The sequence below is a fragment of the Micromonospora sp. NPDC049230 genome (assembly GCF_040647875.1).
Lineage (GTDB): Bacteria > Actinomycetota > Actinomycetes > Mycobacteriales > Micromonosporaceae > Micromonospora.
On record NZ_JBEZCZ010000007.1, the window covers coordinates 180964 to 235284 of the forward strand.

Consider the following 54321-nt stretch of genomic DNA (forward strand, 5'->3'; position numbering starts at 1 on the left):
GAACGGCAACCTACGACACCGGTACGACAGGCTCCTACCCGGTTGGCCGCGGAGCGCCGCCCAACTCCTGGTGGCGGCGGAGCAGTTCCCGTAGCGCGTTGATCTCGGCGGCCAGTGCGGCCTGCCCCTGTTCGGTGATCCTGATCCAGGTCTTGGGTCTGCGGCCATGGTAGCCCCTGTCGATCTGGATCAGCTCCGCCTCCTCCAGCACGGCGAGGTGCCGGGAGAGGTTGCCGGCGGTGAGTTCGAGTGCGTCGCGCAGGTAGGCGACCTCCACCCGCTCGGCCTCGGCGGCGATGGTGAGGATGCCGAGCCGGTTGCGCTGGTGGACGGTGTCGCTGAGCCCGTTCGTCGGGTGCCCGCCGGTGCCGGTGCTCATGTCGACCTCTTACCTATGGTGAAAAGAGCGATGATGCCACCGACGAGCAGGATCGGCGCCGGCAGCAGGGCCGCCAGCAGGAAGCTGTGCCGGCTCAGGTCGCCCGGCTCGAAGTTCGCGGTCTGGAAGTAGACGTTCACGAGGACGACCGCGGCGGCGTAGCCCACGGCGACGGCCGTCAGGCCGCGACTGCGTTCCAGTCGGGCCAGGACCAGCAGACCCACCGCGATGACCAGGTGCGGGAACATGCCGCGATCGGAGACGCCCAACAGCGGGGTGGTCAACCAGCTTGTCGCGCTCGACACCTCCGTCGCCGAGTTGAGCAACAGGAACCGCAGCACGATCGGCAGCACGAGCCCGACCAGCGTGCCGACGATGCCGGCGATGACGTACGTGCGGGTTGGTGTCTGCACGCCGACCCGCGCGCCACGCCACCGGTACCAGCCGAGGGTCAGCAGGTAGCCGCCGATGAGCGCCACCAGCCAGTACCACCCGAGGGCCGCTGAGCGTTCGAGGAAGTCCCCACCGAGGCCGGTCAGCGCGGAGTTGCCCTGCGGACCGCGCATGTCGAGGGGGTCGGCCGACTCCACGTACAGGGGTCCCGCCGCCACCACCAGGAGACCGAACAGCAGGAGTGGCAACCAGTAGGCGTGCCGGGCGATCCGGGTACGCCGCCGGAGCGCGGCCACCGACGCCAGGAGTTCTCCGGGTGTGTCTCTGTCGTCCGGTGCGGTGCTCCGTTGTTCCGACACGGCGGCCTCCAGGCTGCTCAGGTTCTCCTGCACTACCAATAGGTTTGCATCGCAAATCATTCTGCGCAAGAGGGTAAGCAGCAACGCGGCCCGCCGATATCGACGGTGGTAGTTCCACCAAGGCCGTGGCACCGCTAGGGTCCGGCGTGGAGGTGGTCCGTGTTCACCGAAGCCTTTCCGATCGTGACGACACCTGACCTGCCAAGACTGATCGGGTTCTACCGGGACGTGGTCGGCTTCGAGCTGACCTACCGGTTCCCGCAGGAGGGTGAGCCGGAGTTCGTCGCACTCCGGTTGGGCAACAGCGAACTCGGGCTGGCCGCCAACCCGGAAGCCGGCGAGCCGACGGCCGCGCACCGTTGGGAGCTGTGCGTCTACGCCGACGACTGCGACGCCGCCGTGCACACTCTGCGCTCGGCCGGTGCGACGGTCACCGAGGAGCCGGTCGACCAACCGTGGGGTGAGCGGTCCGCCCGGGTCACCGACCCCGACGGCAACCGCATGCTGGTGCTGTCCCGCCTGGCATAGCGGTCGGGGTGCCGTCAGCGTCGCCAGAACAGCAGGTGGGTGACCCCGCTGGAGCTGGGCACCGACTCACAGTGGAAACGGTCGAGCAGTTCGTCAGGGCTGTCCCACAACCGCTCGCCCCGTTCGAGGTCGACGGGCGCGACGGCGATGTGCATCGTGTCGACCAGATCGGCCTCGATGAACTCGCGGATGGTGGCGACGCCACCACCGAGGCGTACGTCCCGGCCGTCGGCTGCCTGCTTCGCCTCGGCCAGGGCCTCGGCCGGGCTGACATCGCGGAAGTGGAACGTGGTGTCGGACAGGCTGAACGACGGGCGCACGTGGTGGGTGAGCACGAAGACCGGCGTGTGGAACGGCGGGTTGTCGCCCCACCAGCCCTGCCAGTCGTGGTTCTCCCAGGGGCCACGCTGGGGGCCGAACTTGTTGCGACCCATGATCTCCGCGCCGATGTTGCACTCGGCGTCGCGGGTCAGGTAGTCGTCCAGGCCGCGCGTGCCGCCCGGCTCGGTGCGGTACACGAAGCTGGCGGTGGCGGCCCGCCAGGAGAACAGCGGGGTGGGGTCCGCGTGGCCGAAGGGCCGTTCCAGGCTCTGCCCCACACCGGTGCCGAACCCGTCCCGGGACACGTTGAAGCACTGCACCCGCAGCAGTTGTGGCATGGCGTTCTCCTCTCAGGTTTGCGTGGTGGATTCAGTTCGTGGTCACCGTCGGGCCGCCGCCGCTGCCCCGGTCGTCGAGCACGAGCGGGGCGCGACCACGCACCGCGTACCGGATGTGGGTGACCTGCGGTGTGTGGATGACCCGGGTCGGCGTCAGCTCGATCGCCTCCTTCTCGCCGAGGTCGAGGTCCGCGTCGAACAGCCGGAGACCGGTGCCGAGCACGACGGGTACGACGTGCAGCTCCAACTCGTCGAGCAGGCCGGCCCTGAGCACCTGCCGCACCAGGCTGCCTCCCCCGGCGACAGCGACGTCCTTACCGCCGGCCGCGGCGCGCGCCTGCTCGACGGCGCTGGCCACGCCATCGGTGACGTAGGTGAAGCTGGTCCCTCCTCCCCGCAGCAACGGCTGGCGGGGGCGGTGGGTGACGACGAAGACCGGCGCGCGGAACGGCGGCTCGTCGCCCCACGGCACCTCACCGCCGTCGGCCATCCGGCGCCCCATCACGTACCCGCCGGCGGCGCTGAACGACTCGGCGATGACCTCGGAGTTGGCGTCCTGCTCACCGCCGGCGAAGCCCTGCCGTTCGCGCCACGCCGACGCCTCGGTCGCCCAGCGGGTGACCCGGAAGAACGCGGCACTCTCGGCCGAGTCCATCCAGTTGCCGTGCCCGTCGAACTGTGGGCCGGCGTAGAAGCCGTCCATCGACACCGATAGCTGTGCGGTCACCTTCGTCATCGCGCCTGGTCCTCTCCTCGGCTGACACCTCACCGTGGGTGCCGTTCACCGAGGGGTCGGAGCCGATGGGAGTCCCCCTACCGGGCCGGGATGTGACGCGCGTCACCTGTTGCTCCGGCCGGGGAGGTCACAACCTCCGGTTGCGGATCGCCGCCTCGATCCGCAGACCGAGGCCGGTAAGGATGAGGAAGGTGGCGAGGATGTGCGGATCAAGCCCGTTGTAGTCGGACGCCATGGTGATGAGCGAGATCATGAAGCCGGCCACCAGAGACACCGTGCCAAGTGCTCGTACGGTCTCGACCCGCTGCGCCGGTAAGTCCACAGCCGAACGGTAGCGGGAGCCAGTGCCGCGCGCTGCCCTGCGCGGACGCGAGCCGCGCAGCACGGGCGCGCGCCTCCGTCAGGCACGGCTAGGCTGGCGATCATGCGGATTGGCATCGTGATCCTGCCGGACCAGCGGTGGGCGGAGTCGCAGCGTCGCTGGCGGCAGGTCGACGAGTGGGGCTTCGACCACGCCTGGACGTACGACCACCTGGGCTGGCGGGACCTCGTCGACGGCCCGTGGTTCGACTCGATGGGCACGCTGACCGCCGCCGCCACGGTGACCTCCCGCATCCGGCTGGGCACCCTCGTCGCGTCGCCGAACTTTCGGCACCCGGCCGCGTTCGCCCGGCAGATCACCACTGTGGACGACGTCTCCGCCGGTCGGCTGCTGCTCGGCCTGGGCGCGGGCGGCATCGGTTTCGACTCGGCGGTGCTGGGCGGCGAGACGCTGCCGCCGCGCCAGCGGGTGGAACGGTTCGCCGAGTTCGTCGAGCTGCTGGATCTGATCCTGCGCGAGGACGGCACCACCTGGCGTGGTGACTGGTTCGCCGCGGTGGACGCCCGCAACAACCCCGGCTGCGTGCAGCAACCCCGGGTGCCGTTCGTGGTGGCCGCCAACGGGCCACTGTCGATGCGGCTGGTGGCCCGCTTCGGCCAGGGTTGGGTGACCACCGGCACCGGTGACGACAACGACCTGGCCGGCTGGTGGGACAGCGTGGCGACACTGTCCGCGCGGATGGACCGGACGTTGGACGAGGCCGGCCGTGATCCGGCCACTCTGGACCGCTATCTCTCCCTGGACGCCGCACCGGTCTTCTCGCTCAGCAGTGCGCAGTTCTTCGCCGACCAGGTCGGCCGGGCCGCCGAGCTGGGCTTCACCGACGTGGTGACGCACTGGCCGCGTGCCAGCAGTTGGTACGCCGGCGACGAGGCCGTCCTGGTGGACGTGGCGACGCGGTTGCTGCCGGAACTACGCGGCTGAGCCGGACACGCCCGCTCAGGTGCCGAGGTCGCCGCTGGCCACGCCGCCCTCGCCGCCGGAGACCAGCCGGAAGCGCAGGCAGACGATCGGGCTGTCGCTCTCGACAGGTGTGCCGAGCCGCGCCCAGTATGCCGAGTGCCCGGCCCGCCACTCCTCGATCGAGCGATCCCCCTCGCCCTCGGCGCGGGCGAAGTCCCACGGCACGTCCGCGAAGCGGACCACCTCGACGCCGGTGATCTCCACGACGCCGGCCAGCGCATCGTCGTCGTCGACCAGGGCCAACCGTTCCCCGACCTGCTCCAACTCCTCGCCCTCCTCCGCGTAGTACGCGAGTCGCCCGGCCGTCGCGGTCTTCACGCCGGCGAGCACCAGGGTGTTGAGGGTCGCCCGCAGCTCACCTGGGGTGCCGAGGGCGAGGCTGCGCAGTCCACCGATCCGAGGCCACATCCTGCCGAGGCTAGGCGAGGATGGCGCATGCCGTCGCAATACGCCGTCACGCTGGCAGGTCCGCCGCGTCGATCAGGCCGGTGATCCGCAGGTCGACCGCGACCTCGGGTGGGCAGTCGACCGCCACCACGGCGGTGCCCAGCACCTCGGCGCCGCGCGCCGCGCAGATGTCGTACAGGGCGCGGAGTTGAGCGCCGGTGCGCACCCAGTCGTCCACCACCAGGACCCGGTCGCCGGGGCCGAGGTGCCGGTCGCGTACGGCCAGGTCGACCCGCCGTCCGCGATAGTCAGGTGGACTCTGCGCCCAGGTGAGCGGCCCGGCCGGCAACCGCCCGTCGCCGGGTTTGTGGGCGGCCACGAAGCCGACCCCGAGGGCTGTCGCGGCCAACGGACCGAGCAGCAGCCCGGTGACCGCCGGGGCGAGCACCACAGTCGGCCGGGCGGCCCGGTGCGGCGCGACAAGGGCCGGTCCCAGCTCGGCCAGCACCGCCGGGTCCCGCCACCAGCCGGAGATGTCGCTGACCAGGTGACTGGTGTCCGGGCCGGGGTCGATCCATCGAAACAGGGTGGCCAGGCGTTCGGTCAGCTCAGCGGACATCCGCTCATCCTGCGGCACCCGTGGTCGGGGTGCCGGCACCCGGGCCGGCCGGCCCACCCCGGGTCGGATGATCGGCTATACGTACCCGGGCAAATACGGGCATACTGCAATGATCACGTTGACGTCGGAAGTGCTTCTCTCGTTACGGTCCGACCCGGTTTGTTCAGACGACGAAAGGACCGGGCCGGTGGCAGCCAAGCACTCCCGTACCCGCATCTTCTCCTCTCCGGCGGGCATCGTGGCCACCGCGGCGGTCGGCGTCGCCCTCGCGGTCGGCGGCACTGTCGGTGCCGTTCAGCTGACCTCCGGCTCCGCCCGGTCGGGGCAGGCGACCCTCGACCTCACCCCGACCACGGCCGCGAGCAGCCTCATCCCCAGTTCCCCGGCCGTCTCCCCGGCTGCCAGCGCCTCGCCGAGCGTGTCCGCCAGCCCGTCGGCCACCCGGTCGCAGCAAGCCGCCTCCCGGGGCAAGACCCGTACCGCGCCGCCGAAGCCGAAGCCGAAGCCGACCGCGAAGAAGACCACCGCGGCAGCGAAGGTGCTGGAGAGCGGCTCGTGTGGCGCCTCGTTCTACTCCGACGGGCAGCTCACCGCCAACGGCGAGTCGTTCAACCCCGGCGCGCTGACCGCCGCGCACAAGACGCTGCCATTCAACACCAAGGTCCGGGTGACCAACCCGGCCAACGGCAAGTCGGTCGTGGTGCGGATCAACGACCGCGGGCCGTTCATCGACGGCCGCTGCCTGGACCTCTCCCGGGCCGCGTTCGCCAGCATCGCCTCGGTCGACGTGGGCGCGCTCACCGTCCGCTACGAGGTGCTCGGCTGACCGGGGCAGGTCGCGCCGATTCGGACGCTCGACCGGGCCGGCCGGCCAGAACCTTCCTGGACGACGGGTCAGGTTCATTCACTGGTTCACTTCGATCAGGCAAACTGTCAGTCGTACCCACGCGACTCCTCCAGCCGGGCCGTCGCCCGCTGAGCCCCGGATCCCGCGCCGGCCTCGGCGCGGCCCTTGTCCTGCTCGCGATCGTGTCGGCGGCGGAGGCGGCGGACGGCCGTTTCGCGCACTACGTCGCGCTGTTGTCGGCCGTACCGTTGCTGGCCGCACCCCTGGCGTCCTGGCCGGTGGTGCTGGGGGTGGGGGTCGTGGCGACCCTGACCGGGGCCGGCTTCGCACTGGCCGAGCCGGAGGCTTCACTGATCACTCCGGTCAACGTTGTCACTGTCGCGGTCGCCACCGGCCTGGCGGTGGCGATGGCGTCGGTGCGGCAGCGGCAGACGGAGCAGATCGTCGAGCTGACCAAGCTCGCCTCGGTGGCCCAGCAGGCGGTGCTGCGTCCGCTCGGGCCGAAGGTCGGGACGCTCTCGGTCGCGGGACGCTACATCTCCTCCACCGCCACTGCCGAGATCGGCGGCGACCTGTACGAGGCGATCGACACGCCCTACGGCGTACGGATGATCATCGGTGACGTGCGCGGCAAGGGCCTGGATGCCGTTCGGCTGGCCAGCATCGTTCTCGGCTCCTACCGGCACGTCGCGTACGAGCGGGCCGACCTGCGTGCCGTCGTCGCCGACCTGGACCGCGCGGTGGCCCGTAACGTCGGCGACGAGGACTTCGTGACAGCGGCGCTTGTCGAGGAGCGCGGCGGCACGCTCACCATCGTCAACTGCGGCCATCCGTCGCCGCTGCTGCTGCGCCGGGGCGCGGTGATCCCGCTGGAGCCGCCGGCACCGGCACCGCCGCTCGGTTTCATGCCGGTGGTCCGCCCCCGGGTGGAGCGCCTGGAGCCGGGCGACCGGCTGCTGCTGTTCACCGACGGCCTCGGCGAGGCGCGGCGGGATGGCGAATTCTTCCCCACCGCCGACCGCGCCTGGCGACTGCTCGGTCACGGCACGGTCGCCGACGGGCTGGCCTCACTGGAGACCGCTCTGATCGAGTGGGTCCACGGCCGGCTCGACGACGACATCGCCCTGGTCCTGATGGAGTACGTCGGTGCCCGTACCGGCGCGGCGGCGGCCGTCCCGAGCTGGGAGGTTGGTGCCGCCGAGGGCTGACCGGGCGCTGTTACGGGCTTGTGTGTAATCGCCGTCACTTGGGTCATCCGCTTGTCGCTGCCTACCCGCGAGTAATACAGTCAGGGTTACTGATCGGTAACACCTGTCCGGAAGCGGGGCCAGTGAGCATGACCCACTACAAGAGCAACCTGCGGGACCTCGAGTTCAACCTGTTCGAGGTCTTCGGTGCCGACCGGTCGTTCGGCCAGGAGCCGTACTCGGACCTCGACGCCGACACCGCCCGCAGCTTCCTCGCCGAGCTGGACCGCCTCGCGCGCGAGGACCTGGCCGCCAGCTACACCGACAGTGACCGCAACCCGCCGGTGTTCGACCCGGCCACGCACACCGCGCCGCTGCCGGCGTCGTTCAAGAAGTCCTACCAGGCATTCATGGACTCCGAGTTCTGGCGGCTCGACCTTCCGCCGGCGCTGGGCGGCACCAACGCGCCGCGCGCCCTCTGGTGGGCCCTCGCCGAGCTGGTGCTCGGCTCGAACGCCCCCATCTGGATGTACGCCTCCGGCCCGTCCTTCGCGCACGTGCTGCACGTCGAGGGCACCGAGCGGCAGAAGGCGTGGGCCAAGCTCTTCATCGACAAGCAGTGGGGCTCCACCATGGTGCTCACCGAGCCGGACGCCGGCTCGGATGTCGGTGCCGGCCGCGCCCGTGCCACCCAGCAGCCGGACGGCTCGTGGCACATCGAGGGCGTGAAGCGCTTCATCACCTCGGGCGAGCACGACCTGAGCGACAACATCGTGCACTACGTGCTGGCCCGCCCGGTGGGCGTCGAGGGCGTCGGCGGCCCGGGCACCAAGGGCTTGTCGCTCTTCGTGGTGCCGAAGTTCCACTTCGACGAGACCACCGGCGAGCTGGGCGAGCGCAACGGCGTCTACACCACGAACGTCGAGCACAAGATGGGCCTGAAGGTCTCCAACACCTGTGAGCTGACCTTCGGCGAGCACGGCGTACCGGCCAAGGGTTGGCTGCTCGGTGACAAGCACGACGGCATCCGGCAGATGTTCATGATCATCGAGTACGCCCGGATGCTGGTCGGCACCAAGGCCATCGCCACCCTCTCCACCGGCTACCTCAACGCCCTGGAGTACGCGAAGAGCCGGGTGCAGGGCGCCGACCTGATCCAGCAGGCGGACAAGACCGCCCCGCGGGTCACCATCACCCACCACCCGGACGTGCGCCGCTCGCTGCTGCTACAGAAGTCGTACGCCGAGGGTCTTCGTGCCCTTGTTCTCTACACCGCCACCTGGCAGGACAAGGTCGCGATCGCCGAGGCCGCCGGCGACGAGAAGGCCACCAAGCTGGCCAAGCGGGTCAACGACCTGCTGCTGCCGCTGGTCAAGGGCGTCGGTTCGGAGCGGGCGTACGAGATGCTCGGGCACGAGGCTCTCCAGACCTTCGGCGGCTCCGGGTTCCTCCAGGACTACCCGCTGGAGCAGTACGTCCGCGACGCGAAGATCGACACCCTGTACGAGGGCACCACCGCCATCCAGAGCCTGGACCTGATCTTCCGCAAGATCGTCCGGGACAACGGCAAGGCGCTGATGGTGGTCGCCGGTGAGATCCAGGAGTTCATCTCCTCCGAGGCCGGCAACGGTCAGCTCAAGGAGGAGCGGCAGGCGCTCGGCAAGGCACTGGCCGAGATCCAGAACATCCTCGGTGTGCTGACCGGCTGGCTGGGCGAGGCGCAGGGCGGTGACACCCGCGCGCTCTACAAGGTCGGGCTGAGCAGCCGTCGGTTCCTGCTGGCGACCGGCGACCTGATCGTCGGCTGGCTGCTCCAGAGGCAGGCCGACGTGGCGCTGAAGGCGTTGGCCGGCGAGGTCTCCGCCAGCGACAAGGCGTTCTACACCGGCAAGGTGGCCGCCGCCCGCTTCTTCGCCCGCGAGGTGCTGCCCCGCATCGGCGCCGACCGGCGGATCATCGAGGGTGCCGACCTCGACATCATGGACCTCCCGGAGGAGGCCTTCTAGCCGGCACGCCTGACGATCCCGGGTCGCGTCGCAGCACGCGGCACCGACATCGACGGCCGGTGGGGCATCTGCCCCGCCGGCCGTCGCCGCGTCCGGGAGTGGGTGGGTTGCCCCCTCCCCGGGCTGCCGGCCACCCGCAACGTGGTGCTGGCGACGCCGGCCACGCTTCCCCTCCCCGGGCCGCCCGGTTCCCGCCCACCACACCCCCGTGCGACTCCTGGCTCTGCACCCGCGGAGGCGACACTCACGGTCCGTAGCTGGTGCCTCCGCGGGTGCAGAGCAAAGGACGGCGGAGAGGTGGGTTCGCCCCGCACGCGGCGAGGGCGGGCAGGTATTCGGCAGGGCTGGCCGGGTATGCCGGCGGCGTGACGGGTAACCGTCGCGTGACCTCGAAAGGGAACGCCCAGAGCCACCGCACGGGGGAGTGCAGCGCACATGGGTGTAGGAAGCGGCATTTTTCTCATCGCGATCGGCGCGATCCTGACCTTCGCACTGAGGGCCAATGTCTGGTGGATCGACGTGCGGGCTGTCGGCTGGGTGTTCATCCTGGCCGGGCTGGCCGTACTGCTGACCACTGTCTGGTTCTGGCAGGACCGACGCAAGCGGGCCCGGACCCTCATCGTGGAGGAGAACCGGCTCTCCCATCCGACGGCGATGATGCCGCCGCCGCCAGACCCACCGCCACCAACCGCGCCGCCGTCCTGAGCCGGCACGTGCCCCTGAGCCACCCATGTTGATCGGCGGGTGGCTCAGTCGCGTGCGGTGTGCCGTGCCGTGGTCGGCGCTCCCGCCCGAGCCAACTCCGCCCAGGCGAACCGGCCTCGGTGTACCGCCACTTCGGCGGTCCGCAGACCGTCATCTGGCGCAGCCTCCGGGTCGAGGAGAGCCGAGAGCAGCGAGATGCCCGGATTGTGGGCAATCAGCAGCGCCGTGCGGGCCGCCGGGTCGACAGTGCGGACCAACGCCAACAACTCCTCCGGATGCGCGTCGTACGCGCCGGGCTCGTAACGAACCGTCGGGCGAGGACCGGTCGGGCCGCCCTCCGGTGGCGTACCGGTCATCCCCATCGCCACCCCGTGCCAGGTCTGCCGGGTGCGTCTGGCCGTCGAGCAGATCACCACGTCGGGCAGCAGCCCGTGGTGCGCCAGCCAGGCGCCGGCCGCTGCCGCATCCGCCTCCCCGCGTGCGCTGAGTGGGCGCTGGGCATCGTCTGCGGCGTCGTTGCCCTGCTCGGCCTTCGCGTGCCGCAGCAACACCAGTGTCCGGGTCTCGGGGTCGGTGTCCGTCATGCCCTCAGCTTGCCCGATTGGCGATCTCCGTGCCGGGGTAAGTCAATGGATGCCGCACCCCCTACCGACGGCCGCGGCGCGTCGTACGCCAGGTTAGAGCCGAGGAGCGAGACATGGGCATTGGTGGCAGCATCTTCTTGATCGCGTTGGGCGCGATCCTCGCATTCGCCGTGGAAGCCGACCTGGGCTGGCTGGACCTGTCCGTGGTCGGCTGGGTGTTGATGTTGGCCGGTGTCGCCGGCCTGATCACGACCCTCTACTTCTGGAGCAGCCGCCGCCGCACGGTGGTCGCCGCGCCGGTCCGCGAGCAGCGCGTGGTGGCGGACCGGGTCGTGCCGGTCCAGGACGACCAGGTCGTGCAGGAGTACCGCGAGGTGCGTCGCCCGGGCCGTCCGGTCTGACCCTCGCCCGCACACTCCGGGGCCCCGCAGCGTCGCGGGGCCCCGGCTCGCGCGTTTGCCGTCGGGTGGGAGTTCAGGCGAGCAGCGCGAAGTAGATCGCGATGTGGTGGCAGAGCGCCGCCAGCAGCGTGCAGGCGTGGAAGAACTCGTGGTGACCGAAGACGGTCGGCCATGGATTGGGTCGGCGCAACGCGTAGAAGACCGCTCCCGCGCTGTAGATGGCGCCACCGGCGATCAGCAGCACCAGTGCCGCGACACCGCCGCCGTGCAGGATCTCCGGCAGCATGGCCACCGCCACCCAGCCCAGCGCCAGGTAGAGCGGCGCGGACACCCAGCGCGGCACGTGCGGCCAGACCACCTTGAGGGCGACGCCGGCCAGTGCGCCACCCCAGACCAGGGCCAGCATCACGGTGGCCGGCCGGGGCGCGAGCAGCAGCACGCAGAGCGGTGTGTACGTCCCGGCGATGAACACGAAGATCATCGAGTGGTCCATCCGGCGCATCACCTGGTAGCCGCGCTCCGACCACACGCGACGGTGGTAGAGCGCACTGGTGCCGAAGAGCCCGCACACAGTGAGGCTGTAGATCAGGCAGCTGACCAGGGGCGCCCACCCCGGACGGGTGGCGGCGATCGAGCAGAGCACGATGCCGCAGAGCAGGGCGACGAAGAAGGCGTACGTGTGGAGCCAGCCGCGCATCCGGGGCTTGCCGATGTCAACAGGCTTCAGGCGCAGCGGGGCGGAGGTGCTCACGCAGCTAGGCTACGACACCGTAGGTTACTTGTAAGTAGTGGTGTTGGTGACACCTGGCACCGTCATCGTGAACTCCGTATCGGCACGACATCGGTGAGGATGAACGGATGCGGATCCGAACCGTCGGGGCGCACGCCCTGCTCCTCGACTGCACCGCCCCCGCCGACGTTCCCGGAGCCACGCTTGTCGGAGCCACGCTTGTCGAAGCCTGGCGGGCCGAACTGTGGCGGCGTCGCGAAGACGGGGAACTACTCGCCGTCGAGATCGTGCCAGCGGCCAGCACCGTCCTGCTCGACGGCCTGCCCGACCCGGCCGTCACGATCGAGCAGCTCACCCGATGGGCGGCCGATGTCCCCCACACCAGCCGCGCCACCGCCGCCGACGGACGCGGCGACGACGGACGCGGCGACGAGCGCGCCACCGACAGACGCGCCGCCGACGAGTCCGCCGCAGACGGACGCGGCGGCGGGGCGGAGGTGGTCGTTCCGGTCGAGTTCGACGGGCCGGACCTGCCGGCGGTGGCCGAACACTGGGGCGTGACAGTGTCAGCCGTGCTGCGTCGGTTGACAGGCACCCGGTTCCGGGTCGCGTTCTGCGGTTTCGCCCCCGGGTTCCCCTATCTGACCGGGCTGCCCGCCGAGCTGGCGCTGCCCCGGCTGGCCACTCCTCGTGCCCGGGTGCCGGCCGGGTCGGTCGCGCTGGCCGGGCCGTACGCGGGCATCTACCCGAGCGCGTCTCCCGGCGGCTGGTTGCTTGTCGGCCGGACCGACCTGGTCCTCTTCGACGTGTACGCCGACCCACCGGCCCGGCTCGGCCCGGGCACCCTGGTCCGGATGGCGGCAGTGTGACCCGCTCGGCCGCTGTCGAAGTGCTCCGCGCCGGTGCGTTGACAACTGTGCAGGATCTGGGGCGGCCCGGCTGGGCGCACCTGGGCGTACCCCGGTCCGGTGCCCTCGACCCGGCGGCTCTGCGGTTGGCCAACCGGCTGGTCGGCAATCCGGAGCACGCCGCCGGCCTGGAGATCACCCTGTCCGGCTGCACACTGCGGCTGACCAGGGCCACCACGGTGGCGGTCACCGGTGCCGAGGTGACGGTCCACGCGGGCGATCGGCCCGGTGACACCGGGCGTCCACTCAGCGTGCCGGCGGGGACGGTGTTGCGGATCGGTCCCGCCCGACGGGGTGTACGGAATTGGTTGGCGGTGGCGGGCGGTGTCGACGTGTCGCCGGTGCTCGGTAGTCGGGCCACCGACACCCTGTCCGGGCTCGGCCCGCCCGCGCTGCGTGACGGCGATCTGCTGCCGCTCGGTGAGCCGTGCGGGGCACCCGCGCCGGTGGACCTGACCGTCTGCCCCTCGCCCCCGCCGGAGCTGCACCTGGTGCTGCGCCTGGGCCCGCGCGAGGACTGGTTCACGCCGGCCGCGTTCGACAGGCTGTTCGGCTCCTCGTACACCGTCAGCCCGGTGAGCAACCGGGTCGGCGCGCGGCTCGCCGGCGTGCCGCTGCCCCGCGCGGTGGCCGGCGAACTGCCAAGCGAGGGCATCGTGCTCGGCGCGGTGCAGGTGCCGGCGGACGGACAACCCCTGATCTTCCTCGCCGATCATCCGACCACTGGCGGATACCCCGTCATCGGGGTGGTCACCGACGTGACAGCGCTCGCGCAGGCCCGCCCAGGGACTACCGTCAGATTCCATGGACCTCAACGCTGACCTGGGTGAGGGATTCGGTATCTGGCGGCTCGGCGACGACGAGGCGCTGCTGAGCCTCGTCACCTCCGCCAACGTCGCCTGCGGTTTCCACGGCGGCGATCCGTCCACCATGCGGCGGGTCTGCGAGGGCGCCGCGCGGCGCGGGGTCGCCGTGGGCGCGCAGGTCGGCTACCGGGACCTGGCCGGCTTCGGCCGGCGGCACATCGCGTACGACTTCGCCGAGCTACGCGACGAGGTGACCTACCAGCTGGGGGCGCTTGACGCGTTCTGCCGGCTGTTCCGCACCCGGGTGCGCTACCTCAAGCCGCACGGCGCGCTCTACCACGCGGCCAGCACCGACGAGTCCCAGGCGGCGGCGGTGGTCGCCGCGGTCAGTGGCTACGACCCCGAGCTGCCCATCCTCTGCCTACCCGGCTCGACGCTCGCCCAACTCGCCGTCGGCGCGGGTCTGCCGGTCGTCGCGGAGGCCTTCGCCGACCGCGCCTACCTGCCCAACGGGGCACTGGTGCCACGCGGCACCCCCGGCGCGGTGATCACCGACCCGGAGCAGGTGGCCGAACGGGCGGCGCGGATGGCCACCGAACGCAGCGTGGTGGCTGTCGACGGCACCGTCATCCCCTGCTCGGTCGACTCGATCTGCGTGCACGGCGACACCCCGGGCGCGGTCTCCGCCGCCGAGCTGGTCCGCGCCAGCCTGATCGACGCCGACATCACCCTGGCCCCGTTCGCGTGAGATCGGAGGGGCCCACCCGGGCCCCTCCGATCACCTCAGGCGTCCAGGCCGCGCAGCACCAGCGGCAGTCGGGTCGCGGCGCCGTCGACGACCCGCACCGGTACGCCCCAGTCCTGCCGGGTCAGGTGGCAGGCCGCGTGTTCGACGTCCGCGTCGCAGGTCGCCGCCTGGGCGGTCACCTGCAACACCCCGGCGGTGACCTCGGCGTTGAGTACCAGCCGACGGGACAGCTCGGTGCCCGTGCCGGCACCGTCGACGAGCAGCTCCGGCGGAGACGCGGAGACCACCAGTCGGGTCGACGGTCCGAACGTCTCGTCCAGCTTCTGCCCCGGCGCCGGGGTGAAGACGATGTCCAGGGTGACCTCACCGGCCGCCACATCTGTCGACTTGCGCTCGGTGCGGTGCCGGGGCCCGTCGACAGTGCTGGCACCCGCCGCCGACAGGGCACCCGGGGCGAGCCGGGTCAGCCGGTGCGCGGCGGACTCCACCACCAGCACCTCACCGGCCGGGGTGAGCACCAGGTCGCTCGGCTCCGCCAACCCGTCGGCGACCGTGGAGACCTGGTTGGTGACCGGGTCGAAGCGGCGAACCGCACCGTTGTACGTGTCCGCGACCAGCACCGAACCGTCCGGCAGCGCGCACACACCCAACGGGTGTTGCAGGAGTGCCGACTCCGCCGGACCGTCCACGTGCCCGAAGTCGAACAGGCCCTGCCCGACGGCGGTGCCCAGCACACCGTTCTCGACGTACCGGAGGGAGCTGGTCTCGCTGTCGGCGATCCAGAGCCGGGCGCCGTCGGTGGAGACGGACAGCCCCGACGGCTGCGCCATCCACGCCTCGGCCAGCGGACCGTCCCGCAGCGCCTCGACTGTGGTGCCGGCGTACATGCCGGCGGTCCGCTTGATCGGGTCGAACCACCAGAGCTGGTGGATACCGGCCATCGCGATGATCAGCTTGTCGTCGTACCAGGCCAGATCCCACGGCGAGGAGAGATCCACGGCGAGCGCGTCGTGGGCGTGGTCGTCGACCTCGGCACGCCACTGCCGGCCGCTGCCGGCCACGGTGACCACCTCGCCGGACTCCAGCCGTACGCCGCGCAGCAGGTGGTTGACCGTGTCGGCCACCACCAGGTCGTAGCCGGCCACCTCGGCGACGTGCGTGGGCAGCAGGCACACCCCCTGCGGCTCGGAGAACGTCGCCTCGGCACCCGGCCCGTCGGCCCGGCCCCGCTCGCCCGAGCCGATCCGGCGTACCGGCGTCTCGCCGTCGGGGGCCACCTCGACCAGGGAATGCCGGGCCGAGTCCGAGACCAGCAGGTTCCCGGTCGGCAGCAGCACCGCCTTACCGGGGAAGCGCAGCGCCGTCTCCGGTGCCGGCGGCGGAACGTACGGGCCGTCACCCCGGTGCAGGGTGCCCTTGGCCTCGTGGGTGGCGATCAGCTCGTCGAGCAGGCGGGCCAACCCTTCGGCGTGACCCTCGCCCGCCATGGTGGCCACCACGTAACCCTCGGGGTCGATCACCGAGAGGGTCGGCCAGGCTCGGGCCGCGTACTGCTGCCACATGTCCATCTCCGGATCGTCGAGTACGGGGTGGTGCACCCCGTACCTTTCGACGGCGGCGACGAGCGCGTCAGCGTCCTTCTCGTGCTCGAACTTCGGCGAGTGCACGCCGATCACGACGAGCACGTCGCCGTACTTCTCCTCCAGCGGGCGCAGCTCGTCGAGCACGTGCAGGCAGTTGATACAGCAGAACGTCCAAAAGTCCGCGATCACGATCTTGCCGCGAAGGTCCTGCAAGGTCAGATTCCGTCCACCCGTGTTGAGCCACTGGCGGCCCCGCAGTTCGGGTGCACGTACGCGCGCTGTCGTTCCCATACCTGCCAGCCTGCCACGCGTCCCGCTCCCCGCCGCCGTGACCCGGACGACAGGCCGCTCAGGGCTTTCCGGACGAGTTGCGGGGAGCCGTCGCGTGCGAACCTCAGGCAGTCGGCGGGGCTAACGGGCCTCGGCCCACCCGACGAAGCGGGGCGTCAGGTCGGGAAGCGCGGTGCCCGGGTTGAGTTTGGCCAGGTCGGCAGCCGCCTCCTCCTGGACCTTCGTCAGGTGCGCCAACAGCCCTGGTCGATCGTTGCGGTACTCGCCGAGGAGGCGCAGCTTCGCGGCCGAGCAGGGCCAGAGGATGCCGCAGGCAGGGCAGCGCCAGGAGGGCCTGATCGGGAGGTGGTCCTCAAGTCTCACCATCAGCCGACCCTCAGCGGGGCGCGGCGAATCGGACGGCGGGGCTCGCTGGCGGTGCGTGCGGCCTGCGCCAGAACCTGCACCCCACCGCGCATCACGAACAGCTCCCGCCGAGCCACCGCGTCACCGGCGGCATTCAGCTCGTAGGCCTCGATCCAGACCCACCCCTCGTAGGTGTATCGCTCGGGGAACTCGCGAATCACCCGCACATTGATCGGGCGAAGGAACTGCACGCTCGCCGCGGTGGTCAGGCGGACCAGGTCGCCGGCCTTCATCTCCCCCATCATCTCGACACCCACCGACTGGCTGGGACGCGGTCGCGCCGCTCCACCGGCGGGACCGGGAACGGCCCGACCGGGACGATGGTCCCTGGCGGCCAGGGTGCGGGTGGTGGTGTCAACCGCTCAGGCTGCGGATTGGGCTTCGGTTCGGGTGGCTTGTCCGGCACGCGCACTCTCCCTGCTCGTAGCTCTGGGTAGGGGCCGCCCTCGTGGAGTGCCCACCAGAGGGCGGCCCCGGTACAACGTGACCGGCGGCTCTGCGCTTCAGCCGGCCACGTCGTGTATGCCCACCCTTGCGGAGGGTTGCCTACCAAACACACCCCGTAGGATTATGGACATAGGACGTAACTGCCAAACCACTATGGGGGCGGTATGAATCGAGCGGTACTGGCGGCAATGGCTGCTACCGGCCACACGACCGACAGCCTCGCGGCGCAGACCGGGGCCGATCCAAAGACCGTCGCGCGGTGGGCAAACCCGGGACGGATTCCGCAGCACCGGTACCGAACCCGGGTCGCCGAACTGCTTCGGCGCGAGGTCGGCGAGTTGTGGCCGGACGTCATACGCCGTGAGCCGGACTGGTTCCGCCAGTGGGCCGACCATGAGCGCGAAGCTATCGCCTTGCGTTGGTTTGAGTCGTCAGTGCTTCCCGGGCTTCTTCAGACCGCCGACTACGCCCGCGCGGTGCTCGGCAGCAGCCCGACAGCGGCCGGCGACGTTGCGGACTCCGTCGAGACTCGGCTTCAACGGCAGGCCGCAGTCTTCGACCGCCCACAGCCGCCGCTGACCGTGTTCGTCATCGACGAGGCAGCGCTACGGCGCGGCGATCCCGACGTGATGGCCGGTCAACTCGACCACATGATCGCGCTCGCGGCGCGGCCGACGGTCATGATTCATGTGCTGCCGCTGCGGGCGGGTTTCCACCCCGGGCAGGCGGGCCCGTTCATCATCGCGACGGACAAAGACGGGGAAGACGTCGGATATCTCGACGACCAGGCCGCAGGGCACATCACTAATGACGTTGCTCCGTTGTGGGCGGTGTGGGATACCGTGAGGTCAGTTTCGCTCCCGCGAGACCAGACCATCGACCTGATGAGAGCGCGAGCATGGATGACCTGACCAGCGCCCCGCAGTGGCGCACGAGCACCCGCAGCAGCTCGAACGGTGGGGCGTGCGTGGAGGTCGCCGACAACCTCCCCGGCGTCGTGCTCGTTCGCGACACCAAAGACCGCGACGGCGGAACGTTGACCTTCGGCCCCGCCGCATGGCAGGGCTTCGTCAGCTTCGCGAAGGCCCACAGCCCCGTCGCCTGACAGCATCGCAAAGAGGCCCCTGACATTCGCGTCGGGGGCCTCTTTGCGTCTCAGTAGGAGTCGCCTCACGCGTTCAAAGCGGCCCCGCGTAGCTCCTGTAGGTAGGTGTAGGCGGACCGGAGCGGGCGGCCGGTCGCCTGGGCGGCCTCAGCGGCGGAGAGCGCCGGTTTAGCGGCGAGCAGAGCGGCGACCTGCGCGCGAGCGCCGCTGGCATCAGAGAATGGTGATCTTGACCGCCCGTGCGGGGTAGCCGTCCTGGCCTGGAATTTCGTAGTGACATCGCACCCGCTGCCCTGGTTCAAGGCTCCGGTATTCGGTCGGCCCGGCGACGATGTGGCTGAAGTGCACCCAGACCGTCAGGCCAACGTGATCGAGGGCGACAGTTCCCCATCCCTCGTCGCGATTCCAGGTTTTCACCACGCCGGTGTCCTGCGGACCCTGATCACTCACAGGTGCCAGGGTATGGGCTCGGCGGCGGCCGGGCAGGGAAGCTGCCGTGCCCGGCCTCCAAACGCCACACAGCGACCCACATCGAAGGCAGGCCGCCATCGGCACGCGCTGGTGCCCAGAGAGGCCGGCGATCAACGACCGCCGATCGACCATGACGGCAGGTGGTGATTGCTGCCAGCACCGACAACCGAACCGCGGGCTATCTCGACACCCAACTTCACGGCCAGGTGGCGTCCGAACCGCCGGATCTGGTCCTGCTCATGGCAGCATGGGAGAACCTTCGCGGTGCGGCACTATCTCATGGGCAGTCGATCACCCTCATAAGGGAAGTGGCGGAAAACATGGACCTGACCGACGCGCGGTGGCGCAAGAGCACCCGCAGCAGCTCCAACGGCGGCGACTGTGTTGAGGTTGCCGACAACCTTCCAGGTGTCGTCGCGGTACGCGACTCGAAGGACCCGGCGGGTCCGGCGCTGACCTTCCCCCCGGCCGCGTGGGTCGCGTTCGTCGGCCAGGTCGCCGAGCGGTCGTAACCGACCCCAGACGCACGAGAGCGCCCGTCCCGGATGCCGGGGCGGGCGCTTCATCGTGTGTGGGCGACGCGCGGAGCTGCGCGTTCGTGGGCGCCGTCGCGGCGGGTCGGATATCCAGACGGCCAGGCCGCAGGGCACACCACTCGCGACGTGGCTCCGTTGTGGGCGGACATCAGCTGCCAGAAGAACTGGTCGCGGGCTGGCCCGCCCAGGCGGTCAGTGCGTTGGTGCGTTCGCTCGCCGGCTGGTCGTCGCGGCTGAGCCAGGCAACGTGCCCGTCCGGGCGGACGAGGATCTCGGTGACACCGGCCAGGGCCGGGTGCGCTCCGGCCGAGGCTGCCCCGAGGACAACCCGGTCGGCCCAGCTGGCCACCTCAGCCGTCGCCGGGCCGGCGTCGGTCAACCTGAGCAGCACGAACGAGCCTCTGTGCAGCAGCTCGTAGACGCTGGCGTGCGAGGTCAGCGCAATGTCCGGCATACGAGCGCCGATTAGTGGTTCCGCAGACGTGCCGTACCGGGTGTCGAGTGCCGACACCGCGCCGGCGATCCGTCGGTTGACGACATCGATGCCGAGCAAATCGTCGATCAACGCACGCAGGGCGGTCGCCGGCGATTTGTACTGCCCGACGAGCGTCAGTTCGAGCAGCAACGTCTGCACCTCGGTGTTGGCGGTGACGGCGGCACCGACCGGATGCCGCTCATCGTGGTACGTGTCGAGCAGTCCGTCCGGTGCCCACCCGTGCACTGCCGCAGCCAGCTTCCAGCCGAGGTTCGCCGCGTCCTGTAGCCCGGTGTTGAGACCCTGCCCGGCCGCCGGGAAATGGATGTGCGCAGCGACGCCGGCCACCAGGATCCGGCCGGCCCGGTATCGCGCGGCGAGTCGGGTGGCGTTGCCGAACCGGGACAGCCAGCGGGGCTCGGCGACCCCGAAATCCGTTCCGCAGGACCGCAGCAGCGAGGCCCGGAACTCGTCGAGCGTCACCGGTGTTGACGACGGCTCCCGCATCCGTTGTGGGTCGACGGCCACGAAGCGGGTCGTCCCGTCCCCGAGCGGGACGGCCAGCACCCCACCGGATTCGGCTCGGCCCAGGGCGGAGGCGTCGACGACGGCGAAGTCGCCGAGCATGCCGGTAAGGGTCTCATCGGTTCCGGGAAACTCGATCCCGGCTGCTTCCCGGACCACGCTGCGGCCGCCGTCGCAGCCGACGGCATATTTGGCCCGCAGCACGGTGTCGCCGACCGTGACGGCGACACTGCCGGTGTCCTGGGAAACCCCGGTTACCGCTGAACCACGCGAGATCGGTACGCCCAAGCTGAGCGCCCACTCGGTGAGCAGCCGCTCGGTCTGCGCCTGGGCAAGGAACAGCGTGTACCCGTGCCGGCTGTCCAGCGCGGCGAAGTTCAGCCGTGTCGGTAGACCCGCGAAGTGCCATCCGGGCACGGGCTTACCGTGCGACAGGAATGTGGCGCCCAGCCCGCGCTGGTCCAGCACCTCGACGCTACGCGGGTGCAGGGTGAGCGCACGGGACTGGCGCTGTGGTGCATCGCGCCGTTCCACGACCCGTGCCCGGACCCCGGCCAGCGCTAGTTCACCGGCGAGCAGCAGCCCGGTCGGGCCCGCTCCCACCACGATCACATCGGCATCCATCCAGCAACCCATCCTAAATTAGTGAACGGTGTTCACGTGAACGCCGTTCACTATAGTGCTGACTATGGGCTTCGAGGCAACCCCCGAACCGAAATCCGGTCCGACTCGCGGTCGGCCGCCCAGGCTCGACCGTGATCGCACCGTCGACGAGGCGCTGCGCCTGCTGGACGAGGGCGGACTGGACGCGCTGACCATGCGCCGTCTCGCCGAGGCGCTGAACGCGCAGGCCGGGGCCCTCTACCGGTACTTTGCCACCAAGCAGGATCTGCTCACCGCGATGGCCGAACGGATGCTCGCCGGATGCGGAGACGTCGCCGACAGCCCCGACTGGGCGCAGACCGTCACGGCGCTCGCCCATCGGCTGCGCGCCTCCCTGCTCGCACACCGTGACGGTGCCCGCGTCTACGCCGGCACCCGCTCGATCGGGCCGAACACCCTGGGCTTCGCCGAGACCGCCGTCGCGGCGCTCATCAAGGCGGGTTTCGCGCCCGACGACGCCGCACGCGCCATGTTCTCGATCGTGCACTTCACCGTCGGGCACACCCTTGAGGAACAAGCGGCCGACGGCGACCTGGCCGACTTCGCCGAGCTGCGCAGGGTCGTGGATCCCGGGACCTACCCCGCGTTGACGGCCGCCGGCACGGCACTGACCGACGCCGGCTTTGCCACCCACTTCGCATTCGGGCTCACGGCCCTGATTGACGGCCTACGTGTCGGGCTTTGGAAATAGGCAGGGAACAGCGCCCGTCCCGGATGTCGGGGCGGGCGCTTCATGGTGTGTGGACGACGCGCGGAGCTGCGCGTTCGGTAGTCATCGACGGGGCCACGGTTGCCCGTGACCCCGCCGTCGGTCGAGTTACTTCCCAGCGGGCTTGAGGCAGAGCACCCGGTTGGCGCCGCTACCCGGCAGCACCACGTGTGGCTGCGTCGTGTCGGTGCACTTCTCCTTGGCGTCCACCCTGGAGACGATGGAGAAGGAGCCCGCCTCGCCACAGGTTGCCGCCGAGGCGCCACCCTGACCGGACTGCTTCACGCAGCTGCCGACCGCCGGATCGAACGGCGCTGGGTCGTCCTTGCCAACCTTGCCGAGGAGCAGCAGCAGGCCGAGCGGCACCGCCAGGATGAGCACGGCGGCGATCAGTACCGCGGCCAGCACGCGGCCGTTGCGTACCTTCGGTGTCGGTAGCTCAGCCTTGGGGCTGTCGGTGGCGTCCGGCTTGAACGAGTCGAACCGGCCCTGATCCGACTGGCCGGGCTCCTGGCCCCAGGACGGCACGGGCTGCTGCGGTGGCGGGAAGGCCGGCGGGAAACCGCCGCCCGGTGCCGAATCGGTCGCCGGCCCGCCGAAGCCTGGGCCGTCGGAACCCGGTCCGCCGAAGTTCGGCGTGCCGTATGTCGATGTGCCGCCGACCGCGGCGGTGCCGGCGGCAGGTGGGCCGCCGAACTGGTCGGCTGGCCGCTCGGCACCGCCGTGCGGCCGGGTGCCGTTCACCGGCCGGTTGTTGCCCGGCGTGTCGACGAAGGACGGCACACCCGGAGGGAACGCCGGAGGCGGCGGCGGGGCCGCACCGAACGCGTTCGGTGCGGGCTGCCGGTCGTCGAAGCGCGGCTCGGCGGCGGGCTCACCGCCCCAGCCGGGGCCGAGCTGCCGCGCCGGCTCGTTCTGCCAGTCCGGTGCGCCCTGCCGCGGCGGCTCGTTCTGCCAATCCGGGGCGGCCTGGCGCGGGGAGTCGTTCTGCCAGTCCGGTGCGGCCTGGCGGGGCGGCTCGTTCTGCCAGTCCGGTGCGCCCTGGCGCGGGGACTCGTTCTGCCAGTCCTGTGCACCCTGACGTTCGGCACCCGAGTCGGCCTGGAACGCCTCCGGCTCCGGCTCGTTGTCGGGCTCGGGTCGCGCCGGCCGGCCGTACACCCGGGGTTGGGGTGTGGCCGTGCCGGTCGGACGGATGGCCTGGTCGGTCGGGGGCATCACCCGGCTGGCCAGCGGCACCGAAGCGCTCGCCGTGGCCTTGGCCGCCGCGCCGGCTGCCGACTCGGCGTCCGCCACCGGCACCACCGCGCGGCCCGCTCCGGCCTCCGGAGAGGTACGCGGTGCGGGCACCACAGCGCCACTCGCGTGAGCGTCCTCGGCGCGGCCCCAACCGGCCGGGTCCGCCTCGTACTGCGCGGCGACGTCCGGTGTCTCCCGCTCGGGGTACGCGGGCTGCTCGGGGATCGGTGCGAACTGGGCCTGGGGCACGTAGTCGGCCGGCGGGGCAGCCGCCAGGCTGGCGCCGGGCACGCGCTGCTCCTGAGGAGGCAGCGGCACCGCGTTCGCCGGTGAGATGCCCGGTGCGGGACCGGGTTGGTAGGCCGGTGCCTCGTCGCCCCGGTCCGCCTCCCAGCCGCCACGGGCCTGGGCGGAGGCTTCCGCTTCGGCGCGACCCCACACCTCGCCGGGTGCCCACGGCTCGACATCGGCCGCACCATCCCTGCCGGGCGCGCTGGCACGGGAGGGAAGGCCGCTCTGCTGCGCCGGCGCGGGCTGATCCTGTGGCGACAGCACCCAGTCGGGCTGCTGCGGACGGCTCTCGGCCTCGCCCCAGGCGGCCGGCTGCGCGGGCTGGTCCTGCCGTGCGTCGCCGTCACCCCACCCGGGGGGCTGCGCCTGCTGCTGGGCGGCCCAGCCACCGGAACGGGCCGGGTCGTCCGACCCGGGCCAGTTCGTCGCTGGGGCCGGCACCTGGGCCGCGCCACGGGCCGCGTTGGGTTGGGCCGCCTGCTCCCAGGCGGGGGCGGGCTGCTTGGCCGGTTCGGCGGGCTGGCCCCAGGCCGGTGGCGACTGCTCCGCCGGCGTCCACCCTTGCTGGTCGTCGCGTCCCGCCGCGCTGGCGGGCCAGCCGCCGCTGCCGGACGCCTCGTCCTGTTGGGCGCCGCCGGACCAGTTGGCGGCCTGCGGCGACTCGGGCTGCTGCGGCTCGGCTCCGCGCCACTCAGCGGTAGGCGGGTTGGCCTGCGCCGCGCCACCCCAGCCCCCGGCGTTGGCCGGGTCCTGCTGGGCGGGCCAGGCAGCGGTGGCCGGAGGCACCTGTGCGGCGCCCCGCGCGGGCGGCTGGGCCCAGTCGGGCTGCTCGGTGGTGTTCGGGGTCCAGGTGGGTGCCGGCGCGCTCTGCTCAGCCGGCGTCCAGCCCTGCTGTGGCTGTGTGGCCCAGGCTGGCTGCGCCGGAGCTGGTGCGCTGTCGCCGCCGGGCCAGGTGCCGGGCTGCTGCTGCGGCGGCTCGCTCGCGCCACCGCCGGCCGCCCACGCCGGCTGCGCCGGGTCGTTGGGCTGCGGGGCGGCGGTGCCCCAGGCGGGCTGCGCCGGGTCGCTGGGCTGCGGGGCAGCGGCGGCACCCCAGGCGGGGGCCGGTGGTTGCTCGGACTGGGTGGCCCATGCCGGCGTCGACGCGTCGGGCCGCGCCGGTGGCGGGGGCGCCCAGCCCAGGTCTGGGCCGGTGGCGTTGTGGCCGTTGTCCGGCTGCGCCGGGCGGTCGCCGTACGGCGCCGGTCCGCCGGCGCCCGGTGACACCTCGTCCGGCTCTTGGCCGGTGCGGTGCGGGCCCTCGGACGTCATGGGTGCGCCTCCTCCATCACATGTCGGCTCGCCGGTGCCGATCGGTCTCCTCGGCATGGCTGCCGGCGTCACCGGCGTACCGCTGTGCCGGCTCCCCGCACGGTATCGGGTGGTGGCACGGCACGTCCAAGGAGCACCGGTCGTCACTCCCCGTATCCGGTAGGTGTCGAGCAGTTTCGGTTGGCTCGGCCTCTGCCGGGTCGGCGGGCGGCGACCGAAGCCCACCGTACCGGGCGTTGCGGCAGGGCGGAATCCCGGTGGCGGGTGGCCGGGGACGCCGATGGCCCACCCGGCGGGCCGGGTGGGCCATCGATCTGGAGGAGGTGAGGAGAGTCGTGGAGCGTCAGCTCATGTGACGCTGGGCGATGACGAGGATTTCCTCGCGAACTGCCGGCGAGTTCGCCGAGCGCAGCGCGTGCTCGATGGCACGGGCGCGGCGGGTGGCGTCGCGGTGGTTGCGGATTCGCTCGATCATGCTCATTGGTGGGTCCCCCTAGCTATTCGGTTGTCAGCCCCTGATGCGTCTATTCAACAGCAGAACGCCGCCAACTTCCATCGATTATTAGGTGAGCTGGGACACCCGCCTAATAATCGAAGGTCAACAGGCCGTCTGGCCAACGCTTCCGTTGCCCAAACGACACGGCCGGTGTGCCGGGCGTTAACCCGTGGCACACCGGCCGTGGCTGGCGTCTCGAACGATCAGGTCCAGGCGAGCAGCGCCGCCTCCGGATCCGTGAGGAAGTCGCCGATGTCGCGCAGGAACTTCGAGCCCAACTCACCGTCGATGATCCGGTGGTCGAAGCTCAGCCCCAGGGTGGTGACCTGACGGACCTTGACCTTGCCCTTGTGCACCCAGGGCATCTCCCGTACCGCGCCGAAGGCCAAGATCGCGGACTCACCCGGCGGCAGGATCGGAGTGCCCGTGTCCACGCCGAACACGCCGACGTTGGTGATGGTCAGGGTGCCGCCGGACATGGCCGCCGGCGAGGTGCGCCCGGACTTCGCCGTCTGCACCAGGTCGGTGAGCGAGTCCGCCAACTCCCGCAGCGAGAGTCGGCCGGCGTCCTTGATGTTCGGCACGATCAGGCCCCGCTCGGTGGCCGCCGCGATGCCGAGGTTGACGTACTCCTTCACCACGATCTCGTCGCCGGCCCACGTCGAGTTGACCATCGGGTGACGCCGCACCGCCAGCAGCACCGCCTTCGCCACCAGCAGCAGCGGCGAGACCCGTACCTCGCGCCACTCCCGCCGGCCGCGCAGCCGGTCCAGTGCCTTCATCGCCCGGGTCACGTCGACGGTCAGGAACTCCGTCACGTGCGGGGCGGTGAACGCCGAGCGGGACATGTTCTCGGCGGTGAGCTTGCGGACCCCCTTGACCGGGATGCGCTGCTCCCGGTCCGCGCCGAAGCTGGGGGCCGTAGTCGCCGCGATCGGTTCCGCCACCGCGACGGTGCCGCTCACCGCCCGGTGTACGTCCTCCCGGGTGATCGAGCCCAGCGGCCCCGACCCGCTAACCGTGCCGAGATCAACCCCAAGATCCTTGGCAAGCTTACGCACCGGCGGCTTGGCCAACACGGCCCCGCCGCCCGCCCCGCCAGCCGCCCCGCCGCTCGCCCCGCCGCGTCGATCATGGACTTGTGGTGCCGGAATCATGGAGGTCGCGGCTGATTTGTCACCCACCACAACTCCATGATCGACCCCAGCGGGGGCGGCGGGAGCCGCCTCGGCCTGCGCGGGCAGCGCGCCCTTGCGGGGGCGGCGCTTCGCGGCTGTCGTCCGCGGGCCGTAGCCGACCAGCACCGCCGTCCGACCGCCCGGGGCGGCACCGCCGATCAGGCCCGGCTCCACCATGCCCTCGGCCGGTGCCAGCTCCACCGCCGCCAGCGAAGCCGCAGACGGGGTGGGCAGGTCGCCGCTGGGCGTGGCAGTGGTCGACTGCGCCTCCAGCGGGCCGGCGCCCGGGTCGGTGTCGATCGCGATGATCGGCGTACCGACCTCGACAGTGGTGCCCTCCGGGTGGTGGATCGCCTGCACCTGCCCGGCCCACTTCGCCGGGATCTCCACCGCCGCCTTGGCCGTCTCGACCTCGACGATCGGTTGGTTCAGCTCGATCGTGTCGCCGACCTTGACCAGCCAGGCCAGGATCTCGCCCTCGGTCAGCCCCTCGCCCAGGTCGGGCAGGTTGAACGTCTTGATCCGGGACATGGCGCTCACCAGCCGAAGGTGCGGTCGACGGCGTCGAGCACCCGGTCGAGATCGGGCAGGTATTCCTCTTCGACCCGGGCGGCCGGGTAGGGGGTGTCGAAACCGGTCACCCGCAGCACCGGCGACTCCAGGGAGTAGAAGCACTCCTCGGTGATCCGGGCGGCCAACTCGGCGCCGAGGCCGATGTTCGACGGCGCCTCGTGCACCACCACCGCACGGCCGGTGCGCTTCACCGACTCGTACGCCGCCGCCAGGTCCAGCGGGGAGAGCGAGCGCAGGTCGATGACCTCCAGTTCCCGGCCGTCCTCAGCGGCGGCCGTCGCCGCCTCCAGGCACGTCCGCACCATCGGCCCGTAGGCAAGCACCGTCACGTCCGTGCCGGGCCGCACCACGCGGGCCGAGTGCAGGGGGTACGCCTCGGACAGCGGCGCGTCCAGGTCGACCTGACCCTTCTCCCAGTAGCGCCGCTTGGGCTCCAGGAAGACGATCGGGTCGTCCGAGGCGACAGCCTGCTGGATCATCACGTACGCGTCCTGCGGGTTGGAGCAGGTCACCACCTTCAGGCCGGCCGTGTGCGCGAAGTACGCCTCGGGCGACTCGGAGTGGTGCTCGACCGCGCCGATGCCGCCGCCGTACGGGATGCGGATCACCATCGGGATGTTGAGCCTGCCGCCGGAGCGGTAGTGCATCTTCGCCACCTGCGACACGATCTGGTCGTACGCGGGGTAGACGAAGCCGTCGAACTGGATCTCGCAGATCGGCCGGTAGCCACGGATGGCGAGACCGACAGCGGTGCCGATGATGCCGGACTCGGCCAGCGGGGTGTCGATCACCCGCTGGTCGCCGAAGTCCTTCTGGAGCCCGTCGGTGATCCGGAAGACGCCGCCGAGCTTGCCGACGTCCTCGCCCATGATGATGACCTTGGAGTCGTTCTCCAGGGCGCGGCGCAGGCCGGTGTTGAGGGCCTTGCCGATGGTGAGCGTCTCCGTGGCCATCAGTGGGCGCTCCCCTCGAAGGACTCCATGTAGCGGCTGAACTGCGCACGTTGCTCGTCGAGCAGCGGGGAACCGTTCGGGTAGACGTTGTCGAACATCGTCACCGGCTCCGGGTCGGGCATGTCGAGCACCCGCTCGCGCAGGTGCACCGACTCGCGACGGGCCTGCTCGTCGACCTCGGCGAAGAAGGCCGCGTCGGCGATCTGCTGCTTCTCCAGGAAGGCCTTGACCCGGGTGATGGGGTCCTTGGCCTGCCACGCCTCGACCTCGCTGGCGATGCGGTAGCGGGTCGGGTCGTCGGAGGTGGTGTGCGCGCCCATCCGGTAGGTGTACGCCTCGATCAGGCTGGGGCCCTGCCCGTGGCGGGCGTTGTCCAGCGCCGTGCGGGTGACCGCGTACGAGGCCAGCACGTCGTTGCCGTCCACCCGTACGCCGGGGAAGCCGAAGCCGGCGGCCCGCTGGTAGAGCGGGACGCGGGTCTGCCGCTCCAGGGGCTCGGAGATCGCGTACTGGTTGTTCTGGCAGAAGAAGACAAGCGGGGCGTTGAACACGCTCGCCCAGACGAACGCCTCGTTCACGTCGCCCTGGCTGGTGGCCCCGTCGCCGAAGTAGGCGATCGCGGCCTCGCCGTCGTCGGTACCGGTCTTGCCGTCCATGGTGATGCCCATGGCGTAGCCGGTCGCGTGCAGGGTCTGCGCGCCGATGACGATCGTGTACATGTTGAACTTGAACTCGTTCGGGTCCCAACCGCCCTGGTCGACACCGCGGAACAGACCGAGCGGCATGATCGGGTCGATGCCCCGGCAGTAGAGGACGCCGTGCTCCCGGTAGGTCGGGAAGGCCATGTCCTGCGCCCGCAGCGCCCGCCCCGATCCGACCTGCGCGGCCTCCTGGCCGAGCAGGCTGGCCCAGAGGCCCAGCTCGCCCTGGCGCTGGAGCGCGGTCGCCTCGGCGTCCAGCTTGCGGACCAGCACCAGATCGCGGTAGAGGCCGCGGTACTCCTCGTCGGTGAAGTCGACGCGGTATTCGGTGCCGTCCGGCCCGGTGACGCTGTCGATCCGCTCGCCGTCGGGGGTGAGCAGCTGCACCAGCTCGGGGTCGCCGGCCGTGCCCTTCTTGGAGCGGGGTGCCGCCCGCCTGCCGCGGGTGGTGCCCCCGGGGTCGCCCTTTGCCATCGGTCTCTCCCTGTCGTGTCTGCGTCGGCACCGGGGGTAACCCGGCCACGCAACTCGTGCGCCTGCCCGGCTTCTGCCGGACCGGTTCCTGGCGGCCGCGCCTAGCCCCGGTGGGGGTTGCCGCACGGCGTGAGCCGGGTTCTGGCCGAACCCGGATCGGGAGCGCCGGCGCCGGGCCGCGCCTGCCGCGAGGGTGCGCGGAGGTCACGGCTGCGTTGCCGTCGTGCTCCATATTCGCAGAGCAGGTGAGCGCGCCCACAGTACGCCCGCCCCGGATTCCGACAGCCCACCCTTTGGCGTCCTTTGTCGCCATCATGCCGGCCCGCGTTGCACAGGCGATCCGGCGATGATTCGTCACCGTTCGGACAGCATCGCGTGTCGACACGCGGTGGAGGCTGGCTAACGGAGGGTGACTGGTCCAGGCTGATTCCCGCGGGATCGCGCCTATCAGGTCATATGCCGGCTTTGGGGCTGCCGGCGTCCATCCATGTCCTCCGACGGCCGACGACAAGGGGTGTGTGGTGAACGAGCCAGGTGATGGTCCCGGCACACCAGCACTCGGCCGGCATCGGTCGACCGGTGGCTACCGGCGGGTGGTCGGTGTCCACCGCGCCCCCGGCGCGGGCGGCGCCACCCGGGGTTACCTGCTCACCGTCGCCCTGCTGGCCGGCACCGCGTCGATGCCCATCCTCGCCGCGATCAGCGCGGGCTCGGCCACCCCGGGCAGCACCGCGCTGCCGGACAGCAGCGCCCCGTTCATCACGACCCCGTCGGTCGGGCCGGTGGTGATCCCGCTGCCGATGACCAGCCAGCCGGCGCTCCCGCCACCCGGCACACCAAGCGTCGGGCCGACAAGTGGCTGGCTGCCCCCGTCTCCGCGGCGTACCTCGGAAGAGCCTCCATCGGAGCCGAACCGCCCGGGCCGGGTGGCGACCTACCCGCCGCCACCGCCGAAGCCCACCCGTGGCACCTGGCCGGCCATGCCCCCACCCGGCCCCCCGGACCCGGACCCGGACGACCCTGGCCCGACATATCCGGACCCGACGGACCCCGATCCGACCGACCCGGACCCCACGGACCCGGACCCGACCGACCCGGACCCGGACCCGACCGACCCGGACCCGGACCCGACCGACCCGGACCCGACACCGACCTCGACCATGGAGCCGACGCCCACGTTGGAGCCGACGCCCACGTTGGACCCCACGCCGACGCCCGTGCCCACGCTGACGGATGCCCCGACGGCGACCGCCGTGCCGACCAGGGCGCCGTCCGCGCCGGTCAACACCCCCGGGCCACCCGCCACCCCTGCCGCACCGACAAGCCAGCCCGGCCCAGCGGTCCCGTCGCCTCCGGCCGTTCCCTCGACGCCCGCCGACGGCCGGCCCGCACTGGCCTGACCGACGCACCCCACGATGGTCGCTCCCTGCGCCCGCCCGCCCGCACTGACCTGACCGACGCAGCCCACGCTGGTCGCTCCCCCCGCGCCCGCCGCACTGGTCTGACCGACGCACCCTGCCCGTCACCCGGTGCCCGCCCGCCCCACTGCCGGCCCGCAGTGGCCTGACCGACGCACCCTGCCCGTCACCCGGTGCCCGCCCGCCTCACGGCCGGCCCGCAGTGGCCTGACCGACGCACCCCACGGTGCCCGCGACGGTACGGTGACGATCAGGCGTGGCTGACCCGGTTCCGACGGTGGGCACGTACCGGAGGGGGTGGCGTGGGCGGCGGTGCGAAACTGCGCCCGGTCATCGCCCGGCCCGGCCCGGGGCTGCGGGTCGCCCGGCTGGTCACCGAGGTGAGCGCGCCGGCCGTGCTGGTGTCGCTGTTGATCGTCACAGTGAGCTGGCACAGTGCGCGCCGTCCGGGCCAGGGGCTCATCTGGGGTCTGCTCGCCACGCTCTTCGTCATCGGCATTCCGTTCGCCTACGTCGTCGGCGGGGTACGCCGTGGCCGGTTCACCGACCACCACGTCGGCCGTCGGGAGCAGCGCCGTGCGCCGCTGCTTGTCGGCCTCGCCTCGGTGACCGCGGGGCTCGCCCTGCTCGTCGTGCTCGGTGCGCCCCGCGCGGTGCTGGCGCTGGCCGTGGCCGGGCTGGTCGGCCTCGTGGTCGCCGTGTCGGTGAGCCACTGGTGGAAGATGTCGATCCACTCGGCGGTGGCCGCCGGCGCACTTGTCATCCTGATGCTGACCTTCGGGACCCGGCTGGTCGTCGCCGCACCGCTGCTGGTGTTGGTCGGCTGGTCCCGGGTGCGGCTGCGGGATCACACTGTGGCGCAGGTGCTCGCCGGCGGTGTGCTCGGTGCGTTGATCGCCGCGGTGGTCTTCGGCGCGCTGCGCTGACCCGCGATCTGCTCCCGACCGAGGCCCGCCGCCGCCAGGGTCGACGAGAGCCGGGGCGGACGGGAGCCGGGGCGGACGACACGTCGCCCGCCCCGGGTGGAGCGTCAGGCGCCGTCGTCGGCGAGGCGGTGCCGGTTGGCCTCGATCCAGGCGTCCAGAGCGGCCGGGTCGTCCGGGTCCACCCCGTCGGCCATCAGCTGCGCCACCGCGGCGGTCGCCGGGCTGCGCCGCTCACCAGTCGAGTAGAGGCGGGCGAACTCCGGCACCATCTCCTCGATCGCCTCGTCGGTACGCGTCGCCGCCGCCTCGGGCAGCCCGCGCTGGCGGGACGCGTACCGGGCCCAGGCGCGCAGCACCCGGGGCAGCATCGCCGCGTCGTCCATGTCCAGCACGGCGCGGCGGTGCACCCAGTCGAGCAGGAACAGCCCGGACACCGCCGGGCTCCAGCGCATCGGGTCGCCGTCCGGGAAGCTCGCCGAATGGTCCAGCACCAGGCTCAGGCAGAAGTGCAGGGAGGCCAACTCCGCGCCGTCGACGGTGTCCAGCCCGAAGCGGGCGGCCTCCGGCGCGGCGAGGAACCGCCGGACCAGATCGGTGCGCTCGGCCGCGGAAAGCGGCTCGACCTCCGCCGGGCCGGTCGGGTCGGCGGCGGTGGGCAGCAACGCCAGCCGGGCACCGACAAGCGCCCGGTCGGTCGCCAGGGAACCCTCGCCGGGCAGCTCGCCGAGGTCGTCGGTCACCGCGAGGTGGCGGGCCACCTCGCCCCGGAGCCGGGCCGGATTTTCGGTACGGAACCAGGTCAACTCGTCGTCGGCGCACATCTGTCGGACCTGGTCCAGGATCCGTTCCGCCGGCCCACCGACGAAGATGTCCTTGGTGATCCCGATGTTGTGGTCCACCAGGGCCACCAGCGCGTGCTCGTCGCCACCGGAGGCGTCGTCGTACGCGAAGGTGGCGAGGTAGGAGGTCTGGTCGCCGTACACGTCGCCGTACGCCCAGGTGCCGGTGAGGTGCACCCGGCCGAGCTGCCCGGACCAGGCGGGCGCCTGACTGCCCGGACGGACCCGCTCGGTGCCCTCGGCATCCGGGACGAGCGCGGCGAAGACCTGTCGGATGGTGGTGGCCGCCGCGATCCGGCGGCGCGCGGTGGCGGCGAGGAACCCGGTGACGAACTCCCGTACGGCGGTGTCGCGGTCGGTTTCCGCGATGGCGTAGACACTGCCCAGCAGCGCGCTGCCGAGCATCTCGGCGTCGAGGGCGGACTCCAGCTTGGTCACGTCGCGTGCGGCGTGCAGCACCGCGTCGTAGGGGGTCTCAGGCGTGGCCATGCTCCGACCCTACGCCGCCCGGAGCCGATGCAGAGCGGTAGCGAGCCGGGTGAGGCGTCAGCGGCTGGCGGCGTCCCGCAGCGCGTCGCGTGCCTGCGCGTACGAGTCGAGCACTGTCCGTACCGGCGTCAGCACGTACTCCTCGCCGACCAGTGCCACCTTCGCGGTCAGCCGCTGCTCGGCGCGGGCCCGAGCGCGTCGAGCCGCCCACCGCACCACCGGCCGGGTCAGCGCCGCCACCAGCAGCCCGGCCAGCAGGCCGCCGAGCAGCAGCAGTGTGGGCAGCGGCACCTGGCCGACCATCGGGTTGTCCAGCGCCGGCAGGCCGAGTGCGCGCAGCGCGTACCCGAGGAGCAACCAGCCGAGCCCGACCACGGCGGCGAGGGTGACCAGCCACTGCACGCCGCCGACGACCCGCCACCACAGCGGTCGGCGGCCCAGGCCGAGGTCGGTGCCGGCGATAGTGCGGTCCAGGGCGTCCGGCAGGTCGCCCAGGCGGGACCGGGCGGCCGAGGTCACCGCGCCGGGCCAGGCGGCGGGCAGGTCGGCGGCGGCCCGGTCGGCGACCGCGCGGATCGCGAGGCCCAGCGCCGAGCGTTGGGCGGCCGATGGTTCCGGGACCGAGGTGGCCGCGACCAGACTCTCCGCCGGGTCGGCCCGGTCGCCGGTCGGGCCGGGCAGGTGCAGCCGGCGCAGCGGGTCGGGTCGCAACCGCCGCCAGCCCCGGACCACGGGCCAGCCGGTGGCCGCGCCGGCCCGATGCCGGTACGCCTGCTCCACCGCCTCGGTGACCGCTGGCACACCTGCCGCGCCGGCCAACGCCCGGTTGAGCCCGTCGAGCGCCGAGCTGTCCGGCTTACCCGCCGGGCGGGCCGAGCCGACCAGTTCGTCCAACCCGGCGACGACAGTGTCGACGTCACCGGCGAGCCGGCGCAGCGCGGCCTGCCGCTCGGCGACCGTACGCTCCAGCGCCCCGCGCAGCCCCACCATGCCGGGCGGGTCGATGGCGGTGGTCGCCAGCAGCGGCACACCGGTCAGCCCGTCCGTGTCGAGCAGGCGGCGCAGATCGTCCAGGACCCGGGGCACCTCGGCCGGGGACAGCCGGTCGGCCTGGTTGAGCACGACGAGTGTGACGTCCCGATGCCTGTGGAACTCGCGCAGATAGCTGTCGTGGATGACCCGGTCGGCGTACTTCTGCGGGTCGACGACCCAGACCACCTGGTCGACCAGGCCGAGGAGCCGGTCCACCTCCAGGCGGTGGGATCGCTGCACCGAGTCGAAGTCGGGCAGGTCGAGCAGGATCAGCCCGTGCAGTGCCGTCTCGTCGTCCGCGTCCAGGGCGCTCTCCCGTACGAAGCGGTGCCGGGGCAGCACGCCGATCCAGTCGAGCAGACGGGTGGCACCCTCCAGCGGCCCCCACACGCACGCGTGGGTGACGCCGGTGGTCGGCCGGCGTACCCCCACCGGCGAGAGTTCCAACTGGGCCAACGCGTTGAAGAGGCTGGACTTGCCACTGCCGGTGGCGCCGGCCAGCGCGACCACAGTGTGGTCCCGGGACAGCGCCAGCCGGGTGCCGGCCCGCTCGACCAGGGTGTGCGCGGGCACCAGCTCGGCGTCGGGCAGCAGGCCGTCCACCGCGGTCAGGAAGCGGCGTACCGCGTCCAGGCGGTTGACCAGCGCGTCGGCGTCGACCCGCTGGTCACCGCGGAACGCCTCGCGTACCCGACCGGTGATGTTGGTCACCGGTAACCCTCCTCGTGGCCCGACGGCTGGGTGTCGCCGCCAGCGGACAGGCCGCTGCGGTGCCGGGCCAGCTCGACCCGACCGGCGGCCCGGCGCAGCCCGTCACCGGCGTCCGCGGCGGGGCGGGCGTCGGCGGTGCGGCTGAGGAATCGGGCGGCCTCCGCGTCGAGCAGCGTCCGCACCCGGGCCAGCAGGTCGGTGCGGGCCTTGGCAGCGAGGGTACGCACCGCCTGGTCGCCGAAGATCGCCTGGAGCACTGCCTGCGCGGCGACGGTGGTGCCGGCCCCGGTGGCCAACTCCAGCCCGGTCGGGATGAACGCGGTGGAGGCGAAGACGGCGATCATCACGGCCAACCCGGTGGCGTTGACCGCGTACGCGGCGGTGCGGGCCACGAACCGCTTGTCGCCGCCCTCGACCCGGACCAGCTCCAGCACCCCGCGCTGCCAGTCCCGGACCATCCGTTCGGCGCGCTCCGGGAGGTCGTCGCTCGGGTGGGCGAGCGCCGGATCGAGCAGTCCGGAGCCCGCCGGGTGCGCCTTCCACCCCGTGTACGCGGATTCGGCTGCCTCCGAGGACACCCCGCGCAGCAGCGTGACCAGCTGCGACTCGATGGCGTTGCGCAGCTCGACGGAGGGTGCCGGGCGACCGGTGACAGCGGCGACGACCCGGTCGCGGAGGCGACCGATCCGTGCCTCCAGAGTGCGGAAGAACTCCCCGGTGCCGACGAACTCCTGCCAGCGGGCGAGCACCTCACCCCGGAGCAGTCGGCCGTCCTGGAGCCCCTGCTCGACGGTGCGCTCGGCACCCCGGTACGCGGCCCGGACCCGTTCGTTCAGCTCGGCGGCGGCGGTGACCTGCGCGTCGGCGGCGTTGGCCAGCTCCTCGACGGTGGGGTGGAGGGCGGCCAGCGCACCGTCCAGGGTCTGGCGGACCACTGCCGAGCGGGCTTCCGCGTCGCCGGCGAGTCGGGCGAACCAGTCGGCCAGCGCCGCGGTCACGCCCTCGGGCAGCAGCCCCTGACCGTCGACCCAGGTCTCCGGCAACACGAACAGCGGCGCCCGGCCGAGATCCTGTTCGGCGAGCATCTCGGCCAGGTGCGCGGAGATCTCGTCGGTGGCCTCGGCGGGCACCCGGTCCAGCACCATGGCGATCACCGCGCCGCGCGCCCGGGCGCTGCGCAGCAGCTCCCACGGCACCGCGTCGGCGTACCGGGCGGCGGTGGTGACGAAGAGCCAGAGGTCGGCGGCGGCGAGCAGTTGGGTGGCGAGCGCCCGGTTGGCGTCGACCACCGAGTCGATGTCGGGGGCGTCGAGGAAGGCCAGCCCGGCGGGCAGGGCCGGCGCGGTGACGAGGTGCAGGGCGCGCGGATCGTCGCTCGGCTCGGTGGTGCGGGTCAGGCCGGGCAGCAGGTCACCCTGCCGAAACCACGCCGCGTCGGACGGGTTGCACACCAGCACCGGGGAGCGGGTGGTCGGCCGGAGCACGCCGGCGGCGCTGACCCGGGCCTTGACCAGGCTGTTGACAAGCGTCGACTTGCCCGCGCCGGTGGAGCCGCCGACCACCACGAGCAGTGGGGCGTCCAGCCGGGCGAGCCGGGGCAGCAGGTAGTCGTCGAGCTGGTCGGTGAGGGCGGTGGCGGTGTGCCGGGCGGAGCCGGCGGAGGGCAGTGCGAGGGGAAACCGGGTCGCACCTATCGCCTCCCGGAGGCCCGACAGGGCGCCGGGGAGGCTGTCGTCCCCGGTGGTGGCGGGCGGCTCCTCCGCGGTGTCCGGCGGGCCGGTGCGGGCTGCGACGGCGGGCGCGCCGGAACGGGTGGCGGAATCGCCGTGCGTCGTCACCGCTAAAGCGTGCCCGACCGATGCAAGGGAAGACAACCGGACGGTAGTAATGGCTGAGTTGCGTCGGGTTGACTCAACCCGACTTGACGATTCGCCAACGCGTGGCACTATTGAGCCAAGTTCACTCAACTTGTGGTGGGGCCCGCTGCGGGTGGTGCTCGCCAGCAGCCGCGGGCGATGCCCGTCACCTGCACAACCTTACGAAGCGAGGAAGCGAAGATGGCACGTGCGGTCGGTATCGACCTCGGCACGACGAACTCCTGCGTCAGCGTTCTCGAGGGCGGTGAGCCCACCGTCATCGCCAACGCTGAGGGATCGCGGACGACTCCGTCGATCGTCGCGTTCGCCCGCAACGGCGAGGTGCTCGTCGGCGAGGTGGCCAAGCGCCAGGCAGTGACCAACCCGGACCGGACGATCCGGTCGGTCAAGCGCGAGGTCGGCACGAACTGGTCCGTCGACATCGACGGCAAGAAGTACACCCCGCAGGAGATCTCGGCCCGGACGCTGATGAAGCTCAAGCGGGACGCGGAGGCGTACCTGGGCGAGCAGATCACCGACGCGGTGATCACCGTCCCGGCCTACTTCAACGACAGCCAGCGCCAGGCCACCAAGGAGGCCGGTGAGATCGCCGGCTTCAACGTGCTGCGGATCGTCAACGAGCCGACCGCGGCCGCCCTGGCGTACGGGCTGGACAAGGGCTCCAAGGAGCAGACCGTCCTGGTCTTCGACCTCGGCGGCGGCACCTTCGACGTGTCGTTGCTGGAGCTGGCCGAGGGCGTCATCGAGGTCAAGTCGACGAGTGGTGACAACCACCTCGGTGGCGACGACTGGGACCAGCGGATCATCGACCACCTGGTCAAGACGTTCCGTGGTGAGCACGGGATCGACCTCGGTCAGGACAAGATGGCCCTCCAGCGCCTCCGTGAGGCCGCCGAGAAGGCCAAGATCGAGCTGTCCGCCGCCACCACCACCAACATCAACCTGCCGTACATCACCGCTGGCGCGGCCGGCCCGCTGCACCTCGACGTGACGCTGAGCCGCGCCGAGTTCCAGCGGATGACGCAGGATCTGCTGGACCGCTGCAAGGGCCCGTTCGAGCAGGCCGTGAAGGACGCCGGGATCAAGATCTCCGACGTCGAGCACGTCATCCTGGTCGGCGGTTCGACCCGGATGCCCGCCGTGACCGACCTGGTCAAGCAGCTCACCGGTCGCGACCCCAACAAGGGCGTCAACCCGGACGAGGTCGTCGCCGTCGGCGCCGCCCTCCAGGCCGGTGTGCTCAAGGGTGAGGTCAAGGACGTCCTGCTGCTCGACGTGACCCCGCTGAGCCTGGGCATCGAGACCAAGGGCGGCATCTTCACCAAGCTGATCGAGCGCAACACCACAATCCCGACCAAGCGCTCCGAGGTCTTCACCACTGCGGACGACAACCAGCCGTCGGTGCTGATCCAGGTGTTCCAGGGTGAGCGGGAGATCGCGGCCTACAACAAGAAGCTCGGCACCTTCGAGCTGACCGGCCTCCCGCCGGCGCCGCGCGGTGTGCCGCAGATCGAGGTCGCCTTCGACATCGACGCCAACGGCATCGTCAACGTGCACGCCAAGGACCTGGGCACCGGCAAGGAACAGAAGATGACGATCACCGGCGGCTCGTCGCTGCCGAAGGACGACATCGAGCGGATGCGCCGGGACGCCGAGGAGCACGCGGAGGAGGACAAGCGCCGTCGCGACGACGCCGAGGCTCGCAACGTGGCCGAGGCGCTTCAGTGGCAGACCGAGAAGTTCCTCGCCGAGAGCGGCGACAAGCTGCCCGGTGAAAACCGGGAGCAGCTCAACGAGGCCCTCGGTGAGCTGCGGGGCGCCCTCGGCGGTCAGGACATCGAGAAGATCAAGTCCGCGCACGAGAAGCTGGCGAAGGTCTCCCAGGAGGCCGGTTCGCTGCTCTACTCGCAGGAGGCCGAGCAGGGCCAGCAGCCGGGCGGCGAGCCCGGCCCGGGTGCGGCCGGCGCGACAGGTGCGACAGGCGCGCAGGCCGGTGCGGCCGACGACGTGGTCGACGCGGAGATCGTGGACGAGGACGGCAAGAAGTGACGGTCGGCTTCCGACACGTATCCACGGCGAAGGGGATGAGGTAGCCGCATGACGCAGAAGCCACGAGCCGCCGACCCGGGCGACACCGGGTCGACGCCGGGTGGCTCCGCGCCCACGGAGCCGACCACCGGCGACGGGGAGCGGGTCGTCATCCGCAACAAGCGCAAGTTCGTCGACACGGCGGAGCCGGAGGGCACCGCCGCCGACGCGGAGACCGGTGTGCCGGCCGAGGGCCTGGTCGAGGACGCCGAGGTAGTTGTCGACGAGATCGAGGTAGAGGTCAACTCCACCGACGGACCGGAGCCCTCCGGTCCACCGGTGGTGGACGCCCCGGCACAGCCTGTCGACGGCGCCGGCACTGGCACGTCGCTCGGTGCCGAGCTGGAGGCGCTCCGGGCCGAGTTGGACGAGCGCACCAGGGACCTACAGCGGGTGTCGGCGGAGTACGCCAACTACCGCAAGCGGGTCGACCGCGACCGCAACCTGGTGCAGGAACAGGCGACCGGCTCGGTGCTGGCCGCACTGCTGCCGATCCTCGACGACCTGGACCGGGCTCGGGAGCACGGCGACCTGGTCGGACCGTTCGGCACGGTGGCGGAACAACTCACCACCGCACTGGGCAAGTTCGGCCTGAACGCCTTCGGCGAGCAGGGCGACGCGTTCGACCCGACCCGCCACGAGGCGGTCGCGCACCAGACCTCGGCCGAGGTCAGCGAGCCGACCTGCGTCCAGGTGATGCGGCGCGGCTACCAGCTCGGTGAGCGGCTGCTGCGCCCCGCGCTGGTCGCGGTCGCGGACCCGGAATAGTGCGAGACAGTGACCGGGCCGTCCCGCCCACCGCACAACGGTGGGCGGGACGGCCGGGCCGCGACTGTCGAAAGGGGGTGGACCGGTGAGTTCCAAGGACTGGATCGAGAAGGACTTCTACGCCGTGCTCGGCGTGGACAAGGCCGCCTCCGCGGACGACATCAAGAAGGCGTACCGCAAGGTGGCCCGGGAGTCGCACCCGGACCACAACCCGGGCGACGCCAAGGCGGAGGAGCGTTTCAAGGCCGCGTCCGAGGCGTACAACGTGCTGTCGGACTCCGGCCGCCGCCGCGAGTACGACGAGATGCGCTCGCTGTTCGGCTCGGGCGCGTTCCGGCGTAACGCCCGTGGCGAGGGTCAGCCGGGCGGCATGCCGTTCGACGTCTCCGACATGTTCGGTGGCGGAGGCGGCGACCGCCGCTTCGGAGGCGCCGGCTTCCAGGACCTGTTCAGTTCGATCTTCACCGGCGGTCAGGGCGGTGGGCAGGCGGCACCGCGCGGTCCGGCCCGCGGCCGGGACGTGGAGACCGAGGTGGCACTGGACTTCGGCGACGCGGTGCGCGGGGTGACGCTGCCCCTGACACTGCGCGCGCCCGGGGTCTGCGACACCTGCCACGGCAACGGGGCCAAGCCCGGCACGCAGCCGCGTACCTGCCCGGTCTGCCACGGTGCCGGCGTGACCACCCGCAACCAGGGCTCGTTCAGCTTCTCCGAGCCGTGCCGCAACTGCCAGGGCGTCGGCACCGTGGTCGAGGAGAAGTGCCCCGAGTGCCACGGCAGCGGCGGTGTCACCAAGACCCGCACCATGAATGTGCGCTTCCCGGCCGGCGTGGCCGACGGCCAGCGCATCCGGCTGGCCGGGCGCGGTGAGCCGGGCGAGCGCGGCGGCCCGGCCGGCGACCTGTTCGTACACGTCAAGGTTCGACCGGACGAGCTGTTCGGGCGTACCGGTGACGACCTGACGTTGAGCGTGCCTGTCACCTTCGCGGAGGCCGTGCTCGGCACGGACCTGCGGGTGCCTACGCTCGACGGCGCGGTGACCCTGCGGGTTCCGCCGGGGACGCCGAGCGGGCGGGTGCTGCGCGCCCGCGGCAAGGGTGTGGTCCGCCGCGACGGACAGGCCGGTGACCTGCTTGTCACGTTGGACGTGGTGGTGCCGGCCCGGTTGTCCGACGAGGCGCGCGCGGCGCTGGAGGCGTTCGCCGAGCAGAGCCCGCCGGCGGCCCGGGAACATCTCGACGCGCGGGTGCGTCGGGTCAGCTAGTCCGGTGGAAGGGACGCGGAGGTGAGCGGCATGTCGGGCGAGTTCCTCGGTTCGGGTGACCCTGCCTACGAGGCCAAGGTGCTGATGATCTCGGTTGCGGCGCGGATGGCGGGGATGCATCCGCAGACCCTGCGCCAGTACGACCGACTGGGGCTGGTGCAGCCTGGCCGGGCCGCTGGCGGCGGGCGCCGGTACAGCGTCCGCGACGTGGTGCTGCTGCGCGAGGTGCAGCGGCTCAGCCAGGACGACGGGATCAATCTGGCCGGCGTCAAGCGGATCATCGGGCTGGAGCGACTGCTGGAGCAGGCGCAGCAGCGGGTGGCCCGACTGGAGGCGGAGCTGGACGCCGCGTACCGGCGGGTGGCCGAGCTGGAGTCACTCGCCCGCTTCCCGGGGCGGGACCTGGTGCCGACAAATCGCACGTCCACAGCGCTTGTGGTGTGGCGACCCCGCCGTACTCCCGATCGTTGACCTGGCCCCCCACCCGGACCCGACTCCTCGGCCCGGACCACACCGGATTCCCCGGCGCGGTCCGGGCCGCTTCGGTTAGCCTGTGAATACGGGTCCAATCGGCTATTTCGGGCCTGCCGACATGGCGAGGGGGAGCGATGGCGGAACCGGCGAAGAAGGTGGCTGCGCAGACGGAGGACCGGCTGGAAAGCCTGGCCGAAACCGTCCGCAAGAAGTTCGACAAGGTGACCGAGGGGACCTATCGGGACCGGGTCGTCGGCGGTCGGTTCGCCGAGCGGGGCGACGACAAGAGTCGACCCGAACCCGAACCCAAGCAGGACTGACCGGCGACCGACGTGCGGGCCGGGACCCACGGGGGGTCCCGGCCCGTTCGCGGTGCTGAGTGCGGGCCGGGACGCGGGTGTCGCCACGGCGGGGGTCCCGGCCCGTTCGCGGTTACCGAATGCGGGCCGTAGTTCAGCCGAGGCGGCGGTTCTCGCGGACCAGGCCGCCCTCGCACCAGTCCCGGTAGACGAAGAGATCCGGTCGGGCCAGCAGCACCCGCCCGTTGTGCGCCCAGATCTTCATCAGCTCGTCGCCGTCGCGTTCGGCCTGCTCGACGAGCTTGCGGAAGCGGCGCTTGGGGTGGGCGCGGAAGTTCGTCCGGATGCCGTCGGCCGCGTAGATGTAGAGGCAGTGCAGGGCGAAACGCCGGGCCGGGCAGGTCGGGTCCATCGCCAACTCGAAGAGTGTCAGCACCAGTCGGTCGCCGGAGACCAACAGGTCCCAGTCTGGTGGCATCGAAGCCAACGGCACCGAATCAGGCTTGTACGCCCAAGCTCGCAACTCCGCCGGACTCGGATCGACGGGGTTGGCGAAGCCGCGGAACGTCGACTCCTGCACGCTCACCGGCCAACCTTCCACGCTCTCGCCCGCGTTTGGCAACGCTGCCTACGGACCTTGGCTGCTGGGGCGAAACGGTAACCCGCCGTCGGGTGCTGCGGTAGTACCCGCGAGGAGCAATTCCGCAACCGTTGGCACGGGCGGGTTTACTGCACTGGGCCGACGACCGGGGTCCGCTCCCGCCGCTGGGCCGCCGCGCGGTTACGCAGCCACCGCTTGAACCACGGGAAATCTGGCAGCCGGGCGAGGATCGGCCCGGTCACCACGGTGATCAGGACGTACGTCGCGGCCAGCGCCGCCAACCCCGGCTCGACACTCCCGGCGGCCACCGCGAGCCCGGCGATGACGATGGAGAACTCACCCCGGGGTACGAGTGCCAGGCCGGCCCGCCATCGACCAGGCTCCGCGATGCCGACCCGGCGGGCCGCGAGGTAACCGGTGAGCGTCTTGGTCGCCATCGTGACCACGGCCAACGCGAGCGCCGGCAGCAGCACCGGCGGAATGTCCCGTGGGTCGGTGACCAGGCCGAAGAACACGAAGAACACGGCGGCGAACAGGTCCCGCAGCGGGGAGAGCAACTCGGTCGCGTGGTGCGCCACCGGACCGGAGAGCGCGATGCCGACCAGGAACGCGCCGACCGCCGCCGACACCTGGAGCTTCGCCGCGAGACCGGCGATCAGCAGGGTCAGACCGAGTACGCCGAGCAGCAGCGCCTCCGGATCCTTCGCCGACAGGGCAGAGGAGATGAGGTGGCCGTAGCGGATGGCGACGACAAGCACGAGCAGTACGGTGCCCACCGCGACGGCGAGGGCGATGCCGCCGCCGAGCAGGCCGGTGCCGGCCAGGACGGCGGTGACAAGCGGCAGGTAGAGCGCCATCGCCAGGTCCTCGATCACCAGGACCGAGAGGATCACCGGGGTTTCCCGGTTACCGAGTCGTCCCAGGTCGGCGAGAACCTTGGCGATCACCCCGGAGGAGGAGACCCAGGTGATGCCGCCGAGCACCAGGGCGGCCACCCAGTCCCAGCCGAGCAGCAGGGCGAACGCCGCGCCGGGCAGCGCGTTGAACAGGCCGTCGATCAACCCGGCCGGGGCCGCCGAGCGAAGGTTGCCGACAAGTTCGTTGGCCGAGTATTCGAGGCCGAGCATCACCAGCAGCAGGATGACGCCGATCTCGGCGCCAACGGCGAAGAACTCCTCGCTGGCGGCGAGCGGAAGCAGCCCACCGTGCCCGAACGCGAGCCCGGCCAGCAGGTAGAGAGGGATGGGTGAGAGGCCCACCCGGCGGCTGAGCCGGCCGAGGACACCGAGCAACAGCAGCAGCGCGCCGACCTCGACGAGCAGTGTGGTGGAGTCGTGCATCCGCCTCAGCCGTCCGGGTCACTGTCGGCGAGGATGGCGGACACGCCGTCGAGACCCCTGCGGGTCCCGACAACGACCACCACATCGCCGGCCGCGAAGCGGAAGGAGGGGAGTGGCGAGACGATCACTTCGCCTTCGCGCAGCACCGCCACGATGGAGGCGCTGGTGCGGGTACGCGCCTTGGTGTCGGCGAGCTTCCGGTTGACGTACGGCGAGCCGGCCGTGATGGCGATCTGCTCGGTGAGCAGACCGGCGGCCTGCTCACGCAGCCCGGAGAGCTGGCCGAGCATCAGCGACGCGCCGAGGATGTCGGCCAGAGCCTCAGCCTCGTCGTCGGTCAGTGGGATGTCCGCCTGGCAGGAGTCGGGATCGTCGGGGTCGTACAGGACGAGATCACGACGGCCATTGCGGTGGGAGACAACGCCCAGGCGGCGTCCGGACTCCGTCACCAGATCGTGACGTACCCCGATCCCGGGTAGGGCGGTCTGCTCGACACGTACTCGCACGCGCCAAGGCTACCGCTTGGTGAACAAACCGCAGATCTTGGAAGGACAGCGCTCCTCCGTGGAGCTCGCCGCGAGAGATCTTGGAAGAAATGCGCCCCTCCAGGGGCAGTTTCCTTCCAAGATCTACTGCTTCTCGGCCACGAACACACCGACACCTTCCAGCGTCTCGGTCAGCCCGGTCGCGGGATCTCCCTCTCCGACGAGGACGACCAAGGGGTACGGCACTGGGTCTTCTGCGACCGACGGCTGGACGGCGGCCGTCGCTGTGTGCTCCGCGCCGACCATGAAACCCCGTGCACAGCCCGCCTGCCCCGGCGAATCCGCCCATAAGAATCGTGGAGGGCTGTTCCTAACGGTGATCGACTCGGCTTTCAGGATGTCGCGGCGCCCAAGCGGTCCGAATACCCCGATTTTCTGAAAGCCGAGTGGATCAAGCGCGCCAGGGTCAGGACCAGGGTCGGGCCATGCCGGGCGAGGGCGAGGGCCGGGGCTGGGACGCGTCGGCGCCCGCCCCCGGTGCGGCGGGGGCGGGCGCCCAGGCCACGCGATGGTCAGCGGAGGCTGACGAAGAACTCGCGGATGTCGCTGACCAGGACATCGGTGGCCTGGTGGGCGGCGTAGTGACCGCCGACGTCACCGCGGCCCTCGACGTCCGTCTGGTACGCCGTCCACCGGACGATGTTCGCGTGGTCCCGCTCGGCGAAGCGGCGGATGGACTGGAAGTCGCCGGGGAACATGGCCAGCGCGGTCGGCGCGGTGGTCGGCTCGGTCGGCTGCTGGTCGGCGTGGGCGTCCTCCCAGTAGAGCCGGATCGCCGAGGCGGCAGTGCCGGTGAACCAGTAGAGGGCCACGTTGGCCAGGACGAAGTCCGCGTCCAGGCTCTCGTCGAACAGTTGCGCGTTCCAGGCGAGCAGCCCGATCGGGGAGTCGGCCAGCGCGTACGCCAGGGTCTGCGGCTGCTGGCTGTGCACCTGGTTGAAGGAGAACTTGTTCTCGTAGAACCACTGGAGGTGCGCGAGCGCCGCCTGGTCCGCCTCGGACAGGTCGGCGAACTCGGCCGGGTCGCCGGAGGGGAACGAGAAGAGCTGGGTGACGTGCACGCCGAGGACGTGTTCCGGATCGATCCGGCCCAGCTCCGGCGCGACCATCGAGCCGGCGTCGTTGCCGACCGCGCCGTAGCTGGCGTACCCCAGGCGGTTCATCAGCTCGGCCCAGGCGCGGGCGGTGCGGAAGCGGTTCCAGCCGGCGCTGCGGGTGGGCCCGGAGAACCCGAAGCCGGGCAGCGACGGGATGACCAGGTGGAAGGCCGGCGCGGCCGGGTCGCTGGGCTCGGTGAGCGGGGCGATCACGTCCAGGTATTCCAGGACCGAGCCGGGCCAGCCGTGGGTGAGCACCAGGGCGGTGGCGTCCGGGCGGGAGGACCGGACGTGCAGGAAGTGGATCTGCTCGCCGTCGATCTCGGTGACGAACTGGGGGTGGGCGTTCAGCCGGGCCTCGACGGCCCGCCAGTCGAACCCGTCGCGCCAGCGGTCGGCGAGAGCCCGCACGCGATCGGCGCTCATCCCGTAGGTGTCGCCGGCACCGGGCGCCTCGGCGGGCCAGCTGGTGCGGGCCAGGCGGGCGGCCAGGTCGTCGAGGGCGGTCTGCGGGATCTCGACGCGGAAGGGGCGGATCGCGGTGCCGGTCATCTCGGAACTCCTTCGGAACGGAATGTTTCGTTCTGCAATCACAGTAGCAGAGCGGAACGATCCGTTCCACTGTTAGGCTGAGGGCATGTCAACGACTTCCGGCAGGACGCTGGGCGGTCGCCGCGCCCAGGCCGCCCGCAACGACGAGGTGATCCTCGAAGCCGCCCGCGCGGTCTTCCTCGACGACCCGAAGGCGCCGATCGCCGCCGTCGCCGAACGCGCCGGCGTCGGCATCAGCGCCCTCTACCGGCGGTACGCGGGCAAGGAGGACCTGTTGCGTCAGCTCTGCCATGACGGGTTGCGCCGGTACGTGGCCGAGGCCGAGTCGGCCCTCGCCGAGCCGGACGACTGGGCCGCGTTCACGGGGTTCCTGACCCGGGTGGTCGACGCCGACGTGCACTCGCTCACCGTCCATCTGGCCGGCACCTTCACGCCGACCGAGGAGATGGGGCGGGACGCGATGCGCGCCGGCGAGCTGGCCACCGCCCTGTTCGAGCGGGCCCGCGCCAGCGGGCGGTTGCGCCCCGACGCGGTCGTACACGATCTGGGGTTGCTGTTGGAGTCGTGTGCGGCGGTGCGCGTACCGGATGCGGAGCGGACCGGGCAGTTGCGCCGCCGCCAGCTCGCGGTGCTGCTGGCGGGCCTCTCGGTGCCGGGCGCGGACCCGCTGCCTGGGCCGCCGCCGGCGGCCGGTGAGTTCGACTGGCGGTGGCGTCCTCGGGAGTGATGGGCGTCACGCGCTAAGGTTGAGTGGAATACGCTCAACTCTGGTTGTGTCCTTCTCAGTGGACAACGCCGATCCGGGGGAGCCCATGAACACCGAAAAACTCACCACCAAGAGCCGCGAGACCATCACGGGCGCCGTCGCGCTGGCCAACCAGCGTGGTCACGCCACCGTGGAGCCCTGGCACCTGCTGCTGTCGCTCCTGGACACCGATGGCTCGACCGCCACCGGTCTGTTGCGCGCCGTCGGGGCCGACCCCGCCGAGCTGCGCCGGGCCGCCCAGCGCGCTGTCGACGCCCTGCCAGCCGCCCGCGGTTCGAGCATCGCCGAGCCGACGTTGGCTCGCGAGTTCGTCAACGCCATCGGCGCCGCCGAGCAGATCGCCCGGCCGTTGGGCGACGAGTACACCTCCACCGAGCACCTGCTCGCCGGCCTCGCCCGGGTCGGCGGCGCCGTGTCCGGCGCGCTGAAGACGGCAGGTGCCACCGAGGAAGCCCTGGTCGCGGCCTTCCCGAGCGTCCGCGGCGGGGACCGCCGGGTCACCACCGCCGACCCGGAGCAGACCTACCAGGCCCTGACCAAGTACGGCGTCGACCTCACCGCCAGCGCCCGGGACGGAAAGATCGACCCGGTCATCGGCCGGGACTCCGAGATCCGTCGGGTCATCCAGGTGCTCTCCCGGCGTACGAAGAACAACCCGGTGCTGATCGGCGAGCCCGGCGTCGGCAAGACCGCGATCGTCGAGGGGCTGGCCCAGCGGATCGTCACCGGTGACGTGCCCGAGTCGCTGCGCGACAAGAGGTTGATCTCACTCGACCTCGGCGCGATGGTCGCCGGCGCACAGTACCGGGGCCAGTTCGAGGAGCGGCTGAAGTCCGTCCTGGAGGAGATCAAGAACTCCAACGGGCAGGTCATCACGTTCCTCGACGAGCTGCACACAGTCGTCGGCGCCGGTAAGGGCGAGGGCTCGATGGACGCCGGCAACATGCTCAAGCCGATGCTGGCCCGTGGCGAGCTGCGGATGGTGGGCGCGACAACGCTCGACGAGTACCGCGAGCACATCGAGAAGGACCCGGCGCTGGAGCGTCGTTTCCAGCCGGTGCTCGTCGGCGAGCCGACGATCGAGGACACCATCGGCATCCTGCGCGGCCTCAAGGAGCGCTACGAGGTGCACCACGGCGTACGGATCACCGACGCCGCGCTCGTCGCCGCCGCGACCCTGTCGGATCGCTACATCACCGACCGGTTCCTGCCGGACAAGGCGATCGACCTGGTCGACGAGTCCGCGTCCCGACTCCGGATGGAGATCGACTCCCGTCCGGTCGAGGTGGACGAGATCGAGCGGGCGGTCCGCCGGCTGGAGATCGAGGAGATGGCGCTGGCGAAGGAGCCGGACGCCGCCTCCGCCGAGCGGTTGGAGCGGCTGCGCAAGGAGTTGGCCGACAAGCGCGAGCAGCTCACAGTGCTCTCCGAGCGCTGGCAGACGGAGAAGAGCCACATCACCAAGCTCTCCACCGCCAAGGAGGAGCTGGAGCGTCTCGGCGGCGAGGCCGAGCGGGCCGAGCGCGACGGTGAGTTGGAGCGCGCCGCCGAGCTGCGCTACGGCCGGATCCCCGCCCTCAAGACGGAGCTGACGCAGGCTGCTGAGGAGTTGGCCCAGCTCCAAGCCGACGGCGCGATGCTCAAGGAGGAGGTCGGCGCGGACGACATCGCCGCTGTGGTCGCCTCCTGGACCGGCATCCCCGCCGGCCGGCTCCTGGAAGGTGAGACGGCCAAACTGCTGCGGATGGAGGAGTCGCTGGGCGACCGGGTGGTCGGCCAGGCCGAAGCGGTCGGCGCGGTCTCCGACGCGGTCCGCCGTGCCCGTGCCGGCATCGCCGACCCCGATCGGCCGACCGGCAGCTTCCTGTTCCTCGGCCCCACCGGCGTCGGCAAGACGGAGTTGGCCAAGGCCCTCGCCGAGTTCCTCTTCGACGACGAGCGGGCGATGGTCCGCATCGACATGAGCGAGTACGGCGAGAAGCACTCGGTCGCCCGCCTGGTGGGCGCCCCGCCCGGCTACGTCGGCTACAACGAGGGTGGCCAGCTCACCGAGGCGGTGCGGCGTCGGCCGTACTCGGTGATCCTGCTCGACGAGGTGGAGAAGGCCCACCCGGACGTCTTCGACGTGCTGCTCCAGGTGCTCGACGACGGCCGGCTCACCGACGGTCAGGGTCGTACCGTCGACTTCCGCAACGCGATCCTGATCCTCACGTCCAACCTCGGGTCGTCGGTGATCGGTGACCTGACGCTCGCCGACGAGCAGCGCCGCGAGGGTGTGCTCGCCGTGGTCCGTTCGCACTTCAAGCCGGAGTTCCTCAACCGGCTGGACGACATCGTGGTCTTCGCCTCGCTGCGCGGGGACGACCTGCGGGCCATCGTCGACATCCAGTTGGACCGGATGCGGCGGCGCCTGGCCGACCGCCGACTGGGCCTGGACATCACCGAGGCCGCCCGGACCTGGCTGGCCGAGCACGGCTACGACCCGATCTACGGCGCCCGCCCACTGCGTCGTCTGGTCCAGACCGCGATCGGAGACCAGTTGGCAAAGGCCCTCCTGTCCGGCCAGATCCGAGACGGCCAAACAGTAAAGGTGGACCACAACCCAGAACCCAACACCCTCTCAGTAACCCCCGCCTAACACCCCCACCCCGTCCCCCGTCCCCCTGCCCCCCACCCCTCCCCCTGCGGTGATCATGGAGTTATTGCGCGGTTGCGCGGCGTGTCGGGGCAATAACTCCATGATCAACGGGGTCTGGGTGGGGTGGGGTGGGGTCTGGGAGGGGTTGGTGGGGGGTTGGTGGGGGAAGGGTTGGGGCATGTTTGGGATTGGGAAGAAATGGGAGCGGGAGCTTGACGCGGCCCTTGACGAGTTGATCGCGGCTGACACGCTTGCCTTTGGCGGGGTGGGCCTCGCTGGCGCGACCCTGCCGGTGACGGAGGCGTACCACAGTGTCGAGGCTGCCCTCGACGACCACCCCGAGGAGGTCCGCCGGCAACTCGATCGGGTGTTGGCCGACGGCACACCCGCCGGCCGGGCGTACGCGGCCACGCTGCTGGAACGGGTCGACCCGACGGCGGCTCGGGCGGCCTGGACGGCACTGCGGGACGACCCGAGCGAGTTCACCACCTTCGTCGGCTGTGTGCTGGGCCGCGAGACTCTTGGCAACTACGCCAGCCAACGGCTCGCCACACTTTGATCCATCTGCTGACACGGACGAACCAGCGCCCGTCGGGCCGTCCACAGTGCGATCGTGCACAACAGGCGACGCCACCGCTGCCGTCGGTAGCTGAGCTGTCGGTCACGGTACGGGTCCCACCGGAGCCGAGGATTGTTACCGTCTGCGCCGAGGTACCTGGGGAGATGGTCGGGTGGGCAGGTCAGTGACGTACCTGGTGGTGGCGCTTGCCGTACTCGCGGTGATCGTCATCGGGATTGTCGTGCGAACCCGGCGGCCGGCGACGGCCCGGTCCGGCGGGCGATCGTCGGACGCCCGGACGGCGGAGCCGCCGCGTGGCGATCCGGTCCGTCTGCGCCTGGGCGACCGCGTGCGGATCCGCGAGCGGGAGTACGCGGTGAGCGGCACCATCCGCCTGGTCGAGGGGGACTGGAGCTGGGTGCAGCACCTGCTCGACGACGGGTCCGGCACCCGCTACCGGCTCTCCGTGGAGGACGGCCCCGAACTGGAGTTGGTGCTCTGGACGGCCGAGCCGGGCGCGAGCGTGACCCCGGGTGCCCCGACCATCGAGCTGGGTCGGCGGCGCTACACCTGGGCCGAGACGGGGCAGGCGCGCTACACCGCCACCGAGGAGACCGGTCTGCCGGCGGCAGGCACGATGCGCTACCACGACTACCAGGCCGGCGGCACCGCGCGGCTGTCCTTCGAGGCGTACGGCGAAGAGGGTTGGCGGGTGGCCCGCGGCGACCTGCTCGACCCCGCTGACCTGACGATCCGTCCCACCTCCGGGGAGCACTGAGCCCACGCCGGGTGGGCGTGCCGGCTCGCCACGGCATGCCGAAACGGCCGGTTGCCGATACGGTGTGGGCGATCTGAGGGAAGGAGAATCATGGTCGATTCCCAGAGCACACCGGCCCGTCAGCGGCCGTCAGTTGTGTCGATTTCCAGTTACCTGCTCTACCTGTTCGTGGTGCTCCAGGTGATCACGCTGATCGTCTCGCTCACCACCTTCGGCAAGACGCGTGACGCGTTCCGCGCCGCGTACGAGGGCAGCAGCACCGACGGCGACCAGGTGGCAGACGTCTTCGTCGCCATCGGCCTCGGCGCCGGCATCCTGCTGCTGCTGCTCGCGATCGCGCTGGCTGTGCTCGCCATGTTCAACAACCAGGGCCGTAACGGCGCCCGGATCACCACCTGGATCGTCGGCGGCATCATGGTCTGCTGCGTGGGCGGCGGCCTGCTCAGCAACGCGGGCGGCGGGTTCAACACCGGTGGCGGCACCGGCGACGGGCCCAGCCCCGAAGAGATCCAGCGCCGTCTGGAGGAGGCCCTGCCCTCCTGGGTGACCCCGGTCAGCCTGCTGCTCAATGTGCTCAGCCTGATCGTGTTGGTCACGGCGCTGGTCCTGCTGGCGTTGCCGAAGGCCAACCCGTTCTTCCGCAAGGCCGCCACGGCCTGGGAGCCGCCGGCACCGGGTGCCAGCTACCCGGGTAACCCGCAGGTCCCGGGTCAGCCCGGCTACCCGCAGTCGTCCGGTGAGCCGGGCTATCCGTCGAGTGGGGAGCCGAGCTACCCGCCGCCGACGGACCGGCCGGGCGACACGCCGCCCACGGACCGGCCCGGGTCAACCCCACCGTCGACGAGTTGACGGCCCGGTAAGCACGACGCCGACGATCCCTCCGAGTAGGTTGCAACCCGACGCCTACCGGAGGGATTCGTCGTGTCGTACCCCGAATCGGCACCGGCCCGCCGGCCCGCCGTCGTCCTGATCGCCGCGTCCGTGCTGTGGGTGATGGCGGTGGCCTCGCTCGCGTACGCCGTTGTCGACCTGCTGGCGCTTGGCGGGACCGTCGACGCGTTCCGCTCCGCCGCCCGCGACACCGCGGCGAGCCCGGAGCAGATCGACGACGTGGTGACCCTGCTTCGCGCTACCGGCGTGCTGTCGGCGGTGCTGGCGGCGCTGTCCGTGCCGGTGCTCGCCGGTCTGGCCCTCGGGCTCGTGGCGGCCCGCAACGGCGCGCGCGTGGCCACCTGGGTGATCAGTGGGCTCGGCGTGCTCGGTGGTTGTTGCAGCGTGGCGGTGCTCATCGGTGAACGGGCCGCGCCACTGCAGTTGGGTGCCGACGACCAGGCCCTCGCCGAGTTGCTGGGCCTGGTCGGCGACGCGTACCCGTCCTGGTGGATCCCGCTCAACGCCGGGCTTTCCGTCGGGCAGGTGCTCGGTTACCTTGTAGTAGCCGTGCTGCTGGCCCTGCCGGCGGCGAACGCCTGGTTCGGTCACCGCCGCTCGACCGCGCCGACTCCACCATCCGCACCACCCGCGTTCACGTCCGCCCCGCCGGCGCCGCCCGCGCCCCCGTACCCGCCCAGGTGAGGACCGCCCCGTGTCGCTCGACCCCACGACTGCCGAGCGTCGAGCCCTGATCACCGGGGCCACCGCCGGCATCGGCGCGGCGTTCGCCCGACGGCTGGCCGCCGACGGTTGGCACCTGGTGCTTGTCGCCCGCGACGCGACCCGGTTGGCGGAGATGGCCGGCGAGGTGAGTGCCACCCACGGTCGCGAGGCGGAGACGATCGCGGCGGATCTGTCCACCGACGACGGGTGCGCCATCGTGGAGCGACGGCTCACCGACGGCAGCCCGGTGCACCTCCTTGTCAACAATGCCGGGATCAGCCTCAACAAACCGTTCCTGCGCTCCACCGCGGAGGACGAGGCACGCCTGTTGCGGCTCAACGTGCACGCGGTCATGCGGCTGACCCTGGCGGCGTTGCGACAGATGACCGAACGCCGAAATGGGGCAGTGATAAATGTCTCTTCGGTTGCCGGGTTCGGCACGGCGATGCCCGGTTCGACGTACTCGGCCAGCAAGGCCTGGGTCACCAACTTCAGCGAGTCGGTTGGTCTGTCGGCGCGGCCGTTCGGTGTCCGGGTGATGGCCCTCTGCCCCGGCTACACGCGCACCGAGTTCCACCAACGGGCCGGCATCAACATGTCCAAGACGCCCGAATGGATGTGGCTGCGGGCCGAGGATGTGGTCACCGATGCCCTGCGTGACCTGGGCAAAGGCAAGATGGTCAGTGTCCCGGACTGGAAGTACAAGGTGGCCGTCGCCGGCATGCGGCACGCACCACGTCGGCTGATCCAGGCGGTCGCCCGGGACACCCGCGGGCGGATCGGCCGCGACGAGCACTGAGCCTCGACCGGCCCACCGGCCCCCGGTTGTCGTTGCCGAGGCGTTGGCGCGCCGCTGTCAAGACAGTCGCTGAGGGTAGTCGAACATCGCCAATCATCGGTGCCTCGCCGGGCTGGTCAGGGTGGACCCCGCACACGCCGTCCAGACTTGCGCAGTAACCTCTATCGCCATGGGGGACCACGACGACCTGCGTAAATTCATTACCGACCTGGCCGTGGTCCACGGGCGGGTCGTGCTCTCCTCGGGACGTGAGGCAGACTGGTACGTGGATCTGCGGCGCGTCACGCTCCATCACCAGGCCGCTCCTCTGGTCGGCCGGGTGATGCTCGACCTCACCGCCGACTGGGATTACGCCGCGGTCGGTGGCCTCACCCTGGGCGCGGACCCGATCGCGCTCTCGATGCTGCACGCCGCCGCTCCGACCGGCCGGGCCCTGGACGCCTTTGTGGTGCGCAAGGCGGGCAAGGCACACGGTCTACAGCGACGGATCGAGGGACCGGAGGTGGCCGGCCGCCGGGTGTTGGCGGTGGAAGATACGTCCACGACGGGCGGAAGTGTGTTGACCGCTGTCGAGGCGCTTCGCGAGGCCGGGGCGGAAGTCGTGGGCGTGGCGGTTATTGTTGATCGAGGGGCCGGCGACGCGGTGCGAGCCGCCGGATTGCCTTACCGGGCGGCCTATACGTTGGCTGACCTCGGCCTTGTGGCGTAAAAGTTTGCCGATTCGGATCTGCTGATATGCAGGCGGATCGATGCTGCTGGTGGAAGGATGGAATACGTGGGAACTGCGTTGGCCGAAATGACTATGCCTCAGATCTCGCCGCTTAACGGCGAGCCGATCGAACGTGCCGATGCCGAGCGTCTCGCCGGGGTCCTCAAGGCCCTTGCGGATCCTGCTCGGCTGCGGCTGCTCAGCCTGATCCAGTCGGCCCCAGAGGGCGAGGCGTGCGTCTGTGACCTGACGGCGCCGCTCGGCCTCTCTCAGCCGACGGTCAGTCACCACCTGCGTATCCTCACCGAGGCGGGCTTGCTGCAGCGGGAGAAGCGCGGTGTCTGGGCGTACTACAGCCTTGTCCCGAGTGCGATCGCGACGATCGCCGACCTGCTGACCCCGCCGCGTAAGCGGGCCACCAAGAAGGCCCGCTGACGTAGTCGCCGCACGCCGTCCCGCGTCGGGACGGCGGTAGGCGCTGCACGCCGTCCCGACGCGGGACGGCGTCCGGTGGCGAGCCAGGGGTGGCGCCACCGGTGGGTAACACCTGCTCGTCCCCGGCCGCACCGCCGGAGGCCGGGCCCGACATGCCGACGGCCGACCCCCTCACCAGGGGGCCGGCCGTCGTCGTCGTACCTGGGTTCAGCGGTCCTGGCCGTGCTCCGGGCGCCGCCGGTCGTGCTGGTGCCGGTCGTGGTCGAACGCCTCGCGAGCCGCCTCCACCGCACCGGCGGCGCTGGCCGCCGCGACCACCGCGACCGCCTCGCCGCGCTTACGAGCGCGCCGGTCACGAAGGAACTCGAAGAAGATCGGCAACACCGAGATCAGGATGATCAGGGCGACCACCGGCAGGATGTAACGGTCGATCTTGTCGCCGATGGCGTCGTAGATCTGCTCCGCGAGCAGGTAACCGATCAGCAGGATGCCGTCCACCCAGAGCACCGCGCCGACGATGTTCCAGAGCAGGAACGTCCGGGCCGGCATGCCGAGCGCTCCCGCGACCGGGTTGAGGAACGTGCGGACGATCGGAATGAAGCGCGCCAACACCACGGCCTTCGCCGGGCCGAACTTCTCGAAGTAGTACTCGGCCTTCTCCACGTACTCCTTCTTGAAGAGCCGGGAGTTTGGCCGTTCGAACATCGGCCGGCCATACCGGGCGCCGAGCCAGTGCCCCAGCTGGGCACCGACGATCGCGCAGATCGGCCCGCCGATCAGCAGGCCCGCCAGGTTGAGGCGGGTGCCGTCGCCGAAGATCGCGTCCGCCACCGGTGACGCGGCGACGCCGGCGAGGAACAGCAGCGAGTCGCCCGGGAAGAAGAAGCCCACCAGCAGGCCGGTCTCGGCGAAGAGGATCACCCACACGCCGATCAGCCCGAAGGTTTGCAGCAGATCCTTGGGATCGA

57 protein-coding genes (1 of these 57 only partly in view) are annotated in these 54321 nt (G+C 71.3%); 30 read left to right on the plus strand and 27 right to left on the minus strand.

Features of this window, described 5'->3' with window-relative positions; genetic code table 11:
- Positions 1 to 34: 34 nt before the first annotated feature.
- Positions 35 to 379 carry a transcriptional regulator gene (locus AB0A95_RS09240; RefSeq protein ID WP_357555090.1) on the minus strand — a complete coding sequence of 115 codons (345 nt, stop codon included), beginning with the start codon at positions 377 to 379 and terminating at the stop codon, positions 35 to 37.
- Positions 376 to 1164, minus strand: a complete 789-nt coding sequence (locus AB0A95_RS09245; protein WP_357555091.1) for a hypothetical protein — start codon at positions 1162 to 1164, stop codon at positions 376 to 378. Before AB0A95_RS09245 ends, AB0A95_RS09240 begins: the two co-directional genes overlap by 4 nt.
- A gap of 150 nt (positions 1165 to 1314) precedes the next feature.
- On the opposite strand from AB0A95_RS09245, the gene AB0A95_RS09250 reads away from it, so the two are divergent.
- Positions 1315 to 1659, plus strand: coding sequence for a VOC family protein (locus AB0A95_RS09250; protein WP_357555092.1), 345 nt, complete (start codon positions 1315 to 1317; stop codon positions 1657 to 1659).
- Positions 1660 to 1673: 14 nt separating this feature from the next.
- Here AB0A95_RS09250 and AB0A95_RS09255 read toward each other — a convergent pair whose 3' ends face one another.
- The 3 genes from AB0A95_RS09255 to AB0A95_RS09265 form a co-directional block, all read right to left on the minus strand.
- Positions 1674 to 2318: a dihydrofolate reductase family protein gene (locus AB0A95_RS09255; protein WP_357555093.1), complete on the minus strand. Its 645-nt coding sequence runs from the start codon at positions 2316 to 2318 to the stop codon at positions 1674 to 1676.
- A gap of 31 nt (positions 2319 to 2349) precedes the next feature.
- Positions 2350 to 3054, minus strand: a complete 705-nt coding sequence (locus AB0A95_RS09260) for a dihydrofolate reductase family protein (protein ID WP_357555094.1) — start codon at positions 3052 to 3054, stop codon at positions 2350 to 2352.
- A gap of 127 nt (positions 3055 to 3181) precedes the next feature.
- Positions 3182 to 3376 carry a hypothetical protein gene (locus tag AB0A95_RS09265; RefSeq protein WP_357555095.1) on the minus strand — a complete coding sequence of 65 codons (195 nt, stop codon included), beginning with the start codon at positions 3374 to 3376 and terminating at the stop codon, positions 3182 to 3184.
- Positions 3377 to 3478: 102 nt separating this feature from the next.
- On the opposite strand from AB0A95_RS09265, the gene AB0A95_RS09270 reads away from it, so the two are divergent.
- Entirely contained in the window at positions 3479 to 4360 is an 882-nt protein-coding gene (locus tag AB0A95_RS09270) for an LLM class flavin-dependent oxidoreductase (RefSeq protein ID WP_357555096.1), read from the plus strand.
- 15 nt (positions 4361 to 4375) lie between these two features.
- Here AB0A95_RS09270 and AB0A95_RS09275 read toward each other — a convergent pair whose 3' ends face one another.
- Together AB0A95_RS09275 and AB0A95_RS09280 are read right to left on the minus strand one after the other, a co-directional pair.
- Entirely contained in the window at positions 4376 to 4807 is a 432-nt protein-coding gene (locus AB0A95_RS09275) for an ASCH domain-containing protein (RefSeq protein ID WP_357555097.1), read from the minus strand.
- A 46-nt stretch (positions 4808 to 4853) separates the two neighbouring features.
- Positions 4854 to 5405 (minus strand): phosphoribosyltransferase family protein, encoded by a 552-nt coding sequence (locus tag AB0A95_RS09280; protein ID WP_357555098.1) that lies wholly within the window; start codon positions 5403 to 5405, stop codon positions 4854 to 4856.
- A 187-nt stretch (positions 5406 to 5592) separates the two neighbouring features.
- On the opposite strand from AB0A95_RS09280, the gene AB0A95_RS09285 reads away from it, so the two are divergent.
- The 4 genes from AB0A95_RS09285 to AB0A95_RS09300 all read left to right on the plus strand — a co-directional run bounded on the left by AB0A95_RS09285 (position 5593) and on the right by AB0A95_RS09300 (position 10150).
- Positions 5593 to 6231 (plus strand): septal ring lytic transglycosylase RlpA family protein, encoded by a 639-nt coding sequence (locus AB0A95_RS09285; RefSeq protein WP_357555099.1) that lies wholly within the window; start codon positions 5593 to 5595, stop codon positions 6229 to 6231.
- 104 nt (positions 6232 to 6335) lie between these two features.
- The gene (locus AB0A95_RS09290; protein WP_357555191.1) at positions 6336 to 7460 is read left to right on the plus strand and encodes a PP2C family protein-serine/threonine phosphatase; all 1125 of its coding nucleotides are present in this window, start codon (positions 6336 to 6338) and stop codon (positions 7458 to 7460) included.
- Positions 7461 to 7588: 128 nt separating this feature from the next.
- Positions 7589 to 9445 (plus strand): acyl-CoA dehydrogenase, encoded by a 1857-nt coding sequence (locus AB0A95_RS09295; protein ID WP_357555192.1) that lies wholly within the window; start codon positions 7589 to 7591, stop codon positions 9443 to 9445.
- Between the two features lie 435 nt (positions 9446 to 9880).
- The gene (locus tag AB0A95_RS09300; protein ID WP_030487564.1) at positions 9881 to 10150 is read left to right on the plus strand and encodes a DUF6458 family protein; all 270 of its coding nucleotides are present in this window, start codon (positions 9881 to 9883) and stop codon (positions 10148 to 10150) included.
- A 44-nt stretch (positions 10151 to 10194) separates the two neighbouring features.
- Here the strand turns inward: AB0A95_RS09300 and AB0A95_RS09305 are convergent, their stop codons facing one another.
- Complete coding sequence (locus AB0A95_RS09305; RefSeq protein WP_357555100.1) at positions 10195 to 10734, minus strand: histidine phosphatase family protein; 540 nt, start codon at positions 10732 to 10734, stop codon at positions 10195 to 10197.
- Positions 10735 to 10847: 113 nt separating this feature from the next.
- Between AB0A95_RS09305 and AB0A95_RS09310 the strand changes: the two genes are divergently transcribed.
- Positions 10848 to 11135: a DUF6458 family protein gene (locus tag AB0A95_RS09310; protein WP_357555101.1), complete on the plus strand. Its 288-nt coding sequence runs from the start codon at positions 10848 to 10850 to the stop codon at positions 11133 to 11135.
- A 73-nt stretch (positions 11136 to 11208) separates the two neighbouring features.
- Here AB0A95_RS09310 and AB0A95_RS09315 read toward each other — a convergent pair whose 3' ends face one another.
- The gene (locus AB0A95_RS09315) at positions 11209 to 11886 is read right to left on the minus strand and encodes a hemolysin III family protein (protein ID WP_357555102.1); all 678 of its coding nucleotides are present in this window, start codon (positions 11884 to 11886) and stop codon (positions 11209 to 11211) included.
- 107 nt (positions 11887 to 11993) lie between these two features.
- On the opposite strand from AB0A95_RS09315, the gene AB0A95_RS09320 reads away from it, so the two are divergent.
- From AB0A95_RS09320 to AB0A95_RS09330, 3 genes are read left to right on the plus strand one after another with little or no spacing between them, the layout of a single operon-like run.
- On the plus strand, positions 11994 to 12734 hold the full coding sequence (locus AB0A95_RS09320; protein WP_357555103.1) for an allophanate hydrolase subunit 1: 741 nt from the start codon (positions 11994 to 11996) through the stop codon (positions 12732 to 12734).
- Positions 12731 to 13594, plus strand: a complete 864-nt coding sequence (locus tag AB0A95_RS09325; RefSeq protein ID WP_357555104.1) for a biotin-dependent carboxyltransferase family protein — start codon at positions 12731 to 12733, stop codon at positions 13592 to 13594. Before AB0A95_RS09320 ends, AB0A95_RS09325 begins: the two co-directional genes overlap by 4 nt.
- On the plus strand, positions 13578 to 14327 hold the full coding sequence (locus AB0A95_RS09330) for a 5-oxoprolinase subunit PxpA (protein WP_357555105.1): 750 nt from the start codon (positions 13578 to 13580) through the stop codon (positions 14325 to 14327). Before AB0A95_RS09325 ends, AB0A95_RS09330 begins: the two co-directional genes overlap by 17 nt.
- A gap of 35 nt (positions 14328 to 14362) precedes the next feature.
- Here AB0A95_RS09330 and AB0A95_RS09335 read toward each other — a convergent pair whose 3' ends face one another.
- The 3 genes from AB0A95_RS09335 to AB0A95_RS09345 form a co-directional block, all read right to left on the minus strand.
- On the minus strand, positions 14363 to 16201 hold the full coding sequence (locus tag AB0A95_RS09335; RefSeq protein ID WP_357555106.1) for an NHL domain-containing thioredoxin family protein: 1839 nt from the start codon (positions 16199 to 16201) through the stop codon (positions 14363 to 14365).
- A gap of 120 nt (positions 16202 to 16321) precedes the next feature.
- Positions 16322 to 16567, minus strand: coding sequence for a flavin reductase (locus AB0A95_RS09340; RefSeq protein WP_357555107.1), 246 nt, complete (start codon positions 16565 to 16567; stop codon positions 16322 to 16324).
- Positions 16567 to 16839, minus strand: coding sequence for a hypothetical protein (locus AB0A95_RS09345; RefSeq protein WP_357555108.1), 273 nt, complete (start codon positions 16837 to 16839; stop codon positions 16567 to 16569). The genes AB0A95_RS09340 and AB0A95_RS09345 overlap by 1 nt, the downstream gene beginning before the upstream one ends.
- A 378-nt stretch (positions 16840 to 17217) precedes the next feature.
- Here AB0A95_RS09345 and AB0A95_RS09350 point away from each other — a divergent pair, with 378 nt between their 5' ends.
- Both AB0A95_RS09350 and AB0A95_RS09355 read left to right on the plus strand, forming a co-directional pair.
- On the plus strand, positions 17218 to 17964 hold the full coding sequence (locus AB0A95_RS09350) for a DUF5753 domain-containing protein (RefSeq protein ID WP_357555109.1): 747 nt from the start codon (positions 17218 to 17220) through the stop codon (positions 17962 to 17964).
- Positions 17961 to 18158, plus strand: a complete 198-nt coding sequence (locus AB0A95_RS09355) for a DUF397 domain-containing protein (RefSeq protein ID WP_357555194.1) — start codon at positions 17961 to 17963, stop codon at positions 18156 to 18158. Before AB0A95_RS09350 ends, AB0A95_RS09355 begins: the two co-directional genes overlap by 4 nt.
- Positions 18159 to 18371: 213 nt before the next feature.
- On the opposite strand, the gene AB0A95_RS09360 is transcribed toward AB0A95_RS09355, so the two are convergent.
- Complete coding sequence (locus tag AB0A95_RS09360) at positions 18372 to 18608, minus strand: cold shock domain-containing protein (protein WP_357555110.1); 237 nt, start codon at positions 18606 to 18608, stop codon at positions 18372 to 18374.
- A gap of 341 nt (positions 18609 to 18949) precedes the next feature.
- On the opposite strand from AB0A95_RS09360, the gene AB0A95_RS09365 reads away from it, so the two are divergent.
- The gene (locus AB0A95_RS09365) at positions 18950 to 19141 is read left to right on the plus strand and encodes a DUF397 domain-containing protein (RefSeq protein ID WP_357555196.1); all 192 of its coding nucleotides are present in this window, start codon (positions 18950 to 18952) and stop codon (positions 19139 to 19141) included.
- Between the two features lie 172 nt (positions 19142 to 19313).
- On the opposite strand, the gene AB0A95_RS09370 is transcribed toward AB0A95_RS09365, so the two are convergent.
- Positions 19314 to 20789, minus strand: a complete 1476-nt coding sequence (locus AB0A95_RS09370; RefSeq protein WP_357555111.1) for an FAD-dependent monooxygenase — start codon at positions 20787 to 20789, stop codon at positions 19314 to 19316.
- Positions 20790 to 20853: 64 nt separating this feature from the next.
- Here AB0A95_RS09370 and AB0A95_RS09375 point away from each other — a divergent pair, with 64 nt between their 5' ends.
- Entirely contained in the window at positions 20854 to 21519 is a 666-nt protein-coding gene (locus AB0A95_RS09375) for a TetR/AcrR family transcriptional regulator C-terminal domain-containing protein (protein ID WP_357555112.1), read from the plus strand.
- 126 nt (positions 21520 to 21645) lie between these two features.
- Here the strand turns inward: AB0A95_RS09375 and AB0A95_RS09380 are convergent, their stop codons facing one another.
- The 5 genes from AB0A95_RS09380 to pdhA form a co-directional block, all read right to left on the minus strand.
- Positions 21646 to 24378, minus strand: a complete 2733-nt coding sequence (locus AB0A95_RS09380) for a hypothetical protein (RefSeq protein ID WP_357555113.1) — start codon at positions 24376 to 24378, stop codon at positions 21646 to 21648.
- Positions 24379 to 24721: 343 nt separating this feature from the next.
- Positions 24722 to 24859: a hypothetical protein gene (locus AB0A95_RS09385; protein ID WP_165435866.1), complete on the minus strand. Its 138-nt coding sequence runs from the start codon at positions 24857 to 24859 to the stop codon at positions 24722 to 24724.
- A 218-nt stretch (positions 24860 to 25077) separates the two neighbouring features.
- Complete coding sequence (locus AB0A95_RS09390; protein ID WP_357555197.1) at positions 25078 to 26583, minus strand: dihydrolipoamide acetyltransferase family protein; 1506 nt, start codon at positions 26581 to 26583, stop codon at positions 25078 to 25080.
- Between the two features lie 5 nt (positions 26584 to 26588).
- Positions 26589 to 27578, minus strand: coding sequence for an alpha-ketoacid dehydrogenase subunit beta (locus AB0A95_RS09395; RefSeq protein WP_357555114.1), 990 nt, complete (start codon positions 27576 to 27578; stop codon positions 26589 to 26591).
- A complete protein-coding gene (pdhA, locus tag AB0A95_RS09400) occupies positions 27578 to 28753 on the minus strand; it encodes a pyruvate dehydrogenase (acetyl-transferring) E1 component subunit alpha (RefSeq protein ID WP_357555115.1) in 1176 nt (391 codons plus the stop codon). The genes AB0A95_RS09395 and pdhA overlap by 1 nt, the downstream gene beginning before the upstream one ends.
- Before the next feature lie 521 nt (positions 28754 to 29274).
- On the opposite strand from pdhA, the gene AB0A95_RS09405 reads away from it, so the two are divergent.
- Together AB0A95_RS09405 and AB0A95_RS09410 are read left to right on the plus strand one after the other, a co-directional pair.
- The gene (locus AB0A95_RS09405; RefSeq protein ID WP_357555116.1) at positions 29275 to 30153 is read left to right on the plus strand and encodes a hypothetical protein; all 879 of its coding nucleotides are present in this window, start codon (positions 29275 to 29277) and stop codon (positions 30151 to 30153) included.
- Between the two features lie 320 nt (positions 30154 to 30473).
- On the plus strand, positions 30474 to 31097 hold the full coding sequence (locus AB0A95_RS09410) for a phosphoesterase PA-phosphatase (RefSeq protein WP_357555117.1): 624 nt from the start codon (positions 30474 to 30476) through the stop codon (positions 31095 to 31097).
- A gap of 104 nt (positions 31098 to 31201) precedes the next feature.
- Here the strand turns inward: AB0A95_RS09410 and AB0A95_RS09415 are convergent, their stop codons facing one another.
- The 3 genes from AB0A95_RS09415 to AB0A95_RS09425 are packed head-to-tail and all read right to left on the minus strand — an operon-like array spanning position 31202 to position 36006.
- Positions 31202 to 32425, minus strand: a complete 1224-nt coding sequence (locus AB0A95_RS09415; RefSeq protein WP_357555118.1) for a hypothetical protein — start codon at positions 32423 to 32425, stop codon at positions 31202 to 31204.
- A gap of 57 nt (positions 32426 to 32482) precedes the next feature.
- A complete protein-coding gene (locus AB0A95_RS09420; protein WP_357555119.1) occupies positions 32483 to 34168 on the minus strand; it encodes a GTPase in 1686 nt (561 codons plus the stop codon).
- Positions 34165 to 36006, minus strand: coding sequence for an ABC transporter (locus AB0A95_RS09425; RefSeq protein ID WP_357555120.1), 1842 nt, complete (start codon positions 36004 to 36006; stop codon positions 34165 to 34167). Before AB0A95_RS09425 ends, AB0A95_RS09420 begins: the two co-directional genes overlap by 4 nt.
- 219 nt (positions 36007 to 36225) lie before the next feature.
- Here AB0A95_RS09425 and dnaK point away from each other — a divergent pair, with 219 nt between their 5' ends.
- The 5 genes from dnaK (at position 36226) to AB0A95_RS09450 (ending at position 40959) form a co-directional block, all read left to right on the plus strand.
- On the plus strand, positions 36226 to 38094 hold the full coding sequence (gene dnaK / locus AB0A95_RS09430; RefSeq protein WP_357555121.1) for a molecular chaperone DnaK: 1869 nt from the start codon (positions 36226 to 36228) through the stop codon (positions 38092 to 38094).
- Positions 38095 to 38142: 48 nt separating this feature from the next.
- Complete coding sequence (gene grpE, locus AB0A95_RS09435; RefSeq protein ID WP_357555122.1) at positions 38143 to 38901, plus strand: nucleotide exchange factor GrpE; 759 nt, start codon at positions 38143 to 38145, stop codon at positions 38899 to 38901.
- A gap of 85 nt (positions 38902 to 38986) precedes the next feature.
- Entirely contained in the window at positions 38987 to 40165 is a 1179-nt protein-coding gene (gene dnaJ, locus AB0A95_RS09440) for a molecular chaperone DnaJ (protein ID WP_357555123.1), read from the plus strand.
- A gap of 30 nt (positions 40166 to 40195) precedes the next feature.
- The gene (locus AB0A95_RS09445; protein WP_030332087.1) at positions 40196 to 40636 is read left to right on the plus strand and encodes a helix-turn-helix transcriptional regulator; all 441 of its coding nucleotides are present in this window, start codon (positions 40196 to 40198) and stop codon (positions 40634 to 40636) included.
- 137 nt (positions 40637 to 40773) lie between these two features.
- The gene (locus AB0A95_RS09450; RefSeq protein WP_357555124.1) at positions 40774 to 40959 is read left to right on the plus strand and encodes a hypothetical protein; all 186 of its coding nucleotides are present in this window, start codon (positions 40774 to 40776) and stop codon (positions 40957 to 40959) included.
- A gap of 133 nt (positions 40960 to 41092) precedes the next feature.
- Here AB0A95_RS09450 and AB0A95_RS09455 read toward each other — a convergent pair whose 3' ends face one another.
- The 4 genes from AB0A95_RS09455 to AB0A95_RS09470 form a co-directional block, all read right to left on the minus strand.
- Positions 41093 to 41524, minus strand: a complete 432-nt coding sequence (locus AB0A95_RS09455; protein ID WP_357555125.1) for a hypothetical protein — start codon at positions 41522 to 41524, stop codon at positions 41093 to 41095.
- Positions 41525 to 41664: 140 nt separating this feature from the next.
- Positions 41665 to 42879: a cation:proton antiporter gene (locus AB0A95_RS09460; protein WP_357555126.1), complete on the minus strand. Its 1215-nt coding sequence runs from the start codon at positions 42877 to 42879 to the stop codon at positions 41665 to 41667.
- A gap of 5 nt (positions 42880 to 42884) precedes the next feature.
- On the minus strand, positions 42885 to 43385 hold the full coding sequence (locus tag AB0A95_RS09465) for a TrkA C-terminal domain-containing protein (protein WP_357066486.1): 501 nt from the start codon (positions 43383 to 43385) through the stop codon (positions 42885 to 42887).
- A gap of 551 nt (positions 43386 to 43936) precedes the next feature.
- Positions 43937 to 45073: an epoxide hydrolase gene (locus AB0A95_RS09470; protein WP_357555127.1), complete on the minus strand. Its 1137-nt coding sequence runs from the start codon at positions 45071 to 45073 to the stop codon at positions 43937 to 43939.
- Between the two features lie 85 nt (positions 45074 to 45158).
- On the opposite strand from AB0A95_RS09470, the gene AB0A95_RS09475 reads away from it, so the two are divergent.
- The 9 genes from AB0A95_RS09475 to AB0A95_RS09515 all read left to right on the plus strand — a co-directional run bounded on the left by AB0A95_RS09475 (position 45159) and on the right by AB0A95_RS09515 (position 53353).
- The gene (locus AB0A95_RS09475; RefSeq protein ID WP_357555128.1) at positions 45159 to 45800 is read left to right on the plus strand and encodes a helix-turn-helix domain-containing protein; all 642 of its coding nucleotides are present in this window, start codon (positions 45159 to 45161) and stop codon (positions 45798 to 45800) included.
- An 85-nt stretch (positions 45801 to 45885) separates the two neighbouring features.
- A complete protein-coding gene (gene clpB, locus AB0A95_RS09480) occupies positions 45886 to 48477 on the plus strand; it encodes an ATP-dependent chaperone ClpB (protein WP_357555130.1) in 2592 nt (863 codons plus the stop codon).
- 178 nt (positions 48478 to 48655) lie between these two features.
- Positions 48656 to 49036: a hypothetical protein gene (locus tag AB0A95_RS09485; RefSeq protein ID WP_357555131.1), complete on the plus strand. Its 381-nt coding sequence runs from the start codon at positions 48656 to 48658 to the stop codon at positions 49034 to 49036.
- A gap of 172 nt (positions 49037 to 49208) precedes the next feature.
- Entirely contained in the window at positions 49209 to 49814 is a 606-nt protein-coding gene (locus AB0A95_RS09490) for a DUF4178 domain-containing protein (protein WP_357555133.1), read from the plus strand.
- Positions 49815 to 49904: 90 nt separating this feature from the next.
- Positions 49905 to 50663 carry a hypothetical protein gene (locus tag AB0A95_RS09495; protein ID WP_357555135.1) on the plus strand — a complete coding sequence of 253 codons (759 nt, stop codon included), beginning with the start codon at positions 49905 to 49907 and terminating at the stop codon, positions 50661 to 50663.
- A gap of 72 nt (positions 50664 to 50735) precedes the next feature.
- Positions 50736 to 51389, plus strand: a complete 654-nt coding sequence (locus tag AB0A95_RS09500; protein WP_357555136.1) for a hypothetical protein — start codon at positions 50736 to 50738, stop codon at positions 51387 to 51389.
- Positions 51390 to 51399: 10 nt separating this feature from the next.
- Positions 51400 to 52209, plus strand: a complete 810-nt coding sequence (locus AB0A95_RS09505; protein WP_357555138.1) for an SDR family oxidoreductase — start codon at positions 51400 to 51402, stop codon at positions 52207 to 52209.
- A gap of 169 nt (positions 52210 to 52378) precedes the next feature.
- On the plus strand, positions 52379 to 52918 hold the full coding sequence (gene pyrE / locus AB0A95_RS09510) for an orotate phosphoribosyltransferase (RefSeq protein WP_357555139.1): 540 nt from the start codon (positions 52379 to 52381) through the stop codon (positions 52916 to 52918).
- Positions 52919 to 52975: 57 nt separating this feature from the next.
- Positions 52976 to 53353 carry a metalloregulator ArsR/SmtB family transcription factor gene (locus AB0A95_RS09515; RefSeq protein ID WP_030332125.1) on the plus strand — a complete coding sequence of 126 codons (378 nt, stop codon included), beginning with the start codon at positions 52976 to 52978 and terminating at the stop codon, positions 53351 to 53353.
- Between the two features lie 207 nt (positions 53354 to 53560).
- On the opposite strand, the gene AB0A95_RS09520 is transcribed toward AB0A95_RS09515, so the two are convergent.
- A protein-coding gene (locus tag AB0A95_RS09520) for a DedA family protein (RefSeq protein ID WP_357555141.1) crosses the window boundary here: on the minus strand, positions 53561 to 54321 show its 3' portion. The gene runs 61 nt beyond the window's last position; 761 of the gene's 822 nt are visible here — the last part of the coding sequence; the start codon falls outside the window, past its right edge — the gene reads right to left on this strand; its stop codon occupies positions 53561 to 53563.

What these genes read in the sequence shown, in the direction of transcription:
- AB0A95_RS09240 (WP_357555090.1), bottom strand. Translation starts at nt 379, where the DNA reads ATGAGCACCGGCACCGGCGGGCACCCGACGAACGGGCTCAGCGACACC.
- AB0A95_RS09255 (WP_357555093.1), bottom strand. Translation starts at nt 2,318, where the DNA reads ATGCCACAACTGCTGCGGGTGCAGTGCTTCAACGTGTCCCGGGACGGG.
- AB0A95_RS09260 (WP_357555094.1), bottom strand. Translation starts at nt 3,054, where the DNA reads ATGACGAAGGTGACCGCACAGCTATCGGTGTCGATGGACGGCTTCTAC.
- AB0A95_RS09270 (WP_357555096.1), top strand. Translation starts at nt 3,479, where the DNA reads ATGCGGATTGGCATCGTGATCCTGCCGGACCAGCGGTGGGCGGAGTCG.
- AB0A95_RS09275 (WP_357555097.1), bottom strand. Translation starts at nt 4,807, where the DNA reads ATGTGGCCTCGGATCGGTGGACTGCGCAGCCTCGCCCTCGGCACCCCA.
- AB0A95_RS09280 (WP_357555098.1), bottom strand. Translation starts at nt 5,405, where the DNA reads ATGTCCGCTGAGCTGACCGAACGCCTGGCCACCCTGTTTCGATGGATC.
- AB0A95_RS09295 (WP_357555192.1), top strand. Translation starts at nt 7,589, where the DNA reads ATGACCCACTACAAGAGCAACCTGCGGGACCTCGAGTTCAACCTGTTC.
- AB0A95_RS09300 (WP_030487564.1), top strand. Translation starts at nt 9,881, where the DNA reads ATGGGTGTAGGAAGCGGCATTTTTCTCATCGCGATCGGCGCGATCCTG.
- AB0A95_RS09305 (WP_357555100.1), bottom strand. Translation starts at nt 10,734, where the DNA reads ATGACGGACACCGACCCCGAGACCCGGACACTGGTGTTGCTGCGGCAC.
- AB0A95_RS09310 (WP_357555101.1), top strand. Translation starts at nt 10,848, where the DNA reads ATGGGCATTGGTGGCAGCATCTTCTTGATCGCGTTGGGCGCGATCCTC.
- AB0A95_RS09320 (WP_357555103.1), top strand. Translation starts at nt 11,994, where the DNA reads ATGCGGATCCGAACCGTCGGGGCGCACGCCCTGCTCCTCGACTGCACC.
- AB0A95_RS09330 (WP_357555105.1), top strand. Translation starts at nt 13,578, where the DNA reads ATGGACCTCAACGCTGACCTGGGTGAGGGATTCGGTATCTGGCGGCTC.
- AB0A95_RS09335 (WP_357555106.1), bottom strand. Translation starts at nt 16,201, where the DNA reads ATGGGAACGACAGCGCGCGTACGTGCACCCGAACTGCGGGGCCGCCAG.
- AB0A95_RS09340 (WP_357555107.1), bottom strand. Translation starts at nt 16,567, where the DNA reads ATGGTGAGACTTGAGGACCACCTCCCGATCAGGCCCTCCTGGCGCTGC.
- AB0A95_RS09345 (WP_357555108.1), bottom strand. Translation starts at nt 16,839, where the DNA reads ATGAAGGCCGGCGACCTGGTCCGCCTGACCACCGCGGCGAGCGTGCAG.
- AB0A95_RS09350 (WP_357555109.1), top strand. Translation starts at nt 17,218, where the DNA reads ATGAATCGAGCGGTACTGGCGGCAATGGCTGCTACCGGCCACACGACC.
- AB0A95_RS09365 (WP_357555196.1), top strand. Translation starts at nt 18,950, where the DNA reads ATGGACCTGACCGACGCGCGGTGGCGCAAGAGCACCCGCAGCAGCTCC.
- AB0A95_RS09370 (WP_357555111.1), bottom strand. Translation starts at nt 20,789, where the DNA reads ATGGATGCCGATGTGATCGTGGTGGGAGCGGGCCCGACCGGGCTGCTG.
- AB0A95_RS09375 (WP_357555112.1), top strand. Translation starts at nt 20,854, where the DNA reads ATGGGCTTCGAGGCAACCCCCGAACCGAAATCCGGTCCGACTCGCGGT.
- AB0A95_RS09380 (WP_357555113.1), bottom strand. Translation starts at nt 24,378, where the DNA reads ATGACGTCCGAGGGCCCGCACCGCACCGGCCAAGAGCCGGACGAGGTG.
- AB0A95_RS09385 (WP_165435866.1), bottom strand. Translation starts at nt 24,859, where the DNA reads ATGAGCATGATCGAGCGAATCCGCAACCACCGCGACGCCACCCGCCGC.
- AB0A95_RS09390 (WP_357555197.1), bottom strand. Translation starts at nt 26,583, where the DNA reads ATGTCCCGGATCAAGACGTTCAACCTGCCCGACCTGGGCGAGGGGCTG.
- AB0A95_RS09395 (WP_357555114.1), bottom strand. Translation starts at nt 27,578, where the DNA reads ATGGCCACGGAGACGCTCACCATCGGCAAGGCCCTCAACACCGGCCTG.
- pdhA (WP_357555115.1), bottom strand. Translation starts at nt 28,753, where the DNA reads ATGGCAAAGGGCGACCCCGGGGGCACCACCCGCGGCAGGCGGGCGGCA.
- AB0A95_RS09415 (WP_357555118.1), bottom strand. Translation starts at nt 32,425, where the DNA reads ATGGCCACGCCTGAGACCCCCTACGACGCGGTGCTGCACGCCGCACGC.
- dnaK (WP_357555121.1), top strand. Translation starts at nt 36,226, where the DNA reads ATGGCACGTGCGGTCGGTATCGACCTCGGCACGACGAACTCCTGCGTC.
- grpE (WP_357555122.1), top strand. Translation starts at nt 38,143, where the DNA reads ATGACGCAGAAGCCACGAGCCGCCGACCCGGGCGACACCGGGTCGACG.
- AB0A95_RS09445 (WP_030332087.1), top strand. Translation starts at nt 40,196, where the DNA reads ATGTCGGGCGAGTTCCTCGGTTCGGGTGACCCTGCCTACGAGGCCAAG.
- AB0A95_RS09450 (WP_357555124.1), top strand. Translation starts at nt 40,774, where the DNA reads ATGGCGGAACCGGCGAAGAAGGTGGCTGCGCAGACGGAGGACCGGCTG.
- AB0A95_RS09460 (WP_357555126.1), bottom strand. Translation starts at nt 42,879, where the DNA reads ATGCACGACTCCACCACACTGCTCGTCGAGGTCGGCGCGCTGCTGCTG.
- AB0A95_RS09470 (WP_357555127.1), bottom strand. Translation starts at nt 45,073, where the DNA reads ATGACCGGCACCGCGATCCGCCCCTTCCGCGTCGAGATCCCGCAGACC.
- AB0A95_RS09475 (WP_357555128.1), top strand. Translation starts at nt 45,159, where the DNA reads ATGTCAACGACTTCCGGCAGGACGCTGGGCGGTCGCCGCGCCCAGGCC.
- clpB (WP_357555130.1), top strand. Translation starts at nt 45,886, where the DNA reads ATGAACACCGAAAAACTCACCACCAAGAGCCGCGAGACCATCACGGGC.
- AB0A95_RS09485 (WP_357555131.1), top strand. Translation starts at nt 48,656, where the DNA reads ATGTTTGGGATTGGGAAGAAATGGGAGCGGGAGCTTGACGCGGCCCTT.
- AB0A95_RS09495 (WP_357555135.1), top strand. Translation starts at nt 49,905, where the DNA reads ATGGTCGATTCCCAGAGCACACCGGCCCGTCAGCGGCCGTCAGTTGTG.
- pyrE (WP_357555139.1), top strand. Translation starts at nt 52,379, where the DNA reads ATGGGGGACCACGACGACCTGCGTAAATTCATTACCGACCTGGCCGTG.
- AB0A95_RS09515 (WP_030332125.1), top strand. Translation starts at nt 52,976, where the DNA reads ATGGAATACGTGGGAACTGCGTTGGCCGAAATGACTATGCCTCAGATC.